51 protein-coding genes and 1 tRNA gene (1 of these 52 running past the window's edge) are annotated in these 57671 nt (G+C 56.7%); 24 read left to right on the top strand and 28 right to left on the bottom strand.

From position 1 onward, the window contains the following. Both FN806_RS16105 and FN806_RS20870 read left to right on the top strand, forming a co-directional pair. Window positions 1–136: the 3' end of a hypothetical protein gene (locus FN806_RS16105; protein ID WP_142638991.1), read on the top strand. 635 nt of this gene lie to the left of the window's left edge; 136 of the gene's 771 nt are visible here — the last part of the coding sequence; its start codon lies off the left edge, out of view; it ends in the stop codon at window positions 134–136. Between the two features lie 107 nt (window positions 137–243). Further along, window positions 244–435, top strand: a complete 192-nt coding sequence (locus FN806_RS20870) for a DUF1194 domain-containing protein (protein WP_142638989.1) — start codon at window positions 244–246, stop codon at window positions 433–435. 698 nt (window positions 436–1133) lie between these two features. Here the strand turns inward: FN806_RS20870 and FN806_RS16095 are convergent. From FN806_RS16095 to FN806_RS16065, 7 genes are all read right to left on the bottom strand, one after another. Beyond that, window positions 1134–2042: a DMT family transporter gene (locus FN806_RS16095; protein ID WP_246097280.1), complete on the bottom strand. Its 909-nt coding sequence runs from the start codon at window positions 2040–2042 to the stop codon at window positions 1134–1136. 155 nt (window positions 2043–2197) lie between these two features. Next, a complete protein-coding gene (locus tag FN806_RS16090) occupies window positions 2198–2956 on the bottom strand; it encodes an alpha/beta fold hydrolase (RefSeq protein ID WP_142638987.1) in 759 nt (252 codons plus the stop codon). A gap of 278 nt (window positions 2957–3234) precedes the next feature. Next, window positions 3235–3993, bottom strand: coding sequence for an SDR family NAD(P)-dependent oxidoreductase (locus FN806_RS16085; RefSeq protein WP_142638985.1), 759 nt, complete (start codon window positions 3991–3993; stop codon window positions 3235–3237). Window positions 3994–4011: 18 nt separating this feature from the next. After that, window positions 4012–4833, bottom strand: a complete 822-nt coding sequence (locus FN806_RS16080) for an ABC transporter permease (protein ID WP_142638984.1) — start codon at window positions 4831–4833, stop codon at window positions 4012–4014. 7 nt (window positions 4834–4840) lie between these two features. Further along, the gene (locus tag FN806_RS16075) at window positions 4841–5692 is read right to left on the bottom strand and encodes an ABC transporter permease (RefSeq protein WP_142638982.1); all 852 of its coding nucleotides are present in this window, start codon (window positions 5690–5692) and stop codon (window positions 4841–4843) included. A gap of 38 nt (window positions 5693–5730) precedes the next feature. Next, entirely contained in the window at window positions 5731–6894 is a 1164-nt protein-coding gene (locus FN806_RS16070) for an ABC transporter substrate-binding protein (protein WP_142638980.1), read from the bottom strand. A gap of 34 nt (window positions 6895–6928) precedes the next feature. Next, complete coding sequence (locus FN806_RS16065; protein ID WP_246097278.1) at window positions 6929–8029, bottom strand: ABC transporter ATP-binding protein; 1101 nt, start codon at window positions 8027–8029, stop codon at window positions 6929–6931. A gap of 165 nt (window positions 8030–8194) precedes the next feature. On the opposite strand from FN806_RS16065, the gene FN806_RS16060 reads away from it, so the two are divergent. After that, entirely contained in the window at window positions 8195–8950 is a 756-nt protein-coding gene (locus tag FN806_RS16060; RefSeq protein WP_246097276.1) for a helix-turn-helix transcriptional regulator, read from the top strand. Window positions 8951–9197: 247 nt separating this feature from the next. Continuing rightward, on the top strand, window positions 9198–9749 hold the full coding sequence (locus tag FN806_RS16055; protein WP_142638976.1) for a primase-helicase family protein: 552 nt from the start codon (window positions 9198–9200) through the stop codon (window positions 9747–9749). Between the two features lie 254 nt (window positions 9750–10003). Here FN806_RS16055 and FN806_RS16050 read toward each other — a convergent pair. Beyond that, a tRNA-Gln gene (locus FN806_RS16050) sits at window positions 10004–10078 on the bottom strand. Between the two features lie 438 nt (window positions 10079–10516). Next, a complete protein-coding gene (locus tag FN806_RS16045) occupies window positions 10517–11038 on the bottom strand; it encodes an SH3 domain-containing protein (protein WP_142638974.1) in 522 nt (173 codons plus the stop codon). Window positions 11039–11175: 137 nt separating this feature from the next. Between FN806_RS16045 and FN806_RS16040 the strand changes: the two genes are divergently transcribed. From FN806_RS16040 to FN806_RS16020, 5 genes are all read left to right on the top strand, one after another. Further along, complete coding sequence (locus FN806_RS16040; protein ID WP_142638972.1) at window positions 11176–12162, top strand: 2-hydroxyacid dehydrogenase; 987 nt, start codon at window positions 11176–11178, stop codon at window positions 12160–12162. A 51-nt stretch (window positions 12163–12213) separates the two neighbouring features. Then, the gene (gene ggt / locus FN806_RS16035; protein WP_142638970.1) at window positions 12214–14007 is read left to right on the top strand and encodes a gamma-glutamyltransferase; all 1794 of its coding nucleotides are present in this window, start codon (window positions 12214–12216) and stop codon (window positions 14005–14007) included. Between the two features lie 27 nt (window positions 14008–14034). Then, a complete protein-coding gene (locus tag FN806_RS16030; RefSeq protein WP_142638968.1) occupies window positions 14035–15447 on the top strand; it encodes an FAD-binding oxidoreductase in 1413 nt (470 codons plus the stop codon). A 98-nt stretch (window positions 15448–15545) separates the two neighbouring features. Further along, window positions 15546–16892 (top strand): hypothetical protein, encoded by a 1347-nt coding sequence (locus FN806_RS16025; RefSeq protein ID WP_142638966.1) that lies wholly within the window; start codon window positions 15546–15548, stop codon window positions 16890–16892. A gap of 141 nt (window positions 16893–17033) precedes the next feature. Next, window positions 17034–19541, top strand: a complete 2508-nt coding sequence (locus FN806_RS16020) for a GcvT family protein (protein WP_142638964.1) — start codon at window positions 17034–17036, stop codon at window positions 19539–19541. Window positions 19542–19606: 65 nt separating this feature from the next. Here the strand turns inward: FN806_RS16020 and FN806_RS16015 are convergent, their stop codons facing one another. From FN806_RS16015 to FN806_RS16005, 3 genes are all read right to left on the bottom strand, one after another. Then, window positions 19607–19942, bottom strand: a complete 336-nt coding sequence (locus FN806_RS16015) for a carboxymuconolactone decarboxylase family protein (RefSeq protein ID WP_142638962.1) — start codon at window positions 19940–19942, stop codon at window positions 19607–19609. 68 nt (window positions 19943–20010) lie between these two features. Continuing rightward, complete coding sequence (locus FN806_RS16010; RefSeq protein WP_142638960.1) at window positions 20011–20664, bottom strand: DUF938 domain-containing protein; 654 nt, start codon at window positions 20662–20664, stop codon at window positions 20011–20013. After that, window positions 20661–21728, bottom strand: coding sequence for an NAD(P)/FAD-dependent oxidoreductase (locus tag FN806_RS16005; protein WP_142638958.1), 1068 nt, complete (start codon window positions 21726–21728; stop codon window positions 20661–20663). Before FN806_RS16005 ends, FN806_RS16010 begins: the two co-directional genes overlap by 4 nt. Before the next feature lie 145 nt (window positions 21729–21873). Between FN806_RS16005 and FN806_RS16000 the strand changes: the two genes are divergently transcribed. Further along, entirely contained in the window at window positions 21874–22278 is a 405-nt protein-coding gene (locus FN806_RS16000) for a hypothetical protein (RefSeq protein WP_142638956.1), read from the top strand. 3 nt (window positions 22279–22281) lie between these two features. Beyond that, window positions 22282–23514 (top strand): HlyD family secretion protein, encoded by a 1233-nt coding sequence (locus FN806_RS15995; RefSeq protein WP_142638954.1) that lies wholly within the window; start codon window positions 22282–22284, stop codon window positions 23512–23514. 15 nt (window positions 23515–23529) lie between these two features. Here FN806_RS15995 and FN806_RS15990 read toward each other — a convergent pair whose 3' ends face one another. From FN806_RS15990 to xdhA, 8 genes are all read right to left on the bottom strand, one after another. Continuing rightward, a complete protein-coding gene (locus FN806_RS15990; RefSeq protein WP_142638952.1) occupies window positions 23530–24288 on the bottom strand; it encodes a nuclear transport factor 2 family protein in 759 nt (252 codons plus the stop codon). A 145-nt stretch (window positions 24289–24433) separates the two neighbouring features. Further along, window positions 24434–25507 (bottom strand): BMP family ABC transporter substrate-binding protein, encoded by a 1074-nt coding sequence (locus FN806_RS15985; RefSeq protein WP_142638951.1) that lies wholly within the window; start codon window positions 25505–25507, stop codon window positions 24434–24436. 34 nt (window positions 25508–25541) lie between these two features. Further along, window positions 25542–26462: an ABC transporter permease gene (locus FN806_RS15980; RefSeq protein ID WP_142638949.1), complete on the bottom strand. Its 921-nt coding sequence runs from the start codon at window positions 26460–26462 to the stop codon at window positions 25542–25544. Between the two features lie 2 nt (window positions 26463–26464). Beyond that, the gene (locus FN806_RS15975) at window positions 26465–27547 is read right to left on the bottom strand and encodes an ABC transporter permease (RefSeq protein ID WP_142638948.1); all 1083 of its coding nucleotides are present in this window, start codon (window positions 27545–27547) and stop codon (window positions 26465–26467) included. A 35-nt stretch (window positions 27548–27582) separates the two neighbouring features. Beyond that, complete coding sequence (locus tag FN806_RS15970) at window positions 27583–29100, bottom strand: ABC transporter ATP-binding protein (protein ID WP_142638946.1); 1518 nt, start codon at window positions 29098–29100, stop codon at window positions 27583–27585. Then, window positions 29097–30032, bottom strand: coding sequence for a xanthine dehydrogenase accessory protein XdhC (xdhC, locus tag FN806_RS15965; RefSeq protein WP_142638944.1), 936 nt, complete (start codon window positions 30030–30032; stop codon window positions 29097–29099). Before xdhC ends, FN806_RS15970 begins: the two co-directional genes overlap by 4 nt. After that, window positions 30032–32356: a xanthine dehydrogenase molybdopterin binding subunit gene (xdhB, locus tag FN806_RS15960; RefSeq protein ID WP_142638942.1), complete on the bottom strand. Its 2325-nt coding sequence runs from the start codon at window positions 32354–32356 to the stop codon at window positions 30032–30034. Before xdhB ends, xdhC begins: the two co-directional genes overlap by 1 nt. Further along, window positions 32353–33714 carry a xanthine dehydrogenase small subunit gene (xdhA, locus tag FN806_RS15955; protein WP_142638940.1) on the bottom strand — a complete coding sequence of 454 codons (1362 nt, stop codon included), beginning with the start codon at window positions 33712–33714 and terminating at the stop codon, window positions 32353–32355. The genes xdhB and xdhA overlap by 4 nt, the downstream gene beginning before the upstream one ends. 343 nt (window positions 33715–34057) lie before the next feature. Here xdhA and dnaE point away from each other — a divergent pair, with 343 nt between their 5' ends. The 3 genes from dnaE (at window position 34058) to FN806_RS15940 (ending at window position 38234) form a co-directional block, all read left to right on the top strand. Beyond that, the gene (dnaE, locus tag FN806_RS15950) at window positions 34058–37558 is read left to right on the top strand and encodes a DNA polymerase III subunit alpha (RefSeq protein ID WP_142638938.1); all 3501 of its coding nucleotides are present in this window, start codon (window positions 34058–34060) and stop codon (window positions 37556–37558) included. A gap of 89 nt (window positions 37559–37647) precedes the next feature. Beyond that, window positions 37648–37860, top strand: a complete 213-nt coding sequence (locus FN806_RS15945) for a glycine zipper 2TM domain-containing protein (RefSeq protein WP_142638901.1) — start codon at window positions 37648–37650, stop codon at window positions 37858–37860. Between the two features lie 20 nt (window positions 37861–37880). After that, window positions 37881–38234, top strand: coding sequence for a hypothetical protein (locus FN806_RS15940; protein WP_246097274.1), 354 nt, complete (start codon window positions 37881–37883; stop codon window positions 38232–38234). A 4-nt stretch (window positions 38235–38238) separates the two neighbouring features. On the opposite strand, the gene FN806_RS15935 is transcribed toward FN806_RS15940, so the two are convergent. Then, entirely contained in the window at window positions 38239–38433 is a 195-nt protein-coding gene (locus tag FN806_RS15935) for a SlyX family protein (protein ID WP_142638896.1), read from the bottom strand. Window positions 38434–38561: 128 nt separating this feature from the next. Between FN806_RS15935 and hisS the strand changes: the two genes are divergently transcribed. The 3 genes from hisS to hisG are packed head-to-tail and all read left to right on the top strand — an operon-like array spanning window position 38562 to window position 41836. Further along, complete coding sequence (hisS, locus tag FN806_RS15930) at window positions 38562–40058, top strand: histidine--tRNA ligase (RefSeq protein WP_142638894.1); 1497 nt, start codon at window positions 38562–38564, stop codon at window positions 40056–40058. A 3-nt stretch (window positions 40059–40061) separates the two neighbouring features. Beyond that, on the top strand, window positions 40062–41150 hold the full coding sequence (locus FN806_RS15925) for an ATP phosphoribosyltransferase regulatory subunit (protein ID WP_142638892.1): 1089 nt from the start codon (window positions 40062–40064) through the stop codon (window positions 41148–41150). Continuing rightward, window positions 41147–41836: an ATP phosphoribosyltransferase gene (hisG, locus tag FN806_RS15920; RefSeq protein WP_142638890.1), complete on the top strand. Its 690-nt coding sequence runs from the start codon at window positions 41147–41149 to the stop codon at window positions 41834–41836. Before FN806_RS15925 ends, hisG begins: the two co-directional genes overlap by 4 nt. On the opposite strand, the gene FN806_RS15915 is transcribed toward hisG, so the two are convergent. Further along, window positions 41837–42268, bottom strand: coding sequence for a DUF1489 family protein (locus FN806_RS15915; RefSeq protein ID WP_142638888.1), 432 nt, complete (start codon window positions 42266–42268; stop codon window positions 41837–41839). 128 nt (window positions 42269–42396) lie between these two features. Here FN806_RS15915 and FN806_RS15910 point away from each other — a divergent pair, with 128 nt between their 5' ends. Then, entirely contained in the window at window positions 42397–44679 is a 2283-nt protein-coding gene (locus FN806_RS15910; RefSeq protein WP_142638886.1) for an adenosylcobalamin-dependent ribonucleoside-diphosphate reductase, read from the top strand. Window positions 44680–45337: 658 nt separating this feature from the next. Here the strand turns inward: FN806_RS15910 and FN806_RS20530 are convergent. From FN806_RS20530 to FN806_RS15890, 4 genes are all read right to left on the bottom strand, one after another. Beyond that, complete coding sequence (locus FN806_RS20530; protein WP_185956726.1) at window positions 45338–45625, bottom strand: hypothetical protein; 288 nt, start codon at window positions 45623–45625, stop codon at window positions 45338–45340. A gap of 271 nt (window positions 45626–45896) precedes the next feature. After that, the gene (locus FN806_RS15900) at window positions 45897–47840 is read right to left on the bottom strand and encodes a multiheme c-type cytochrome (protein ID WP_142638884.1); all 1944 of its coding nucleotides are present in this window, start codon (window positions 47838–47840) and stop codon (window positions 45897–45899) included. Window positions 47841–47896: 56 nt separating this feature from the next. Further along, entirely contained in the window at window positions 47897–48874 is a 978-nt protein-coding gene (locus FN806_RS15895) for an HAD family hydrolase (protein ID WP_142638883.1), read from the bottom strand. Window positions 48875–48971: 97 nt separating this feature from the next. After that, window positions 48972–50603 (bottom strand): arylsulfatase, encoded by a 1632-nt coding sequence (locus FN806_RS15890; protein WP_142638882.1) that lies wholly within the window; start codon window positions 50601–50603, stop codon window positions 48972–48974. Between the two features lie 121 nt (window positions 50604–50724). On the opposite strand from FN806_RS15890, the gene FN806_RS15885 reads away from it, so the two are divergent. Then, the gene (locus FN806_RS15885) at window positions 50725–51162 is read left to right on the top strand and encodes a UvrD-helicase domain-containing protein (RefSeq protein WP_142638881.1); all 438 of its coding nucleotides are present in this window, start codon (window positions 50725–50727) and stop codon (window positions 51160–51162) included. Between the two features lie 259 nt (window positions 51163–51421). Here FN806_RS15885 and FN806_RS15880 read toward each other — a convergent pair whose 3' ends face one another. Together FN806_RS15880 and FN806_RS15875 are read right to left on the bottom strand one after the other, a co-directional pair. Then, complete coding sequence (locus tag FN806_RS15880) at window positions 51422–52453, bottom strand: NADP-dependent oxidoreductase (RefSeq protein ID WP_142638880.1); 1032 nt, start codon at window positions 52451–52453, stop codon at window positions 51422–51424. Between the two features lie 658 nt (window positions 52454–53111). Further along, entirely contained in the window at window positions 53112–53729 is a 618-nt protein-coding gene (locus FN806_RS15875) for a helix-turn-helix domain-containing protein (protein WP_142638879.1), read from the bottom strand. A 101-nt stretch (window positions 53730–53830) separates the two neighbouring features. On the opposite strand from FN806_RS15875, the gene FN806_RS15870 reads away from it, so the two are divergent. The 5 genes from FN806_RS15870 to FN806_RS15850 are packed head-to-tail and all read left to right on the top strand — an operon-like array spanning window position 53831 to window position 57437. Beyond that, a complete protein-coding gene (locus FN806_RS15870; RefSeq protein WP_142638878.1) occupies window positions 53831–55021 on the top strand; it encodes an LLM class flavin-dependent oxidoreductase in 1191 nt (396 codons plus the stop codon). Next, window positions 55014–55691, top strand: a complete 678-nt coding sequence (locus tag FN806_RS15865) for a glutathione S-transferase family protein (RefSeq protein WP_142638877.1) — start codon at window positions 55014–55016, stop codon at window positions 55689–55691. The genes FN806_RS15870 and FN806_RS15865 overlap by 8 nt, the downstream gene beginning before the upstream one ends. Next, window positions 55691–56173 (top strand): flavin reductase family protein, encoded by a 483-nt coding sequence (locus FN806_RS15860; RefSeq protein WP_142638876.1) that lies wholly within the window; start codon window positions 55691–55693, stop codon window positions 56171–56173. Before FN806_RS15865 ends, FN806_RS15860 begins: the two co-directional genes overlap by 1 nt. After that, window positions 56170–57066 (top strand): alpha/beta hydrolase, encoded by an 897-nt coding sequence (locus FN806_RS15855; RefSeq protein ID WP_142638875.1) that lies wholly within the window; start codon window positions 56170–56172, stop codon window positions 57064–57066. The genes FN806_RS15860 and FN806_RS15855 overlap by 4 nt, the downstream gene beginning before the upstream one ends. Further along, window positions 57063–57437, top strand: a complete 375-nt coding sequence (locus tag FN806_RS15850) for a nuclear transport factor 2 family protein (protein WP_142638874.1) — start codon at window positions 57063–57065, stop codon at window positions 57435–57437. Before FN806_RS15855 ends, FN806_RS15850 begins: the two co-directional genes overlap by 4 nt. Window positions 57438–57671: the final 234 nt, after the last annotated feature.

Below are 57671 nucleotides of genomic sequence, written 5' to 3'. Positions count from 1 at the left end.
CTTCGGAAACTCCGAGCCACCGGCCGGATTTGTCGTCGCCCTGCTTGGGGAAGACAGGTCCGAATTTCTGATTTTTAGCGAAGGCTCGGCAAACTGGCTGGAGTACGGGGACTACAGGTATGATCAGTGCAATTGATGCCACCCTCCAACCAGCTTCCCAAATAGTGCGCCAGTCGAAAGGTTTGGTTTCCGCGATTGTACTTGCTTCGGGCCTTGTTTGGACCTCACCAGCTGTCGCGGCTGATGTTTCGCAACTTCCGCCCGGTTTTGCGGGCCCGTGAGGCAGTATTGTCGAAGTCGATTATTATAAATGGGTTACCGCTGATGACCCAAGAAGGTATGGGGAGTCAGTGGCACTTCGACGATCTTGAAGTCTACTACCAGAACTGTGTGACAGGCGGACCTGGTTTATTCGTAGTCCCGGTGCTTGACTAGCAGGGCTTTGCGGAGGCCGTACGACGAAAATTGGTACTGGAAATTGGGTCAGCGCCTGCAACAGGAGAGGTTATGAAGGCGCAATACACCTCACCCTCAGACTATGACTGCCTGATTGGCGAGAAGATCTGGGAACGGAACCAACAAATCTGGAGCGAACCCTAGAAGCGGCCTTTGCATCAACCACCCGAGGCTCGATACAAAAAGCCAGCAGCAATTATCTGAGGAAAACTAGTGTTCTGCGCTTTCAATAGAAATGCACAGATGGTGGTAGCATCTTCGATGCAGTGTGAGTAGACAAACTTATTTACGTCGATTTGCACGAACCGAGTGAAATTTGCACGCTTATGGTTAATTCGCAATCATAGAACGACAACAGGCTCTTGGGGCTATACCCTCCGAGAAACTGGGGCGGTTTCGGGGGCATTTTGCGAAGCGCGGAACGAGGACAAAGGACGAGTGAGCACGGGGCATTTCTGACCGCTAGAGAGGCCGCTGCGAGACCACTAGAGACCCGCCCACTGGTGCTGAGACGACCGCTGGCGAGTCTCGTTCCGGGGGCTGACGGGGGTCGCTGGTGCTGGCGGGTTGGGGGTGTCCGCTACTCAAAAATAGACCCGACGCTTGGCCGGGTCAGTTGGTGACGGCGAGGATCGTCACTCCGTAATGTGGTGGTCAATAGTATTCTAGAAAGCGCCTCATTCTGCTTGTTGGGGCTTGCGCCTGACAAAGCGGGAGAAAAGCCGGCCGTCGGTTACAGCAAAGCCAATGGCAATGATGGCGAACCCGACCCAAGCCTCTGGCTCCATCTTTTCACCCAGGAATGAAACGCCAAGGCCGATAGCGAACGGTGGAATCAGTAAGGTTACCAAAAGAAGGTTGGCAGCACCTGCGCGCGCAAGGATTGCGAAATAGAGAACATAGGCCAGTGCTGTTGATAGTGCGGCCATCCCAAGAAGCGCAGCCCATACGCCAGAAGACAGAGCCAAGTTTGGGGGGCCATCCATCACGAGAACAATCGGGATCATAAGCACTGTGCTGCCGATCAGCATACCAAGCGCATTCACCAGCGGTGGTTGGCCCGAAAGAGCAGTCCTGCCCCATACACCGGCAAATGCATAAGAGAGCGTCGCCCCAAGAATAGCCAGCTGTGCCAGATTGCTCGGATTGAACTCGGTCAATGCGCTTGGCCCCATAATGAAGGCCACCCCCAAAATACCCAGTGCAGCACCTGCTATCTTCTTCGGAGTCAAGGGCTCGTCCTTAAGAAGCAAACCCGCCACGACCGCTGCAAACATTGCTGTCGTTGCATTTAGGATTGAAGCCAGCCCGCTGTCGATTTGCGTTTGCCCCCAGAAGATCAGCGAGAACGGAATGGCATTATTGAGCGCCCCCATTACGAGGTAAGCGCCCCATGCCCGAGGGGTGCGTGGAACACTCAGTCCTTTGAATATGACGATTAGCGCAAGAATAGGAACCGCCCAAAAAACCCTGTGCAATGTAATTGTAAGTGGTGGCACCTCTGACAGGGCTACTTCACCAAAAAAGAACGACCCGCCCCAAACCGCGGCGAGCAAAAGCAGCATGACGCCGGCTGTTAAATCCATTGCTGGCATGGGTTGGTTTGTCATGTCTTCTGAATCCGTCACTAACTATTACCTAACGGATTAGCTTACGTGACCGCGACACCGCGACCCGTTTCTTGCGGAAATCCAATACAAAGCCAACTTTCATCTATCCAATTGTGAACGGCTGCGTTCGCCTATCGGTGGAGTGCCTCAGCAATCATTTCCGCAAGCCTTTTGGGCTGATCTACGCTCGCCCAGTGAGTGGCGTTTTCGAGAATAATCCGATCCATCTTGTTTTCTTCCAGCCACCGGACGGTGCTGTCCGGACAGTTGTCAGGATTGTAGAGATAAATCACATTTGCCGCGCTTTGCAAAAGCTCGCCGGGCACGCAGCCTGCTGAAAAATGCCGTGCGTCGGTGCCGAGTTGCCACAGCGCCAGAGTATCGGCCTTCGATACTTCATTACGATACCGTCGGATGATTGGTGCCGTTTTCGCCATTTCATCAAGCCGCTCAAGAAAAGCTGCACGAAACGCAACCGGATCACTGTAGTCCGCGGCAGTTCCAGAAAAATAGGCATCCTCGGCGGTGATATTACCCTCTAGAGAAATAATGGTTGTCAAAGGACAGTCGGCCCTTTTGGCGGCCAGGGAGGCTATGATTGAAGCAACCGAATGAGCGACAATGATCTCAGCTCCGTGCTTGATCGCTTTGTCGGCGACGGTTTGTGCAAGTGCTTCAAGAGTTGTTGCCTTTGCCAGAGGCTGAGCGCCAAATCCCGGAAGATTGATGGGTAGCAAACGATAGCTGTTGGCGAGGTGGGTGTCAGCCAATCCTTCAAACATGCTCGCATTGTCACCAAAGCCTGCAACACAGAGAATGGCGGGTCTTTCATCGTTCACTTGACTGGGGTGTTTGGTCATTTTGGCTTCCAGAGCATCGTATGCAGACATTAACACGGCTCCGCAGTATTCGACAATTTGGGCTCACTCCCTGGTTTCGCCGCCTGAAGCGCGAACTATGGCTCCTGATTTCCCAACGTCCGTGCATTGAACGACATGACACAAGATCAAAGACTTGACCCGATCCTCCTATGGCCGGTCTCGATCAGCCGATCACAACGGTATTGCCGCGCGAGCATCGGGCCGAGCTGAGCCCAAAGCGGGCTGAAATGTGCTCGCAAAAAATGAAGTGCGGCGATAGACATTCTCTTGAGTGGTCCAACCCATCACTAAATGCATTCACCGCCATCGATAACCAAGGCTTGCCCAGTCATAAAAGCGGATTCATCTGAAGCTAGATAGACGATCCCATGGCCAATCTCTTCAACTGTCGCCCACCGGCTCATAGGGATCGCCTGCTCGATGTAGCTTTCCAGTTTGGCACGGCCACCCATCTGCTTCTCGAAGCCTGCATTGAAGGGGGTGTCCACAAATCCTGGACAAAGGGCATTGAAACGGATTGCATGGACAGCGTAATCGGCTGCCATCTGCCGGACCATCGCAACAGCTGCGTGCTTTGTGGTCGCATAGGCGATCATACCCCGGTCGTATTGAACGCCAGAATTGGAAGCAGTGACGATCACGCTGCCTCCACCTTGTGATTTCATATGGGGGACGGCTGCACGCGCGGCAATGAAGTGGGCGCGGACGTTCAATGCCCAAGAAGCATCCATTCCAACCGGTTCCACTTCTTCCAGCGTTCCTTCGATCTGTAACCCAGCATGAGAGTGCAACACGTCAAGCCGACCGAAGTTTTTAACTGCTTCGTCTATGGTTTTGGTAAGGGCATCGTCATCGGTTACATCAAGCTGTAAGGCAGATGCTTGATTTCCCTGTGCAATGATCTCGGCCACAGTGGCGTCAGCAAGTGTTGCATCGCGATCCGTTACCATGACATGCGCACCCTCTTGCGCCATTGCCATTGAACCCGCCCGACCAATTCCTGATCCCGCGCCCGTCACGAGCGCGACTTTACCTGCAAGCCGCATGTCACTTGGCTCCTTTATTTAACTATTCGATTTTGAGGCGCCTCGGCGCAAAAGAAGTTGCGCTGTAACGAGAAGCAAGAGCGACGCGCCCATAACCATAGTGCCTATGGCATTGATCTCGGGCGTTACGCCGCGCCGGATGGATGAGAATATGTAGATTGGCAGGGTTGTTTCTGAGCCAGCTACGAAGAACGCGATGATGAAATCATCAAATGAGAAAGTGAAGCTGAGCAGGAAGCCCGCCAAAATTGCCGGGGCTATCAACGGCAGTGTCACCTGCCGAAAGGTGCCCCAGGGCGTCGCAAAGAGGTCCGCCGAAGCTTCCATGAGCGCGCGGTCCATACCCGATAGCCTTGCACGTACGATGATTATGACCAGCGCCATTGTGAACATGGTGTGCGCAGCGACAAGCGTGGGCATCCCCATGGAAAGTTGCGGGGGATTTGCTCCATCGGGCCATAGGCTGGCAAGAACTGGGTTAAGCCAGCCGAATACGGTAACCAAGGCAATGAGCGTCGCGATACCAATGACGATACCGGGTATCATTATCGCAACATAAATCATCGCGTCGAACAAAGTTCGGAGCCATCCCTTAACCCCTTGTAAAGCGATGGCAGCCATAGTTCCGAGAGTGGATGCGAGGCAAGCAGTTATGAATGCTGCAAGCAGACTGGTCTCGAGCGCGTCCATAACAAATGGGTTGTTGAGCGCTTTGCCATACCATTGGGTCGAGAAACCCATGAACTGGCTTGCGTGTCGTCCGGCATTGAAGCTGAAAAGCGCGATGATGCCGATGGGAATATAGAGAAAAAGGTAGACGCAAATCGCGTATAAGCGCATCGGATCCTCACATCAGCGAGACATCTTCGCGCTGGCCACCCAGACGCGAGATGAATTTCATGTAAATTGAGACAGTGACAAGCATTACGACAACCAGAGTCATTGCGACCGCCGATCCGTACGCCCAGTTTCGAGACTGCAGGAACAGGTCCACCAGCGCATTTCCGACGAAAAAGACCTTTCCGCCACCTAAGATCGCTGGGATCAGAAACTCGCCCATCAGCAAGATGAAGACCAGCATGCAGCCAGTTGCGATACCAGGTACCGACAAAGGAAGTGTCACCTGACGGAACGTACGCCATGGGGTAGAGCCGAGATCAGCCGAGGCTTCCAGAAGGCGTTTATCCAGTTTGTCCAAGCTTACAAAAATTGGGAAAACCATCAAAGGTAGATACCCATAGACAATCCCCACAAGCACGGCGAACGGCGTATTTATCAGGCGGACATCATCGATGCCGATCGACTCCAGTAAAGCGGGCAAGCCACGCCCCCCAAGGATGAAAATCCATGCGTATGACCGGATCAGGATCGATGTCCAGAACGGCACGATCACCAGGATCAACAGCGAAGTTCTCCACTTTGGTGAACAACGCACCGCAAGAAAGTAGGCGAGCGGGTAGGCAATTACCAACGCAGCGATAGTCCCCAGAGGTGCAAGGATCAAAGTGTTCTTAAACGCCGTCCATCGCGCAGGAAGGTTGGCATATTGTTCCAACGTGAACGCTGGAACATAGCCTCCGGCGGCACCCCGTTCGCCAAATGAAAAGACGAAGACGACCAGCAGAGGAAGGGCAAGCATTACCAAAAGCCATATTCCTGCCGGTGCCAGCAACAGTGCTTTTCTGCCTCGTTCGGTCATATTGTCCTCGTCTTTTCCGATATTGGCGGCCTTGCCGCTTAGGCCGACTTGAAGCGGGCGAGCAACTCGGCACGGTTTGGATCGGTTAGCGTAGCCGCCGCGCCGAACTCGAGCGCACTCAGAAGGTCAGCTGCCGGATAAAGGATCGGATCTTCCAGCAATTCCTTCGGCAGCAACGCATTGGTGCGAGCATCAGCCGATGGATAGCCATGAGCGAGGACTTCTTTCGCATTAACTTCCGGGTTCAGCAGGAAGTCGATCAAGGCATAAGCGGCATCCATATGGGGTGCGCCCTTAGGAATAGCGTAGTAGTCGGACCAGAGTTCACCGCCCTCAGCTCCCAGAACGTAGGCGATTTCAGGCATGTCGACATTCATCTGCTTGCCGTCACCTGTCCAGCACATCGTCATCCAGGCGTCACCGTTACGCATCGGTGGCTGATAGTCCGACGAGATTGCAAACAGATGCGGTTTAGCATCCAGCAACAATTTCTCGGCATCGGCCAGTTCCTTCTCATCGACCGAGTTGAAGGAGTAGCCGAAGTATTTCAGGGCATTACCGATGGTGGTGAGTTGGTAATCATGCACCATTGTCCGACCTGAGTAACCTTCCATAGTAAGGTCCCAGAACTCTTTCCATGTGGTTGGAGTCGGAGCGCCGTCAAGCTTGCTAGTATTCACTGCAAAGCCGGTCGTGCCCCAGTTTTTCGGCACCGCGTAAAGTTGGCCATCGACAGAGCCGGCATCCGAAAAGCGTTGTTCGAATGAACCTGCGTCGTAGTTTGGCAGTTTGGACGTATCGAGCGGGATGATCAGATCTTCGCCCACATACGTAGTGATCGTGTAGTTCGTCGGTACGAAAACGTCCCAACCAGACCCACCTGCCTGCAGTTTTGCCAACATCTCTTCGTTCGAGCCAAAAACATTGACCTGAACATGAGCGCCAGTGGCTTCCGTGAAGGCTTCGAAGTTCATCTCGTCATGGTAGTTCGGCCACGTGGCGAGGATCACTCGGTCGCCAATGTCTCCGGCAGCAAATGCCGGGCGTGGACGCAACCCAGGCATAGCCGTGCCCAGAACGGCCGTTGCCATCCCAAGACCTGTCACGCCCAAAAAATGTCGCCGTGTGACGGAACCCTTTTGGTACCGGCGAAGCTCTTCCATGAACTTTTGCTTGGAAATAGTCCCATTATCCTTGGTCATTGTGAACCTCTCTGTTGTTGGATTGCGGGATTTGTTAATTTTCCAGGATCAGCAGTGCGCCTTCGCCCCATGAAACAAAGGCCTGCTCTCCCGCATTGAACGTCCCCTCGTTCAATTCCGCTTGCCTTGGCACAAGTACGTGGAAATCACCCAGTGCTTCGTTGCGCGCAAGGTATTCTGTGTGCTCCCCAAGGAAGATCCGATTTTGAATGGTAACTGGCAGAGCGATTTCAGCTGCGGGTAGCGCGCGGGTCAGCGTGATCTGTTCAGGACGGATACTGACGCACACTACCTGCCCTACATCGATTGGGATCTCCGGAGTTCCGTGCACCTTTTGGCCACTCGCTAAACGCACAGTGATTTGCTCGGCTGCTGCGTCAGTTACGGTTGCATCAAAGAAATTCGAGGTGCCTACAAATCCTGCCACATAGCGGCTGCGGGGCATGTCATAGAGTTCACGTGGGCTGCCTACCTGCACAATACTGCCGCCTTCCATCACACAAATTCGGTCGGACATTGAAAGCGCTTCTTCTTGGTCGTGCGTGACGAGGACAAAAGTTATTCCTAGTTGTCGTTGCAGGTTCTGCAGTTCAAACTGCATTTCTTTTCGAAGCTTTCGATCCAGAGCAGCCATTGGTTCATCGAGCAGCAAAAGCTTGGGCTCGTTTACGATCGCACGCGCCAAAGCGACGCGTTGCTGCTGACCACCAGACATCTCCCAGATGCGACGTGGGCCAAATCCACCAAGACGGACAGTTTCCAGCGCTTGCTCAACCTTTGTAGCGATTGTTTGTTTGTCTACGCGTGGTCGTTGTTGGCGCAGGCCGTACGCGATGTTGTCGAACACACTCAGGTGAGGAAAAAGAGCGTAGTGCTGAAACACCATGTTGACTGGGCGATGGTGCGCATCCAAGTCGTTGACGACTTCTCCATCGAGCAACACCTGACCTTCGGTTGGCTTCTCGAAACCTGCCAGCATTCTAAGTGCAGTGGTTTTGCCGCAACCAGATGGGCCTAAGAATGACAGGAACTCTCCTTTCCCAATGGAAAGATTCAGGTCTTTGGCAGCGACCACATTCCCGAAGGTCTTGGTCACTCCTCGGAGTTCCGCAATCGTCTGCATGGTGACGCTCATGTCAAAGCTCATATACTGCCGTTTTCCTTTTGCTTGATTTTTTGGCATTTACTGGCATACCACTCAAACAAGGAAAAAGTAACAATAACTCGGAATAACTGTATATACCACAATTGGGGTATAGGGGTGCTTTTCGAAAATCTGGAGCTGCGTGTGTACGATTGGATGGAGGAGGCCGGCAGGGTCGTGGAGAAGATCGGAACCCCAGAGTTTCCCTGTGTTTTAGCAGATGGCTTACGGCAGGTCGCGCCATTCGATTTTACTGTAGTGTTTGGCCATGTCGGAACCGAAGCACCAATAGACCTTCACGACGATTTCCCCAAAAGCAAACGGCGTATTTTTGTTGAGGACTACCAAGCCGGGCCCTACGTACTTGATCCATTTTTTTTGGCCGCGACAAAACCGATAACACCGGGTCTGTACCGCATGCGCGATATCGCACCGGACAGGTTCTATCAGGGCGAATACTATCGCAGCTATTACAAAAGGACTGGGTTAGCAGAGGAGATTGGCTACTTTATAGATATCCCAGGCGCTGGGATGGTTGTGGTCTCGCTCATGCGAGCAGAGAAGCCTTTTTCCGCCAAGGAAATTCGCCATTTGCACGCTCTATGGCCGCTCGTTCGGGCAGCCTGTTGCAAACATTGGAGTGACTTTCCATCGATGGCCCGCGGCGCCGCAGCGAATGGCGTTAGTCGTCGCGTCGATCTAGCATTCCAGGCATTTGGCGATGGCGTTCTGACACCACGAGAACGAGAAGTTGTTGAGTTCACATTGAAGGGCCATTCGGCAGAAGCTGTCGGCACAATTCTCGGCATCTCTCCAGGCACAGTCCGCATCCACAGACGCAACATTTACGCGAAACTTAGGATCAATTCGCAGGGTGAGCTTTTTTCAAAGTTCATTGAAAAGGCACTTTAAAAGGTTCCTTGAACACCCACTTTGTCCGTATTGTCGACCTTGCTACCGTGTGATCCGGAACGCCCCAACTCTACCTGAGGCGGCAACTGATATCGAAAAGGACGTGACATTACTTGCTCGGCAGATCAGCAAGTGGGTTGTCCGCTATAAAAATCAGTTCTATCTACCTGAACGTCCCTCACATCCTCTGTCGCAGGCGGAGGCCAAACGTATCTGCTTGGGTAGGATGCGGAGCAACTACCCCACGATGGAGTTTACTCCAGGCCATGTGCGAGCGGTGTTTCAGCGGGCTTTCGAAGAAATCCACGATGATCCTAGCCAGAATGTTCGGATATGGAACGGAACTACGAAATGCCGCCCCGACATCAAAGAGCCGATCATACCTGAGGGCGATACAGTTGCTCTCAACGCTTGGAATGAACCGGCCTATCGCGACCTTGCAGTGGCCGACGCTGATACGACTATGTTCGATCGGTTTCTTGAGCGTATCTTCGGCCACGAGGCTGACCGCCGCGTCGTCAAGGATTGGGTTTCGTGGGGTCTTCAGAATGAGGCTGAGAAACTAGCTTGGGCTTTGTTCTTTTACTCCCGATATAAAGGGACAGGTAAATGCACCCTCTGCACCCTGATCACCAAGCTGTTCGGGGAAGAAAACTCGATCACGCAAAACAGCGTTGCCAAGCTGACCGGGAAGTTCAACAAGCCGATTCTGGACAGTAAGCTTGTGGTATCAGAGGAACTTCAACTGAAGCCGGATTCAGGTCGCTGGTGGACGGGTGAGAGGTTCGGTTGGTTATGACCGCCGTGATAACCTTGAGGATGAGCGTGACCGGCAGGCGAACGGGGTCGATTGGGATATGCTATAGACCTGTGGCTATGCAGAAACCTCGACTTCGGAACAGCTAACCCGTTCCTCCCGCAACGTGGGAGGGGCACCCCCGCAGAACCCGCTATGATTGTTAACGGGTGGTTCGGGTGGCTGGGGCATAAACGGGGGCATTTCTCGGAGGGTTTAGCCCCAAGAGCCTGTTGTCGTTCTATGATCTGATGAACTGGCTGGGGTGGTAGGATTCGAACCTACGATACACAGTACCAAAAACTGCTGCCTTACCACTTGGCTACACCCCAACGGTGAGGCGCTATCTACGATTGTTGTTGGTAGGGTTCAAGAGCTTTCAGGCAAAAAAATTAGGCCAGTTATAAAAAAAATTCAGAGCATCTTTCACGGGTCATGTTAGCAGCACCTCTTCCTGCCCGAAGGTGTTGAACATGGTTTGACGGCAACGGCTGTGAATTGGCTCTTCCGCCAAAGAAGCATGACTCTGCGGACAGATGTTGAACGGCTGGGCCGGGCGAGGATTCGTCTGGCAGGCGGACAGGAAGCAGGTTTTCGATTGGTTTAACGAGGGCGAGTGGCAGTCGCGAATGTGGTCTTTCTGGCGCTGCACCCCTTTGTTGCGCCTCCTGCTTACGTAGGGCCGCCCAATGCCGAAGCAGATAACAAGAATAAGCAAGTTCGAGAGTGGCGGATCGGGAACTTCATTGCCGGTTGCTCTGAGATCAGCGCTACTCGCGAATCTCTGAGGGATCGACGCCCCAAAGGTTGGATTTCAGGGCCCAGCCACGATATCCACCTGCAGAGATGCGACACCACTCGATCGTGCAGGTTCCAAGCCGCGCGACAACGCCGGTTTCAAACCGCGCACTGACCTGCGAGTTTGGGTCCGGGTTGGAATAGACCGGCAGCAAGTCGGATTCGATCAGTACTGTGCGCACGCCAGACAACAAGGCGTAATGGACCCAACCCCCTGCGCCATCGCGGTCCTGAACCTTTCTCCAGTTGCCATATTCCGCCGTCACCTGCAAAGGCATCCCGCGCCGTTTGAACACCCAGTCGATTCGATGCGACAGGGATGGTCCTCTGCGCACGTTTCCCTCGGCCGCTTTCATGGAAACATACCGTGGCAAAGGCAGATTCGTGACCTGGCCGCGCTTATCCTGTGCGCTGGCCACAAAGGGACCAAGCACAAGCAAAATTACTGAAAAAAGCGCCAGAATCCGGCGATTTACTGGTAGGAGAACACTCACTGACAGTCTGCTCTTATGCCTGTTAATTTTGCTTCGAAAAAAGGTTGGATCAATGCCCAGGGGTTCTTGTGCCCCGCCTTATCCTGCGCCACGATGCCATGACGCGCGAAAGTTTGCAAAGCAGTGGGAGTACACAGGTGCCTAGAGAACGTCTGAGTGTTGTCGTTACGCGACGGTTGCCCGAGGCTGTTGAAACCCGATTGAGCGAGCTTTTCGATGTCCGGTTGCGTGCGGACGACGCACCCATGACCCGAGAAGAGCTTGTAGCGGCCGTACAAGAAGCGGATGTACTTGTACCAACGGTTACAGACTCGATTGATGGCGGGTTGCTGGGGCAGGCGGGTGAAAGGCTGCGACTGATCGCCAACTATGGGGCAGGGGTTGACAATATCGATGTCGCAACCGCCCGTCAGCGCGGCATCCTTGTGTCGAATACGCCCGGTGTGCTGACCGACGATACTGCGGATATGACCATGGCGCTGATATTGGCCGTGACCCGCCGCATCCCCGAGGGGCTGTCCGTCATGCAAAAGGGGGACTGGCAAGGATGGTCACCCAACGCGTTGCTGGGTGGGCGGATCGGTGGGCGGCGTCTTGGCATTTTGGGGATGGGCCGGATTGGTCAGGCGGTTGCCCGTCGTGCCAGTGCCTTCGGAATGCAGATACATTACCACAACCGTCGTAGGTTGAGGCCGGAGACAGAGCAAGAGCTTGAGGCGACCTTTTGGGAAAGCCTTGATCAGATGGTCGCGCGGATGGATGTGATCTCGGTCAACTGCCCGTCTACGCCTTCGACTTTCCACCTGATGAATGCCCGGCGGCTAAAGCTGATGAAGCCCAGTGCAGTGCTCGTCAATACGTCACGTGGCGAAGTGGTCGATGAAAACGCGCTAACCCGCCAAATCCGGTCAGGCGATATCGCAGGTGCAGGTCTTGACGTTTATGAACACGGAACGAAGGTGAACCCTCGCCTACGGCAGTTGCCGAACGTGGTTCTGTTGCCGCATATGGGATCTGCCACGCTTGAGGGGCGGATCGAAATGGGCGAAAAAGTTATCATAAATATCAAGACATTCGAAGACGGCCACCGACCACCGGACCAGGTTGTTCCGTCCATGTTATAGTACGCGGCTTGGTGGCCGGACGATACAAAGTCAATTTTTCAGGAGGATACTATGAAACGAAGTCTGATTTCGGGATTGCTTTTGGCAACCATGACCTTTGCCGGGCCGTTGGCCTCTCAGGAAGCTGCGGATGCAGTTGCACCCGAGGGTGGTACTGACGGGCAGGTTCAAGGCCTGACCGCAGAAGTCATAGCCTCACTCGAAGCGAAATTGGCCGGTGAACCCGTGACGTCGCAGAACTGGATGGTGGCCGCGGCCAACCCTCTGGCGGTTGAGGCCGGGGCCAAGGTGCTGCGGGCAGGCGGTTCGGCGGCTGATGCGATGGTTGCCGTGCAGGTTGTACTTGGTTTGGTCGAGCCGCAATCCTCAGGCCTTGGTGGTGGTGCATTTCTGGTCTGGTATGATGCGGCCTCTGGCAAGTTGACAACACTGGACGGACGTGAATCCGCCCCGCTTGAGGCCACCCATCGTCTGTTTCAGGACGAGAATGGCGAACCGCTGAAATTCTTTGATGCGGTTGTCGGAGGACTTTCCGTCGGCACACCCGGCACCCCGGCTTTGTTGGAAGAGGCGCATCGCCGCTGGGGCCGCAGCCCGTGGCCCGGCCTGTTTTCTGACGGCATTAATTTGGCTGATGAGGGTTTTTTGGTTTCCCCTCGATTGGCCAGCCTTGTTGAGAATGACGCGGAACGCCTGTCGCGATTTCCCGAGACAGCCGCGTATTTCCTGCCGGATGGACAGCCGCTTGCACAGGGGCAGCGGTTGACGAACCAGGCCTATGCGGAAACGCTGCGCATCATGGCTGCGGAAGGATCAGCTGGATTCTACGGAGGAGAGATTGCCGCCGGGATCGTCAGCGCGGTTCGCAACGCGCCTGGGAATCCGGGCGTGCTGTCTGGTACAGATCTGGCGCTTTATCAGGTCATCGAACGTGACCCCGTCTGCGCCACCTACCGCGTTTATGAAGTCTGCGGAATGGGCCCGCCATCCTCAGGGGCGCTGACGGTCGGGCAGATTCTGGGCATGTTGAACGGCTATGATCTGGCAGCGTCAGGCCCCGAAGATATCAGATCCTGGCGGCTGATCGGGGATGCTTCGCGTTTGGCTTTTGCCGACCGTGGGCGCTATATGGCTGACCATGATTTTGTCCCGATGCCGACACAGGGGCTGGTCGATCCTGCCTATTTGTCCGAACGGGGCGCGTTGCTGAGCGGTGAGGCCGCATTGATCGACGCCGGTCCGGGGAATCCCGAATTTGACCATGCCTCGAACTGGGCGGATGATATCTCGCTGGAACTTCCGTCGACCTCGCATATTTCGATCGTGGACCAGTATGGCAATGTGCTGTCCATGACCACGACGATCGAAAACGGCTTTGGATCGCGGCTGATGACCAACGGGTTCCTGTTGAACAATGAGCTGACGGATTTCTCGTTCAAAACCCACAGCGATGGCGTTCCGATTGCCAACCGTCTGGAACCGGGCAAACGCCCGCGCTCATCCATGAGCCCGACCATTGTGATGCAGGACGGTGCACCGGTTCTGGCCATCGGATCGCCGGGTGGAAGCCGGATTATCGGCTATGTTGCCAAGTCGATCATCGCCTGGGCAGATTGGGATATGGATGTGCAACAGGCCTTGGCACTGCCGCATCTGGTCAATCGTTTCGGAACGTTCGACGTGGAACAGGGCACCGGGGCCGAAGGGCTTTCGGATGCGCTGACCGAACTTGGCTATGAGGTCAACGCACGTGATCTGACATCAGGTCTTCATGCCATCGAGATCGGGGACATGCTGACAGGCGGTGCCGATCCGCGACGTGAGGGCATTGCGCTGGGCGAATAGTCTAGCGGCCAGTCAGAAAGGGAAAGCATGGTGCAAGCAAAGTCGCTTCGGCGAAACGAGGCGGGGATTGAAACGGTCGTCGGCATTCTGAAACAGCAATTCGGCGACCGTTTGCAAACGGGTCAGGCGATCCGCGAGCAGCACGGGCATACGACCACATGGATCGAAAACCAGCCCCCTGATGCAGTGGTGTTTCCGCATTCGACCCAGGAAGTCTCGGAAATCGTCAAGGCCTGCGCCACGCATAAGGCCCCTGTGATTGCCTTTGGCACCGGAACCTCGCTGGAAGGGCATGTGAACGCGCCAGCCGGTGGCATTTCGGTTGATCTGTCTCAGATGAACAAGGTACTGGCCGTTCATTCCGGTGATTTGGATTGTGTCGTGCAACCAGGTGTAACGCGAGAGGAGCTGAACACTCATCTGCGTGATCAGGGTCTGTTCTTTCCGATTGATCCCGGTGCGAACGCCTCGCTGGGCGGTATGGCGGCGACCCGTGCCTCGGGAACCAATGCGGTGCGCTATGGCACGATGAAGGACAATATCCTTAGCCTTGAGGCCGTGATGCCGGACGGGCAAATCATCCGGACCGGGCAGCGGGCCAGAAAGTCGTCGGCCGGGTATGACTTGACCCGCCTGATGGTAGGCGCAGAGGGCACGCTGGGCATCATCACAGAACTCACTCTGCGTCTGCAAGGCATCCCCGAAGCGATCACCTCGGCGCGTTGTGTTTTTCCTTCTGTCGACGCGGCATGTCAGGCTGTAATGATGACGATCCAGTACGGCGTTCCCGTGGCCCGGATCGAGTTGTTGGACGAGGTGTCGGTGAAGGCCGCAAACGCCTATTCGGGACTGGCCTTACCGGAAACCCCGCTTTTGCTATTGGAGTTTCATGGATCGACTGGTGGTGCGGTCGAGCAGGCTGAGACATTTGGTCAGATCGCCGAAGAGTTCGGCGGCACAGATTTCGCGGCCACTTCGACAACCGAAGAACGCAACAAACTCTGGCAGGCACGCCATGATATGTATTGGGCCAGCTTGCAGTTGCGCCCCGGTGCGCGGGGCATATCAACCGATGTTTGCGTACCGATCTCGCGACTGGCAGAATGCGTGACTGCGACCCGGAACAAGGCCAAGGAACTTGAGCTTTTGGCGCCGATTGTCGGGCATGTAGGGGACGGTAATTTTCACACCTTGCTGTTGATCGATATGGAAAACGCCGACGAAGTGGCCAAGGCGGACGGGTTTGTTGGGTGGTTGAATGACCTTGCGATCGAGATGGAGGGAACCTGTACCGGGGAACATGGGATCGGGCAAGGAAAGCGGTCATACCTGGCCAAGGAGCTAGGGGCAGCGCTGACCTTTATGGAGGCGGTGAAAAAGGCGCTTGATCCCGACAATATCATGAACCCGGGAAAAATATTTCCGGCTCGGGACGGGTAAAAAACCGCGCGGATTATTCCGTATCTAGGCCACAAGGATGCCTCAATTTTCAAAGATTCTGCGCGAAATAAGCAGTGAATGAATATTGAGGTAATTTGATGGACGCGTTGCGGCTGATCGGGTTTGCGCTGATTGTTGGATTGGTTGTCGCCGGGCTGGATTACTACCAGCAGGATAAGAAACACGAAGGTACGCTGTCGGCAAACGGCTATGTGGAAACGCTCAAAACGCGGTTCGCCCTTTATCATGAAGAACTGGATGCCGAAGCGGCAGAACGCGACCGCCAGAAGCGTTGGCGCGCAGGGGGCAAGCCCTATATGCCGGTCCCGGATTCAGAGCTTTCGCGTCGGGCAATAATGGACAGTGACTTCACGCTCGATGCGCGTGAAGGGGGGGGCTTGAAATCAGTCAGTGAGGCCGCGCGCCCGCTTGCCAGTAAGGTGGCGGTTCAAAAAGCTGAAATACAGGCTAAAAAACTGGATAAGCTAAGCTGGGTTTATGAAAAAGCTGGTCACACTTACTGGATTGAGATCAAACTGCGGCAGGAGGCTTCCGCGGATTCACTTGCGGGCAATATCGCAAGATCGATCGACTCGATGGATTTCGGTGCCAGCAACTATGCTCCGTTCGGTGTGATCGGGGGCGTTGCCTATTTTCAGTTCGTCGAAGCAGAGTACAGCCCGATCCATCTCGATGTCCGTAAAGTCTGGTCGATGATCACTGCCAAAGTGACGGATCTGACACAGCCGGTTGGGTTCCAGATCTATACGGGCACCCTGGGTCTGGGTGAGGAAATCCGTGTTGAGATGTACACGGATGCCCCGGAGCAGGATGTGCGCATATTCCTCAGCCAGCTTGACTATGATGGGATGAACGCGTTGCTTAGCCGGCCGGTGCCTGGTGTAGGAAACGAGGCGGTTACCGACCCCGATGGCGGCATTGAGCGCGCCTTGCAAATGGCCGAAGTCCGGGCCGAGTTCACCCGGCTGCGCAGCGAGATTGCTCAGTTGCGGATCGAAAACATCAACGGGTTGGCCTTGCTTGCCAATACAATGGCGGCACAACACGGGTTGCCATCTGATGCTTTCGATCTGACGGCAAACAATATCCAATCCCCGGATGATTTGATCCAGATCGGGTATCGCAAAGGGTTGGCTGGCCTGGAAATTGAAAACGCAGATGCGGATGGATCTGGCGGCAGTGTTTTTGGGCGACTTTTCGGGAAGCTAACGGGTGGGTCGGAAGAAAAAGAGGTCGAACCGAAAAGCTCGAGCGGTTTGTTCGGCGGCCTGAAGTCGTTTTTTAAAGGTTCAGAAACTGCCGATGCTTCTGGGAAACGTGTGAACGAAGCATCTGAGATTCGTGTGAACAAGGGTGGAGCAGGGTCTTCGGGCAAATGCGCCTTCAAAGATGCGCGCAAGACCTGCTCGCTGTCTGGCGGCTGAGAAAGTTCAAAACTTTTAGGAAAAACGACCCCCAGATGTCTGAGGGTCGTTTTTTTTATATCACTGGTCGGATGAATGTCGCGCGGTGGGCGCTGATTGCGCCATATGGTGGCAACAGATTCCAAGGGGAGACACCCGGCTATGAAAACCCAAGTCAAAGCACTGGTCGTTGGCGGCGGCGCCGTCGGCACTTCGATTGCCTATCATCTGGCCAAGGCAGGCTGGGACGATGTCATGCTAATTGAGCGGGACGAACTGACATCAGGTTCGACCTGGCATGCGGCGGGTTTGCTGCCGCTGTTCAACATGTCCTATGCGACCACGCATATCCACAAATACTCGGTCGATTTCTACAAGCAGCTTGAAGATGAGACCGGCCTGAACGCGGGTTTCGCCGTGGTTGGCAACCTGCGCATGGCGCAGACCCAGGAGCGCATGGACGAATACATGCTGTACGCGTCCACCGCCGAAACCTGTGACGTTGCCTATGAATGGCTGACTCCGGACCAGATTAAGGAACGCTGGCCGCTGATCGAGACCTCGGACCTGAAGGGCGCGATCTATCACACCGAGGACGGCTATATTAACCCAGCAGACGTGACACAGGCGATGGCCAAGGGTGCGCGTCAACGCGGTGTTGAGATCGTTCGCAAGCTGCAGGCCGATGCCTTCCATTGGAATGGCACTCATTGGGAAGTCACCTGCACCAAAATGGTCGAGAAGGGCGGTAACCTCATTCCGTCGGATGAGCAGGTGGTTATCACCGCCGAGCATGTCGTGACCGCATCGGGCAACCACGCACAGCGGACCGCGAAAATGCTGGGCATCAAGATGCCCGCGATCCCGGTCGAACACACCTTCATCGTCATGGACAAAGACCCTGAGCTGGTCAAATGGCGTGAAGCGGGCAACCCCGAACACCCTGTTGTCCGCGATGCCGACAACGAATCCTACGCACGCGAGGAACGCGGCGGCTGGATTTTGGGGATCTATGAACATGGTGCGCCGGCGCAGTTCGAACACGGCGTGCCGGACAGCTTCCGTGCTGATCTGTTCCCGCTCGATCTCGACCGGATTGCAGATCAGTATATGGCAATGGCCGAGCGCGTGCCGTCCTGTGCCGAATCCGGCCTGAAAGACGATTTCAACGGCCCGATCTGCTACACACCCGACGGTAACCCGCTGGTTGGACCCGCGCCGGGTCTGCGCAATATGTGGCTGGCCGAGGGCTTCAGCTTTGGTATCACCGCTGCGGGTGGCACCGGTTATTATCTGGCCCAGATGATGGTCGATGGAGAAGCCGAGATCGACATGGCCTCGCTGGACCCCAAACGCTATAGCAGCAACTGGATGACCACCGAGTTCGCGGCGCGCAAGAACGAAGAGTGCTATGAGCACGTCTATATCCTGCACCACCCCGATGAAGAACGTGCTGCCTGCCGCCCGCTGCGGACTGTTCCGGCCTATGACCGTCAGAAAGCGCGTGGCGCACAGTTTGGCTGGGTTAACGGCTGGGAGCGCCCGAACTATTTCGGTCCGCTGGATGCACCCGAAAACTTCGACCATGATGCCCGCTCGTTCCGCCGCGGTGGCTGGTGGCAGCATGCCGTTGACGAAGCAAAGGCGATCCGCGAAGGCGTTGGCCTGATCGACGCATCGGCCTTCACAAAGCATGTCGTCAAAGGCCCCGGTGCGACCCAGTTCCTGGATTGGTTCACCTGCAACAAGCTGCCCAAGGTCGGTCGTATCAACCTGACCTACGCGCTGACCTCGCACGGTACCACCCGCACCGAATACACCATCGTCCGTAACGGCGAGAACAACTACTACATCGTCTCTGCTGGTGCCTGGACTGAGTACGACGCCGATTACCTGCGCAAGGCGGCCGAGGACAAGATGGAGGAGTTCGGTTACATCGAGATCCAAGATGTGACCACTCAGTGGGGCGTTTTTGCCATCGCCGGACCCAAATCGCGGGACGTTCTGAAAGAGGTCATCAAAGACGCCGATCCGGAAACCGCACTGTCCAACAAGCGCTTCCCATGGCTGTCGGCCCGTCAGATCGAACTGGGCATGTGCCCGGTCAACGCGATCCGCGTGGCCTATACCGGTGAGCTGGGTTGGGAACTTCACCACCCGATTGAGATGCAGAACTACCTGTTCGACCTGCTGGAAAAAGCCGGTGAGAAGCATGGCATGAAGCTGGTTGGTGCCCGCGCCCAAAACTGGCTGCGTCAGGAGAAATCCTATCGCGCGTTTGGTACCGAACTGGGCCGCGACGCGACCCCGCTGGAAGCCGACCTGCCGCGCTTTGTCGATCTGTCCAAAGACTTCTATGGCAAGGCCAAGCTGGAAGAGACTGGCGTACGCGTGAAATGCTGCACCCTGCTGATCGACGGACCGGAGGATGCCGATCCGTGGGGCCGTGAAGTGCTGTATACGCCGGAAGGTGAACGCGTCGGTCGTCTGACCTCGGGCGGTTATTCGGTGGCCTTCGAGAAATCCATCGGCATGGGCTATGTGAAGCCCGATCTGGCGGTCGAAGGCACCAAGCTGAAGGTCAAGCTTCAGGACAAATTGTGGGATGCAGTCGTAACATGCGACAGCCCCTATGATCCGAAAAACGAGGTCATCCGCAAGGACGGCTGATCTGGATAAGAACGGCGGCACCTTTTTGGTGCCGCCTTCAAATGCCCGCAGCACGCGGGCTTTTTTCATGCACTCAGCTCGTCGAAGCAGTCCAGCGCCTTAGAGGCGTACATCATCGACGGCCCGCCCCCCATCTGAACCGCCATGGACAGAACGTCCGAAACCTCGTCACGTGACGCGCCGGCTTTGATCAAAGCTTCGGTGTGCAGCATGATACAGGGTTCGCATCGGTCCGCTATGGATATGCCAAGAGCGATGAATTCTTTGGTCTTGTAGTCCAGCGTTCCGCCTTGCTTGACCGCCGCGCCAAGCGCACCGAAGGCGCGGGCGGTATCAGGGATTGCGCCGTTCAAATTGCGAAGACCTTTTCGCGTGTCGTTGATCTTTTCCTGCCAGGGCATGCTACATTCCATTTAACATCGTGTGTTTGGAATATGTTTAGTTGGCCTCGGTCGGGCTTTGATCTGGATCAGGTGTCAGATTTTTCCACGATGAAGGCCAGGTTATTTGCAGGCATCTCCGCGACTTCCAGGATTTTCAGGTCGTGATTGGCCAAAAGCTCAGAAACGTCTCCGTCGTTTTTATATCCGATTTCAGCATCCTGCTGGACCAGAGCTGTATGAAATCGTTGATCCCCCGCGCTGGTCAGGCGATTGTTGCGCATGAAAGGACCATAAAGGATCAACCGGCCATTCGCGTTCAGTGCTTGCGCTGCCTCACCGACAAGCGTTTCCACTTCGGCCCAGCTGATCAGGTGCAAGAGATTGATCAGAACGATCAGATCCCTGCCGCCAAACGGCTGATGCCAACCCTCGATGGTTGCATCCAGAACTTCTGCTTTAGACACATTCGGCAGGCCCGCGGTGTAGGCATTGATGCTGGCCCGCCGTTCGGATTCAACCTCACTGGGTTGCCAATGCATGCCGGGGCGGCACTCGGCAAAGGCTGCGATGTGCTGACCGGTGCCACTTGCCAGTTCCAGCGCTTGTCCGGTCAAAGGGGCGAACTGGTCCAGAAGATCACACAAAGCCCCGACGTTACGGCTGGCTGCCGGAGCGACCAACTGACCGTTCTCTCCTACAGTCGCGACGCTGGCGTTGGAGGGTAACGGGCGCTTGTTCATCTGTGCAACCTGTCTGGTCTCAGAGAGGCGATGGTCGCCGTGTCCAGACTTGATTGGTTGCCGACTGTCAGATCCGCTACCAGTTGGGATGCAGCAGGGGCCGTCTGAAACCCGTAACCACCCTGACCGGCAGACCAGATAAACGTAGGATCGGTCGGATCGGGCCCCAAAACCAGGCTGCCATCCGGTGCGAAACTGCGCAAGCCCGCCCAGTTGGTTTCGACCCGTGTCACAGGCTCGGTGACCATTGCCTCGTACCGGGCCAAGCCCTCGGCCAGAACCATGTCATCGGCAAACGCATCATGGGCGGCGGTCGGATCGGCATCGGCAGGTGAGACCAGCAATTTGCCCGCGTCGGGTTTAGCATACCAGCTTTCGCCCGCACCCAACATCATGGGCCAGGCGCGCAAGTCATGCCCGCCGGGGGCCGGGATACGGGCCATTGAGCGGCGGCGCGGCTGGATACCAATCGGCGCGATACCGGCCATCGCCGCGATTTCGTCAACCCAGGCGCCGGCTGCATTGACGATGTGTCGTGCCTCAAAGCTCTCGGTGGCCTCGACGATCCAGTGCCTATGTTTGCGAATTGCCGTGACGCTTTGCCGGGTCAGAACGGATCCACCATTCCCACGGATCGTCCGGGCGAAATCCTGCATCATGCGGTCGGTATCTATATCTTGTTCACTGTCGCTGTGCGCCGCGAACCCGACGGTTTCGGGGTTCAGGATCGGGATAAGGGATTGTGCCGCGTCAAAGGAAATCTGTCGGCCGCCAAGTTGATCGGCATCCCGGTGAAACACATCGTGTTGGTCTTTCCCGCCGATCAGAACCCAGCCGCGTGGCGACAGATAGTCATTCGTCTCAAAATGTGCTGCGCTGGCAAAGTTGAGGGCAATAACAGCAGGCGGACCATAGGCGGGTGCAAACATAGCCGCGGACCGGCCTGATGCGTGATAGCCCAGCGCCTCTTCGCCTTCGAGCACGGTGACCTGGCCGCGCTCTGACAACCGCGCGCCCACGCTAAGCCCGGCAATACCGCCGCCGATAATCAGGAAATCTATCATGTCGCCCCTTTGCTGGCCGCAGTCGTGATTTTCTGACGTCGAATGCGTCGTGCACGACCGTAGAATTCTAATTGAGACTTTAAGCAGGGTTGAATTTGCGCATCAACCCATCCAAAGAAGTGGAAAGCAATTAGAGGAGGGCAGGGTGAGCACAGCAGATTTACACCCATTGGCCACGGGGCACATTCCGTCTTACGTGACCCAGGCGGATGGCAGCGATTTTCTTTTGACGGTCATGTTCATTTTCACGGTTGTGGTGATCATCCTGATCGGCGTTGGCTATTTCACCCTGCATTCGATCCCCGAAAAGCTCGCGCATGAATCCAACCACCCGCAGTTTCAGCTTGTGGGAATTCTTGCGCTGCTGGCTTTGTTCACTCATAACGGATTGTTCTGGATTGCAGCCATTCTGGTCGCCGGATTCCAGTTTCCCGACATAGGTGCGCCCTTGCGTGCCATTGCCGATGCGATCCGATCTTTAGCGCCGCAACCGCCTGCTGATCCCGATCCCGTTCCATCCCCCGAACCCGTCGCGCAGCAGGAGCAATAGGACATGCTTGAAACACTGATGTGCGCGCTGGTTACAGTGCTGCCTGATTATCTGTTCCGCCGCTTTGTGCAGGGAAAACGTATCGGGCACGAGATCACATTATTCACCATGTGGTACGAGCTGCGCTGGGGTCTGACAACCTGTGCCATTATGGCGCTGACCGTGATCACCACTCTGTTCTATTTTCACCCGGCCAGCAAAACTGCGGCCTCGTATTTCCGCACAGTAACGATCTTACCGCAACTGGGTGGGCGAGTGTCCGAGGTCTATGTCTCCAACAATCAACAGGTTGTTGCTGGGCAGCCAATCTTCCGGATCGAGGACTTTACTCAGACTGCAATGGTTGAGGCAGCGCATGCGCAGATCGCGCAAGTTCAGGCATCACTGAAAGTTGCGGAGACCGATCTGGCCGAGGCCGCCGCCGGGATCGCGGGCGCAAAAGCGGCGCTGGATCAGGCGCTAGAGGACTTGCAACGCAATACGACCCTGCGGGACGAAGGGTCAAGCGCCGTCCGCCTGGCCGAGATTGACCGGCTGGAAAACCTTGTCGCTGAACGAGAGGCCAAGCTGGTTGCGGCTGAATCGCAACGCGCTGCCGTCGTACAGCAAATCGAAGAGCTGATCCCGGCCCAACTGGCCAGCGCCAATGCGAACCTGGATGCTGCTTTGACCGAGCTGGACAAGACTGTGATCAACGCGGGTGTGACGGGGAGGATCGAACAGTTCGGCCTTCAGGTTGGCGATTACGTCAGTCCTCTGCTGCGTCCAGCAGGTATTCTTGTGCCGTCAAACTCCGGGCATGACCGCTTTCAGGCTGCGTTCAATCAGATGTCGGCGCAGGTTATCAAGCCCGGCATGGTCGGAGAGCTGGGCTGCATGACCAAGCCGTTCACGGTTATTCCGGTTGTGGTGGTCGAAGTTCAGGATGTGATCCCATCGGGACAAATTCGCCCGTCAGACGAGCTGAGAGACGTGCAGTCCAACAAGGTGCCGGGCTCGATCCTGGTTTATTTTGAACCGCTTTATAAGGGCATGGCGGATGATATCCCGCCCGGCAGCAACTGTCTGGCGAATGTCTACACCGATAACCACGAGCGGCTGGAGCATGAAGATTTGGGCTTTTGGCACTCTGCTTTCCTGCATGTGGTCGACACGATCGGCGTGGTTCATGCGGCGGGTCTGCGCCTGCGTTTGATCCTGATGCCGGTGAACACGCTGGTTCTGACTGGGCATTAACGGCCCTTACTTAGATCAAAATTTGCCGTTGTCATTCTTCCACTCGCTACGGGGCGCTATGGTTTCCATAGTGCCCCACTGCTCGACGATCACTCCGTCTGCGACCCGAAACAGATCATAAAAGCTGGTATGTTTTCCGTGACTGGCACCTTCGCTCATGCACAGGACGAAATTCCCTTCTGCCAGCACACGATGGACGCGGTGATACTGAACGATCAACTCCGCGTCTGATCTAGCTTCAAGCACCATGCGATAGGCGTCGATGCCGTCAACACCATCGGGATCGTGTTGTATCAGGTTCGCATCAACAAACGCCTTCATCCGCTCGGTTTTCCGGTCTATCAGGACCGTTTGCGAGAAGTTGTCGACCAATTCCCGGTTCTGTTCGGTTCTGTCAATATCCGTGATTTCAGTTGGCCCATCAAGCATGCCGCGTCCCGAAGCGTTTGGGCCGCGCAGGGGCTGAATGTTATCCCAGTGCTCAACAGCTTTGCTGTCTTCAAACCGAAAGACCTCGAACGCGGCCTTAACTTTGGCAAAATCATATTCGTTATGGGCAAAAGCGAATTCGCCATCTTCAAAAACGCGAACAAATTTAACCTTGGGATTTGTTTTCGACAGGCGGGCAAACAACGTGGCCAGCCCCTCGCTGCCTTCATGGGTCTGGGGATTGTGCTGGATGTATTTTTCTTCGTTGACGACGGCTGCGGCCTCGGCATCCCCGGTTTCGATACCTTTCAACAGTTTCTGCAGCAATTCGCGTTTTGAATTCATCTGGTCCTCGTTGATCGGTAGAGCCGCGGATCAATGTGCTTGGCGCTGGTTTCGGGCTATCGAAGATCAAGAGTGGCATAAAACAGGTGGCAAAATCAAAAAAGGCCCGCACATGGCGGGCCTTTCTGCGTTATCCTGTGCCGCCTTACTGCGGAATCTCACCTTGCAAGCCTTCGACATAGAAGTTCATGCCGGCCAGTGTACCGTCGTCTGCAGTCTCGCCTTCGGCCAGCCAGTCACTACCGTCCTGCTTTTTCAGCGGTCCGGTGAAGGGGTGGTATTCACCCGCGGCCATGGCCGCTTTCAGCGCCAGTGCCTCTGCTTTGACGTCAGCGGGAACCGCGTCCGAGATATCGCCGATTGCAACCATGCCTTCGCGGATGCCATCCCATGTATTGGCGCTTTCCCATGTGCCATCCATGACGGCCTGGGTCCGTGCAATATAGTAAGGCGCCCAGTCATCGATGATCGACGAGACGCGCGGGTACGGAGCGTATTCGCTCATGTCCGAGGCCTGGCCGAAAGTGATGACGTTGCCCGCCTCTTGCGCAGCTGCTTGCGGTGCGGTCGAGTCGGTGTGCTGCAGGATAACGTCCGCGCCCTGTTCGATCAGAACAGTGGCGGCATCTGCTTCTTTCGCCGGATCGAACCAAGTGTAGGCCCAGATGATCTTGAACTCGACATCCGGGTTGACCTTCTTGGCGTGGATATAGGCCGAGTTGATTCCGCGGACCACTTCGGGGATCGGATAGGACCCGATATAGCCAACAATGTTCGACTTGGTCATCTTGCCCGCGATATGACCCTGTACCGCACGACCTTCATAGAAACGTGCCGAATAAACCGAAACGTTGTCGGCTGTTTTATAGCCGGTCGCGTGTTCGAACTTCACGTTCGGGAATTTCTTGGCCACGTTGATGGTCGGATCCATGTATCCGAACGAGGTGGTAAAGATCAGGTCTGCACCTTCCAGCGCCATCTGGGTCATCACCCGCTCTGCATCCGGGCCTTCGGGCACGGATTCAACAAACACGGTTTCGACCTTGTCGCCGAACTCTTCTTCAACCGCCAGACGGCCCTTGTTATGTTCATAGGTCCAGCCGCCGTCGCCCACCGGGCCGACAAATACAAAGCCGACCTTGGTTTTGTCTTCAGCTATGGCAGTAGTTGCCAAACCCAGCGCCATGGCGGCGCTTGCCAGAAATGTAGTAATTTTCATGTGTTACTCCCCAAGTTGGTTCAGTTGTCCCCGTCTAATGCGAGGCATGGAATATCCGGCCGAGTGAGGCAGGTGCGCTGCTTTTGTCGGCGGAAAGGATCACAAGCACAAGGATCGTGATGATGTAGGGCGACATTGCCAGATACTCGACCGGGATGGCAACGCCCGCTGCCTGCAAATTCAGCTGCAACACGGTGATACCGCCGAACAAATAGGCACCCAGCAGGGCGCGCCATGGCTTCCAACTGGCGAAGACGACCAAGGCCAGGGCGATCCAGCCGACACCGGCTGTCATGCCCTCGGTCCACTGTGGCACCCGGATCAAGCTGATATAAGCCCCACCCAGCCCGGCACAGGCACCGCCGAACAGGATCGCCATGATGCGTATCTTGATCACCTTATAGCCAAGCGCATGCGCCGCATCGTGGTTTTCACCTACCGCGCGCAGGATCAGTCCGACGCGAGTGTATTTAAGCGTAGCCCAGACGGCCGCTGTCAAAGCGATGCCGACATAAAGGATCGGGTCATGCTGAAACAGGATCGGGCCAATCACCGGAATATCGCTGATCACCGGGATATGGATATCGCCCATGCTGGGGGGTTTGACCCCCACATAGCTTTGACCGAGCAGGGCGCTGAACCCTAAACCAAACAGAGTCAGCGCCAGGCCGCTGGCAACCTGATTGGCCAGCGCCACCTGCGTCAGCAGCACAAACAGCAGGGACAGTACTGCACCGCCTATGGCCGCGGCGACAAAGCCCAGCCAGGGCGACCCAGTCTCGACCGAGATCGCAAAACCGCTGATCGCGCCAACGATCATCATGCCCTCTACGCCAAGGTTCAGAACTCCTGCTTTTTCGACGACCAATTCACCGATCGCGGCCAGAAGCAGGGGAGTTGCAGCCACCATCAGTGACGCGACCAGAAGTACGGGATTAATCTCACCTAGGTCCATGATTACGCCACCTCGCTACGGGCCGCACGGATGCGGTAGTTGGTCAAAAGGTCGAAGGCCAGCAGGAAGAACAGCAGCATCCCCTGGAATACTTGAATAGCCGCGGCAGGAAGACCCATTTGGGACTGCGCAATTTCACCACCGATATAGGTCAACGCCATTAGGCCACCGGCTAGCAGGATGCCCACCGGATGCAGTCGACCCAGAAAGGCCACGATGATCGCGGTAAAGCCATAGCCGACGTTAAAGTCGATGCTGACAACACCCGAGGGGCCCGAGACTTCGAACATCCCCGCCAGCCCGGCCAGTGCGCCTGACAGGCCAAGACAGAACAGGATCAGTCGTGCTGGGTTTACCCCGGCGAATTTGGCTGCGCGCGGTGCCTCACCCGTCAGGCGGATGTGAAAGCCCAGCATGTGCCGGTTCAGCAGGATATAGGAAAAGATCACGGCTATCAGTGCGGTCACAACGCCCCAATGCATCCCCGATCCTGCGATCAGCTCGGCATTATGCGCACTCTCATAGGATTGCAGATTGCGTGAACCCGGAAAACCGAACCCTTCGGGGTTTTTCAGTAGTCCCAGCGAGACCGAGGCCATCATCTGTTCAGCCACATAGACCAGCATCAGCGAGACCAGAATTTCATTGGTGCCAAAGCGCACCTTCAGAAAGGCCGGAATAGAGGCCCAGAGCCAACCGCCAAGCGCACCTGCCATCACCATGATCGGAAAGACATACCAGGCATCCAGCGGGTAAAAGGCCAGCCCGGCCCCCGCACCAAAGATGGCGCCCATGATATACTGACCCTCGGCGCCGATGTTCCAGATACCGGCTCGGAAGCCTAACGACAGGCCAATCGCAATCAGCACCAACGGCGCGCCCTTCACCAGCAGCTGCGGGCGGTAATAAAAGGCGAATTCACCGAACAGAGGCTCCCAGAAAATGGTGCCGATGGCCTGAACCGGGTTTTTACCCAGGACGGCAAACAATATGCCGCCAAACAGCATCGTCGCCAATACCGCCACAAGCGGGGTCGCATAAGACCACGCCTTGGACGGCTGTGGCCGTTTCTCCAATACAATCATCTGCTCACACCCCCGTCGTCATATTTTGTTTTGCATCAGACATGGGCTACCTCCATGCCATGTGCACCGCCCATCATCAGGCCGATCTCATCCACGGTCAGACCCGTGGTTGTGCGTGGCGCGCTGAGCCTGCCTTCGTTCAGGGCGGCAAAGCTGTCCGAGATTTCCATCAATTCGTCCAGATCCTGGCTGATGCAGACCACCGCCGTGCCCTTGGCGGCAAGGTCCAGAATGGCCTGTCGGATCGACGCAGCGGCAGCGGCGTCCACCCCCCATGTGGGTTGGTTCACGACCAGTACATCGGGGTTCTGCAACACTTCGCGTCCGATCACGAATTTCTGTAGGTTGCCGCCTGACAATGACCGGGCCGCATTCTCGGGCCCTGGCGTGCGCACATCAAAGGCGCTGATGATCTTTTCAGCAAAGCTTTTGGTATCTGCCCATTTCAAGAACCCGTTGCTTTCCAACCCTTCGCGGACCGATCCGGTCAGCAGGGCGTTTTCGGTCAGGCTCATGTCTGGGGCGGCTGCATGTCCCAACCGCTCTTCGGGGGCGGTCAGTACGCCCAGCTTGCGCCGTGCGGTTGGGCCCAGTTTGCCAATCGGCTGGCCATCGAACTTGATCGCATCGGCAGCTGTCTGGATTTCGCCAGACAGGACACCCAGCAGTTCGTCCTGTCCGTTGCCGGCAACACCGCCAATTCCCAGCACTTCGCCTTTGCGAACTGTCATGTGGACATTCTTCAGCGCGGTGCCGAATTCAGACGGTGAGGGCACGGAAAGCCCGCTGACATCCAGCGCGACCTCGCCGAACTCGCGGCCTCCGCGCTCAGGTGTTTGCAGGGTTGAACCGACCATCAACTCGGCCATCTCCCGGGCCGAGGTTTCAGATGGAACGCATTCGCCCACATTCTTGCCCAAACGCAAGATCGTAGCGTGGTCGCATAGGGTGCGGATTTCTTCAAGCTTGTGCGAGATATACAGGATCGATGTGCCTTCAGACCGCAATTTATTCAGCGTTTCGAAAAGGATATCGACTTCTTGCGGAGTCAGAACACTGGTTGGTTCGTCCATGATCAAAAGCTTTGGATCCTGCAGAAGGCAGCGAATGATCTCAACCCGTTGGCGTTCCCCCGCGGACAGGTCACCGACTGTACGAAAGGGGTCCAGCGGTAGACCGTAGGTTTCCGAAACTTCCCGAATTCGCGAGGCCAGGTCGCCCATTGGTGGCGGGTTCTCCATCCCCAATGCGATGTTCTCGGCCACGTTTAGCGCGTCGAACAGCGAAAAATGCTGAAATACCATCGCGATTCCGTCAGCACGCGCGGCGCGCGGCTCGGGCGGAGCAAAGGGTTGGCCACGCAACAGCATGGTGCCGCTGTCGGGCTTCACCAAGCCATAGATCATTTTGACCAGCGTGGATTTTCCCGCGCCGTTTTCGCCCAACAGGGCATGAACTTCGCCCTCACCGATGTCAAAGGACACCTGATCATTGGCCACGACGCCGGGATAGGCTTTGGTCAGTCCTTGCAAACTTAGCAGTGGAGTGGTCACGCGCTCAGATCCTTCTTCAAATTGTTTTGCCCGATCGGGCGCAGCAGTTGTGATGCGACGCCCACGGCAATCATCTGCGGGTGCTTGCCCAGGCCCGGGTCGCCAATCGGGCAGGTGATCCGGCTGATCCGCTCGGGCGAGTGCCCCAGCGCCGCCAGCCGAGACCGGAACCGCGCCCATTTCGTAGCCGAGCCGATCAGCCCCGCAAAGCGGAAATCGTGCGAAAGCAGACGGTTGCACAATTCCAAGTCCAGATTGTGTGAATAAGTCAGCACCAGATGTTCAGCATCACGCGGCGCATGCCGAACCAGTTCCGCTGGTTTCGCGGCAGGGACGGCGGTGACTCCGTTCGGTACGGTTTCTGGAAACCGCTTGGATCCTGTATCGACCCAAGTGATTGCGAGATCGGGCAGCGGTGACAGGACATCCACCAGGGCGCGACCGACGTGACCCGCGCCCCAGACCCACAGTGCACGCGCTGGTTTGTGGACCGACTCGACCATCCAGCCTTCGATCAGCTGTGCCTCTGGTGCAATCCCTTGTCCGCGGGCTTCGGTCAACAGGCGTTTGACCGACAGTGGCATGTTCTGGCCCGATGTTGGGCGCGCAATGATGCTGTCGCCCAGATCGTTGATGTTGTTGCGGTCATAGACCTCGCTTAGCAAGGAAACAGCGCCACCGCAGCACTGGCCCATGTCGGGGCCAAGCGCGTGATGGGTCAGGCGCGATTGGGCGGTTTGTATCCGCGCCGCTTCGGCTGCCTGAAACTCAAGTGTGCCGCCGCCGATCGTGCCGGATTGCCCGTCCTGCCAGACCAGCATTGCGGCACCAACCTCGCGTGGGGACGAGCCCTTGATCCCGGCGATGACTACCCGGATCACGCGCCCATGGGTTTTGACCGCCTCCCTCAAAGTCTCAAGGTCAAATCCCATCAGTCGTCCCCCTTCATCCTTTGGACACCATGCCAGACTTCTTCTGCCGTGGCGGGGGCATCCAATGCGGGGTAGCTGTTTCCGCAGGCCGCCACCGCATTCGACAGTGCCAGCCAGGCGGATATCCCAAGCATGAATGGAGGTTCGCCTACCGCTTTCGAGCGATAGATCGTGTCCTCACGGTTTTCAGCCTCCCAAAGCGCAACGTTGAAGATGTCGGGGCGGTCGGAACAAGCCGGGATCTTGTAGGTCGATGGCGCATGGGTGCGCAGATTGCCTGTGCCATCCCAGACGAGTTCTTCGGTCGTCAACCAACCCGCGCCCTGCACATAGCCACCTTCGACCTGACCGATATCCAGCGCAGGGTTCAGCGACGCGCCCGCGTCATGCAAGATATCCGTGCGCAAGATGCGGTTCTCACCGGTTAGTGTGTCCACGGCAACTTCGGTGATCGAGGCGCCATAGGCGAAGTAGAAAAACGGACGACCTTGGCCTTTGATCCGGTCCCATTCGATCTTGGGTGTCTTATAGAAGCCGGTGGCCGAAAGGCTGATGCGGCCCTGATAGGTCAGCGCAGCCGCTTCGGCAAAGGTATAGCGTTCCTCACCAACCGATACATGACCATCCCCGAAGCTGACAGCCGACGGGTCGGCCTGATGTCGCTCAGCCAGATACTCTGCCATCCGGTCGCGGATCGTGTCACAGGCGGCTTTCACCGCCATGCCGTTGAGATCGCTTCCCGAGGATGCCGCCGTTGCCGAGGTGTTCGGCACTTTGGCCGTGTCTGTGGCGGTGATCTTCACCATCTCTAGCGGAATACCAAAGCGTGAGGCGGCAACCTGGGCCACTTTTTGAAACAGGCCTTGACCCATCTCGGTACCGCCATGGTTCAGGTGCACGGACCCGTCCTGGTACACATGCACCAGCGCGCCGGCCTGATTCAGATGGGTCAGGGTGAAGGAAATGCCGAACTTGACCGGAGAGAAGGCGATGCCCTTTTTGATCACGCTGTTCTCGGCATTCCATTTCTGAATTGCTGCCTTGCGCGCGGCATAGTCGCTGGAATTCAACAAGGCTTCGGTCATGCCGTGAAGTTCGAAATCTTCGACTTCCATGCCATAAGGGGTGGTGTTTGGCGTATCGCCGCCACTGCGATCAGGGGCATGGTCATCGGTACCCGCCGGGGCAGCGTAATAGTTCCTGCGGCGCAGCTCGACCGGGTCCAGACCCAGCTCATGCGCGGCGTGGTCCATGACGCGTTCGATTCCAACCATACCCTGAGGGCCTCCAAACCCCCGATAGGCGGTGGCAGATTGGGTGTTGGTTTTCAGCCGGTGACTTTCGATCCGCGCATTGGGCAGCAGATAAGCATTGTCGGAATGCAGCATCGCCCGATCCGCGACGGGCAGCGACAGGTCTTGTGCCCATCCGCATATGGCGTGGTGCAGAAAGGATACCCCCTGAATATGCCCGTCCTGATCGAACCCGGCCCTATAGCCAATGCGAAAGGCATGCCGCTTACCGGTGATGATCATGTCGTCATCGCGGTCATAGCGCATCTTGCAGGCCTTGCCGGTTGCCCGCGCAGCCACTGCGCAGGAAACAGCCAGAGCGTTGCCCTGGCTTTCCTTGCCCCCGAACCCGCCGCCCATGCGCCGGGTTTCAACGCGCACAGCATGCATGGGAACGCCCAGAGCCTCTGCCACTTTGTGCTGAATCTCAGTCGGGTGCTGGGTCGAGCTGTGGACCAGCATATCAGCACCCTCATTCGGCACCGCCAGTGCAGCCTGACCTTCCAGATAGAAATGCTCTTGTCCGCCAAGCTCAAAACTGCCTTCGATCACATGCGCCGCGCCTGCGATGGCGGCGTCTGCATCACCTTTGGTGTAGATGCGCGGGCCGTCCTCGAACCGACTGTCGGCGGCCAGCGCCTGCTCAATCGTCAGGATCGCGGTTTCTTCGGCATAGTCGATCTTGCCCAGTCGCGCGGCTTTGCGCGCTGCCAGATGGCTGGTGGCGACAACCAGAAACACGGGCTGGCCGATATAGTGGACGGTGCCGTCTGACAGCAAGGGCTCGTCATGAATGGACGGTGAGACATCATTGGCAAAAGGCAGGTCTTCGGCGGTCATCACCATGACCACGCCGTCGGCCGCCTTGACCGCTGACAGGTCCATCGCGGCAATCCGACCCTTGGCGATGGGGCTGAGGCCAAAGGCCAGATGCAACGTGCCTTTTGGTGTTGGGATATCGTCCACATAGCGGGCCGAACCGGAGACATGCAGCGGCGCGGCGTCATGAGGCAGTGGTTTTGTCACGCTCATGCCGACACCTCCAGCACATTGGTTGCCTGGCCCTGATCTTCAAGGAAATAACGCTCCAGCATCGCTTTCGCCGTCTCAAGGCGGTAATGAGCCGAGGCGCGCATATCTGACATTGGCGCGTAATCCTCGGCAAACATCGTCAGAGCGGATTGAACGGTAGCAGCTGTCCATGGCTTGCCGGTCAACGAAGCTTCGACTTGAGTGGCGCGTTTCGGAACGCCCGCCATGCCGCCAAATGCGATGCGCGCCTGAGTGACGGTACCTTCTGCAACGGTAATGTTGAAACACCCACAAACGGCCGAAATATCCTGATCAAACCGTTTGCTGAGCTTGTAGCATTTCAACCGATCCGCCTGGCGCGGGAAGCTTACGGCTTCGACGAATTCTCCGGGTACGCGATCCTGTTTTCCATAGTCGATGAAGAACTTTTCCAAGGGCAGCGTTCGCCTTGTGTCGCCTTTGCGCAGGTGCAGGCTGGCGCCCAGGGCAATCAGTGCAGGCGGGTTGTCACCGATTGGTGACCCATTGGCGATATTACCGCCTACGGTTGCGGCGTGCCGCACCTGTACGCTGGCATAGCGGCGGATCATTTCAGCATAAGAGGGGTGCAGATCCCCCAGCGCTTCGCCCATGCGGTTCATATCGACCATGGCACCAAGGCGAATTTCATTGTCAGTAACCGTGATCTGTTTCAGATCATCGCAACCGTTCATGAAGATTACTGTTTTCAGGTCGCGCAACTGTTTGGTGACCCAAAGGCCTACATCGGTCGCGCCAGCGACCAGGGTGGCCTCTGGGTGTTCGGCATAAATGGCGGCAAGCTCGTCCGAGGACCGCGGCAGCATAGGAGACGCGGCGGGTGCTGCGTCAGGCTTGTCCTTGACCCAGACGGGAACAGGGTGCTTTTCGACGGCTTTGGCGGCACGGATAATCGGCGCATAGCCCGTGCATCGGCACAGGTTCCCGGCCAGCTGTGTGTCGTGATCGGTTGCACCATTCGCATGCCCGGCCACCATCGACATTACAAAGCCGGGGGTGCAAAAGCCACATTGCGACCCGTGCAGATCAACCATTGCCTGCTGTACCGGGTGGGCCTTCCCGTCCGGGCTGCTGGCGCCTTCGACGGTGCGCACCGCTTTGCCGTGGAGCTGAGGCAGGAACAGAATGCAGGAGTTCAGAGCTTTGGCTCCTCCCTGATCCGTCACCATGACAGTGCAGGCACCGCAATCACCTTCGTTGCAGCCTTCTTTGGTGCCGGTCAGAGAGCGATCCTCGCGCAGCCAATCCAACAAGGTGACTGCCGGATTGACATTCGCCAACTCCACTGTCTCTCCGTTCAGAAGAAACGTGATATCCATTCGTGAAACCCGTCGCGTTACCGAATTGCGCCTCTGAATGCTCTCCTTCGATGCGACGTAGAAAGAGTGCGGGCGGATAGCTTGCCACTAGATGTTAGAAACAGCGCAGCCAATCTGGCAAGAAAAACCGCGCTTCTGATGTATCATTTCATTGGTCCGATCCTTGTGTTTCATGTGGTTTCGATGTTCATCACATTGAAAATAAAAGGTTTTGTAGCATGTTTCACCCTCAGAGTCCGAAGCACCTTATGGATTTCCCGAACAATCAGCGCCTGTTTTTTTGGCAATCCGAACCTAAGGTTCAGGCTTTTGTACCACCACTGGCTGCGATAGCGTGGGCGGCATGAGCAGCACTCCACGATTCATCCACCTCCGCGTTCACACCGAATATTCCCTGCTGGAAGGCGCCGTGCGGCTGAAAAAGCTGCCTGGTCTGTGTGAAAAGCTTGAGATGCCCGCCGTCGCCGTCACGGACACCAACAGCATGTTCTCTGCGTTGGAGTTTTCGGTCACCGCCAGCGGAGCGGGCGTTCAGCCGATCATGGGGTGCCAGATCGATCTGACCTATCTGCGGGCGCAACCGGGCGAGAAAGCGAAAGCCCCCGCGCCGCTGGTGCTGCTGGCGCAGTCAGAGGTCGGGTATGAAAACCTAATGAAGCTCAGCTCTTGCCTGTATGTGGACAAGGGCGGGCAGTTGCCGCAGGTGACATTGGATGAACTGGCAGAGCGCTCGGATGGTCTGATCTGCCTGTCTGGCGGCCCCGACGGACCGGTGGGTCGCTTGTTGCAGCAAGGGCAGCGCCCAGCGGCCGAGGTCTTGGTGGATCGCCTTGCAACCATGTTCCCGGATCGTCTGTATGTCGAATTACAGCGCCATCCAGGCGAGGGTGGTCAGCCCGAGGCCGAACGTCTGACCGAGCGCGGCCATGTTGAAATGGCCTATGCCAAGAACCTTCCGCTGGTGGCTACCAACGATGTCTACTTCCCGACCACGGACATGTACGAAGCGCATGATGCGTTGATCTGTATTGCCGAGGGCGCTTATGTCGATCAGCAGGATGGCCGCCGCCGTCTGACCGCACAGCATTATTTCAAGTCGCAGCAGGAAATGGCGACCCTGTTCGCCGATCTGCCCGAAGCAATCGAAAACACGGTCGAGATCGCCAGGCGCTGTGCGTTCATGGCCTATCGCCGTGATCCGATCCTGCCGAAATTCGCCGATGACGAGGTGGCCGAGCTGCGCCGCATCGCCAATGAAGGTCTGCAGAAACGTCTGGCCGTGATCCCGCATGCGGTAACCCCTGAAGAGTATCAGAAGCGGCTGGATTTCGAACTGGACATCATCGAGGGCATGGGGTTTCCCGGTTATTTCCTGATTGTTGCCGATTTTATTCAGTGGTCCAAGGATCACGATATCCCGGTTGGGCCGGGGCGGGGCTCGGGCGCGGGGTCGCTGGTGGCCTATGCGCTGACGATCACCGACCTTGATCCGTTGCGTTATTCGCTGCTGTTCGAACGCTTCCTGAACCCCGAACGGGTATCGATGCCTGACTTCGATATCGACTTCTGCATGGACCGCCGCGAAGAGGTGATCCGCTACGTGCAGCAGAAATATGGGCGCGACAAGGTTGGGCAGATCATAACTTTTGGCGCGCTGCTGTCGAAGGCCGCCGTGCGTGACATCGGGCGGGTTTTGCAGATGCCATATGGGCAGGTGGACCGTCTGTCCAAGATGATCCCGGTCGAAGGGGTGAAACCCGTCTCGATTGAAAAGGCGCTTAAAGACGAACCGCGTCTGCGTGAAGAGGCGCGTAACGAGGAGGTTGTGGACCGTCTGCTGACTTATGGCCAGCAGGTCGAGGGGCTGTTGCGAAACGCGTCGACCCACGCGGCTGGTGTGGTGATTGGCGACCGTCCGCTGGATGCGCTGGTGCCGCTGTATCAGGATCCGCGTTCCGACATGCCTGCGACCCAATTCAACATGAAATGGGTAGAACAGGCCGGTCTGGTTAAATTCGACTTTCTGGGTCTGAAAACCCTGACCGTGATCCAGAATGCGATGGATCTGATCTTCAAATCCGGGCGCGACCTGCACATCGCTGCTGACGGAACCGAGCTGTACGAAGCCGCCGAGGGGGCCGCGAACCAGATCAACGCCATCCCGCTGGATGATGAAGCGACTTACAAACTCTACTCAGCGGCCAAGACCGTAGCGGTGTTCCAGGTGGAATCCTCGGGCATGATGGATGCGCTCAAGCGGATGAAACCGGATTGTATCGAGGATATCATCGCCCTCGTCGCGCTATACCGTCCGGGCCCGATGGAGAACATCCCCAAGTTCTGCGAGGTCAAGAACAAGCTGAGCGAACGGGACACGCTGCATCCTTCCATCGACCATATCCTGGACGAAACCCAAGGCATTATCGTCTACCAGGAACAGGTTATGCAGATCGCTCAGGAAATGGCGGGCTATAGCCTTGGCGGAGCGGATTTGCTGCGCCGCGCGATGGGTAAGAAAATTCAGGAGGCGATGGATGCCGAGCGGCCTAAGTTCCTCAAAGGCGCTGCTGAGAATGACGTGGACGAGGCTAAGGCGACCGAGGTCTGGAACCTGTTGGATAAATTCGCCAACTATGGCTTCAACAAATCCCACGCTGCCGCCTATGCCGTGGTCAGCTATCAGACCGGCTGGTTGAAGGCGAACCACCCGGTCGAGTTCATGGCCGGGGTCATGAACTGCGATATCCATCTGACTGACAAGCTGGCCGTTTACTTCGAGGAAGTCCGCAAAGGGCTGGAACTGCCTTACATACCGCCCTGCGTGAACCGCTCGCAATCCACGTTTGACGTGGTGGATCAGCATCTGGTTTACGCGCTGGGCGCGTTGAAAAACGTCGGCGTTGAGGCGATGAATTTGGTAGTAGAAGGACGTGCAGGCAAACCGTTCGTCAACCTCTTCGACTTTGCCCGCCGCGTTGATCTGAAGAAGGTCGGCAAGCGGCCCTTGGAAATGCTGGCGCGTGCTGGCGCGTTTGATGAACTCGACAAGAACCGCCGCCGCGTCTTCGAAAGCCTTGATCCGCTGGTGCAATATTCAACTGCGATCCACGATCAGAAGAACTCGAACCAGGTATCGCTGTTCGGCGAGGCGGGCGACGACCTGCCCGAGCCACGCCTTTCGCCGACGCCGGACTGGTTGCCTGCCGAGCGTTTGAGCGAAGAGTTCAAGGCCATCGGATTTTACCTGTCCGGCCACCCGCTGGATGATTATATGCCCGCCCTAAAACGCAAGCAGGTACTGACACTGGATGAGGTGATGGAAAAGGCACGCTCGGGTCCGCTGATCGCCAAGATGGCCGGTGTAGTGGCTGGGCGGCAGGAACGGAAATCTGCGCGCGGAAACCGGTTTGCCTTTGCCCAACTTTCTGACCCTACAGGTGCCTATGAGGTCACACTGTTTTCCGAAACGCTGGAGAAATCCCGTGAGTTTCTGGAAACCGGTGCACAGGTGGTGCTGACCGCCGAAGCAACGATGGAGGCCGATCAACTCAAACTTCTAGGCCGGTCCGTCGGGCCGGTAGATGCGGTCGTGGCCGAGGCAGGGGCGACCGGGCTGCGCATTTTTGTTGATCAGCCGCAGGTTCTGCCCACAGTTGCCAAAGTTCTGGAAGATGCCGCTGGCGCAGCCAAGGGGGCTGCGAAAGGGCCTATCCATCTGTGCCTGCTTGATCCTGGCCTGCCGGGAGATGTCGAGATGGACCTTGGCCAGGAATTCCCGATCAACCCGCAGATCAAAGGGGCGATCAAATCGCTGGACGGCGTGATGTCGGTCGAGGAAATCTGACCGCCCCGGAAAAGTTGCCTGACATTCGCCCGCCGGGTAGGCTGAGGACTGAAAGAGATTTTCTGGTGATGCCACAGGAGGGCAACCATATGACGATCCCACATTTCGGTTTTCGAACATTGATATTGGCCGCGTCGATGGCCTTGGTCACCGCCGGGTCGGCGGTGGCGGACGACAAGAAGAAAAAGAACACCATCGAAGGCGCGTTGATCGGGGCGGGCGTCGGTGCTTTGATTGGTGATGGCAAGGGCGCGGCAATCGGCGGCGTGGCCGGGGCCTTTATTGGACATAACTGGAAATGACTGCGTTGCGTTTGACCCAAATGAAAACCGCTCTCGCAAGCCTGTGCATGATCGTTCCGGGCATGGCCATCGCCGACGAAGCTGCTGAACAAATGGTTCAGGACGCATTGCCCGTCATGTATCATACCTGTGCAACGGTGGTAGAAGAGTCGGACGGTGATGAGGCCTATATCTTTGCGGTTGTAGAGAAGATGACAGCACTGTCGATCTATAACCGCCAGATTGATATCAATGATCACGCAAGCACGGACGAGGACAAAGCGAAACTGCGCGAGACCTTCATAGCCGCATTGAGAGAGGGCTGCGCCGAGGACCAGCATGCCCTGTTGGGCGGGGTTATCGACAATGCGGTGAAGACGACGCTGGGCTTGTGATCGCTCAATAATGCGGCGGGCGTTCGTCTCCGAGGATGATGCCGCCTGATCCTTCTTGTGCCCGTTCACCTTCGCGGCGCATCAGCACCTCAACCCGGCGGGTCAAGTTGTCGATCTCATCCTGCTGGCGCGTGACGATTGTGTTCAGATCTTCGACCGTGCGGGTCAGATGGGCGATCTGCTCTTCCAGATGTTGCATTGGAAACTCCTGTCTCGCGCAGGTCATAGCGGCCCCGGCCGTGCAAGGCCAGCGAAAGCGCGCCTTGCCCCGAAACGGGCCATGGGATAGACCGCGCGCGGAACACTTAACGCCCAAGGACGCCCCAAATGGCCAAGCCCAAGAAACAGCCCCGCCCCAAGGCCGTAACGCCGAAAGGGTTTCGCGACTATTTTGGCGAGGAAGTCACGCAGCGCACCGAGATGCTGCGGACTATCGCGGGTGTCTATCATCGCTATGGCTTTGATGCTTTGGAGAGCAGCGCGGTCGAAACGGTCGAAGCGCTGGGCAAGTTCCTGCCTGACGTAGATCGTCCGAACGAAGGCGTCTTTGCCTGGCAGGAATTTGATGAGAACGACAAGGGCGATTGGATGGCCCTGCGCTATGATCTGACCGCGCCATTGGCCCGCGTCTATGCGCAACACCGCAACGATCTGCCGACACCTTATCGCCGCTATGCGATGGGTCCGGTCTGGCGCAACGAAAAGCCAGGCCCGGGGCGGTATCGCCAGTTTTATCAATGTGATGCGGATACGGTGGGTACCGCATCAATGGCGGCGGATGCCGAGATTTGCGCCATGTTGTCGGATACGCTGGAAACCGTGGGCATCCCGCGCGGTGACTATCTGGTGCGGGTGAATAATCGGAAGGTTCTGAACGGGCTTGTTAAGGATATGTTCAGTTCAGAAAGTGATGCCTCGGAAGAACTAGTTGCAGGCATTCTCCGAACCGCAGACAAGTTTGACAAAGTTGGCGTTGAAGGCGTCAAGCAACTTCTTACAAAAGGTAGAGAAGATGCTTCAGGCGCGTTCATTGAAGGGCTCTATTTGACCTCACTTCAGGCTGACCGGGTAATTGAGTTTCTACTAGCAAAAGCAGATACTGATGAAGAAACACTGCGAAACCTGAGGGCCGTAGTGGGTGGTTCGCCTGAAGGCAGCGAAGGTGTCGCGGAGTTGGAATCGATTTCAGAACTCCTAAAAGCTCAAGGTTACGGTGGCGACCAAATTTCAATCGACCCATCGGTCGTGCGTGGGTTGGGCTATTACACCGGTCCAGTCTATGAGGCCGAGTTGACCTTTGATATCTTTGACGAGAAAGGCCGCAAGCGGCAGTTCGGCTCTGTCGCAGGCGGCGGGCGCTATGACGATCTGGTCAAGCGTTTCACTGGACAGGAAGTGCCCGCGACCGGCGTCTCGATCGGGGTTGACCGTCTTTTGGCCGCCCTGCGCGAAAAGGGGCGGATCAGCGCACAGGCCAAGGGGCCGGTGGTTGTCACCGTCATGGATCGCGACCGCATGGCGGATTATCAGGCCATGGTGGCCGAGCTGCGCAATGCAGGTATCCGGGCCGAGGTCTATCTGGGGAACCCCAAGAACTTTGGCAATCAGCTGAAATATGCGGACAAGCGGAACTCACCCATTGCGGTCATCGAAGGTGGTGATGAAAAGGCGAACGGGATCGTGCAGATCAAGGACCTGATCCTTGGCGCCAAGATTGCAGAAAGCGCCACGCTTGAGGAATGGAAAGAACGCCCAAGTCAGTTTGAGGTTCCGCGCGGTGATCTGGTCGCCAAGGTGCGCGAAATTCTGGACAATCAGGACTGAGCCATGGCCAACCGTACTCAGATACAGACGCGCGCCGCGATGATGCGGGTGCGTTTCGAGACCGCAGGTGCCCGGGTTGTTGATCCGCCTCTGTTGCAACCGGCTGAAACGTTGCTGGACCTCTATGGGGAAGACATTCGCGCCCGTGCTTACGTGACCTCGGATGCGCTGCATGGTGAACAAATGCTGCGCCCGGATTTCACGCTGCCGGTGGTGCAGATGCACATGTCCGACGGTGCCGAACCGGCGCGCTATACCTATTCGGGTGAGGTGTTTCGGCGGCAGGAACACGATCCGGATCGCGCGAATGAATATATCCAGGTCGGGTATGAGGTGTTTGATCGCACCGATCCGGCCAGTGCCGATGCCGAAGTGTTTTCGCTGTTCGCGTTGCAACTGCGTGGGTTGCCCCTGCGGGCGGCAACCGGCGATATCGGTATTCTGACCGCTGCTGTCCAGGGACTGAGGACTTCCGACCGGCGCAAGGCGGCGCTGATGCGCCATCTGTGGCGGCCCCGCCGTTTTCGCGTCTTGCTGGACCGTTTCGCTGGGCGCAAGCCGGGGCCTGAAGGACGCAAGACCTTACTCGAGGCTGCTGACCCTTTGGCAACCGACGCGCCTATGATCGGCAAGCGCCGCGCCTCTGAAATTCAGGCGCGGATCGAAGCCCTGCGTGAGGATCGTGATACCCCACCGATTTCCGACAACGAACTGGCCGGGTTGGAAACCCTGCTGAACGTCCGCGAAACCATGCCCTTTGCGCTTGAACAGCTGCGCGACGTGGCGGTGGACTTGCCGCAGATCACCCCGGCACTGGACCGGCTTGAGGCGCGGATCGCGGCCTTGCAAGCGCGCGGCGTGGATGTGGACAGGTTGGATTTCGAAGCGTCTTATGGCCGGACCTCGATGGAGTATTATGATGGGTTTGTCTTTGGTTTCTACGCCGAGGGCCGGCCGGATTTGCCGCCTATTGCCACTGGGGGGCGCTATGATGCACTGACCCGCCACTTGGGCAAAGGGGCAGAAATCCCCGCAGTTGGCGGCGTGCTGCGCCCGGACCTGATGCTGGAGATAGAGGAGGACGCCCAATGAGCCTGAAACTGGGCGTGCCTTCAAAGGGCCGGTTGATGGAAAAGACCTTTTCGTGGTTCGAAAAGCGCGGCATCAGCCTGTCTCGCAGTGGGTCGGACCGCGAATATGCCGGTAAGGTGGAAGGGATCGAGGGTGTCTCGCTGATCCTGTTATCGGCGGGGGAAATTCCGCGTGAATTGGCTGCTGGTCGCATTCATCTTGGCGTCACTGGAATTGATCTGGTGCATGAAAAACTGCCACGCTGGGAACAGCAGGTCGAAGAAGTATCTCCGCTTGGGTTTGGTAAGGCCGATCTGATCATCGCTACGCCAGCCTGCTGGGTCGACGTGGACACGCTTGATGACCTTGACGCGGCGGCAGCGGCTTTTCGCAAGACCCACGGCCACCGCCTGCGGATTGCCACCAAATACCACCGGTTGGTGCGTGAATTTCTGACAGATGCGGGCGTGGCCGATTATACGCTGGTCGACAGCCAGGGGGCGACCGAAGGCACGGTAATGAATGAAACCGCCGAAGCGATTGCCGATATCACGTCAACGGGGGAAACCCTGCGCGCCAACCACCTGAAAATCCTGACAGACGGGCTGATCCTGCAATCGCAAGCAACCCTATGGCGCAGCCGGGTGGCCAAGTATACGGACGAAGACAAGGATGTTCTGACTGAGGTGCTCGACCGTCTGGCCTGACTACAGCACGCCGATATCCGCCAGCGCGCGGTTTAGATCATCGGGCAGGGCATCGTCCTGCGCGCGGGTTTTTGGCAGATCGGCGGGGGTGTCGTCGGGCTTGAGATAACGCCACCCCTGAAAGGGGCGCTTCAGGGCGTTCTGGGTGCGATGAACCTCAGGATCCAGAATCATGGCGCAGCGGCGAATGCCGTCATCCCCGATCACTTCGTCCATACGTAGGATGCGCTGACGGCATTGCACAACGCCTTTGATCACCCAATAGATTGATCCGCCATTCAGAATCTCTGCCTCGCGTTTGGGCCACATGCGTGTCACGTGGCGCGGCAATCCGTCCTCGTACAGAGGCATGCGACTCTCCTGCCATGCGATCAGCGTGTCGACGCTTTCTGATCCGACGGACAGTTTTATGAGGTTTACGTACTTATCCACAGCTTTCCCACAGAGTCGTCCCAAGGCTACCTTTATATTGTAGCCTTCTGCACCGCTTCATCAAGGTGTTGTGGTGAAGGTGCGAATTGGGCTAATCTGGATACCTCTTTCAAGACAGGGAATCACCAATGAGCCGCTTTGCCGCCCCCATCGCCGAGCAGATCTGGGACATGAAATACCGCTTTAAACAGGCGGATGGAACACCCATCGACCAAACGGTTGAAGACAGCTGGCGCCGTATCGCTCGCGATCTGGCCCGCGTGGAACAGGACCCTGCTCATTGGGAAGACAAGTTCTTTGAGGCGTTGGAGGATTTCAAATATCTGCCCGCCGGACGCATCACCGCCGGTGCGGGCACTGCACGCCGGGTGACCCTGTTCAACTGTTTTGTCATGGGAACCATACCAGACAGCATGGGCGGTATTTTCGATATGTTGAAAGAGGCCGCCCTGACCATGCAGCAGGGTGGGGGGATCGGCTATGATTTCTCAACCATTCGTCCGCGTGGGGCGGATGTACACGGGGTGGCGGCGGACGCCTCGGGGCCGCTGAGCTTTATGGATGTGTGGGACGCGATGTGCCGCACGATCATGTCTGCGGGGTCGCGCCGCGGGGCGATGATGGCGACCATGCGCTGCGATCATCCCGATATCGAACAGTTCATCACCGCCAAATCCGACCCGGCCCGTCTGCGCATGTTCAACATGTCGGTTCTGGTGACAGATCCGTTCATGGAGGCAGTCAAGGCCGATGGCCCGTGGGAACTGGTGTTTGATGGCAAGGTCTATCACACCATCCAGGCCCGCGATCTATGGAACAAGATCATGCAGGCCACTTACGACTATGCCGAGCCAGGTGTGATCTTCATCGATCGGATCAATGCGGCCAACAACCTCAGCTATGTCGAGACCATCGCGGCGACGAACCCCTGCGGTGAACAGCCCCTGCCGCCGTATGGCGCCTGTCTGTTGGGCTCGATCAACCTGGCGCGTCTGGTGGCCGGACCGTTCGAGGATGCCGCACATCTCGATGAGGCCGCGCTGCAAGAGCTGGTCGCCACCGCCGTTCGCATGATGGACAATGTGGTCGACGCCTCGAAATTCCCGCTGGCCGAACAAGAGGCCGAGGCGCAAGATAAACGCCGCATTGGTTTGGGTGTCACCGGGCTGGCCGATGCACTGTTGATGCTGGGTCTACGCTATGGCTCTGACGAGGCGGCGCGTCAGACCGAGCGCTGGTTGCACGCAATCGCCCGCGCCGCGTATCTGGCGTCGGTCGATTTGGCAAAGGAAAAGGGGGCGTTTCCCTTGTTCGAAGCCGAGAAGTACCTGGCCAGCGGCACAATGCTGCAGATGGATGACGACGTACGCGATGCGATCCGCGAACACGGCATCCGCAACGCGCTGCTGACGTCGATTGCCCCGACGGGGACGATTTCCCTGTACGCGGGCAACGTCTCTTCGGGGATCGAACCGGTCTTTGCCTATGCGTATACGCGCAAGGTCCTGCAAAAAGATGGCTCACGCACCGAAGAAGAAGTCGTGGATTACGCCGTTCAGATGTGGCGCGACAAGTTTGGTGATAAGGACCTGCCCGACTATTTCGTCAACGCGCAGACGCTGCCTCCGTCTGATCATGTCAAGATGCAGGCGGCGGCACAGAAATGGATCGACAGCTCGATTTCCAAGACGATCAACTGCCCCGAGGATATCAGCTTTGACGCTTTCAAAGATGTCTACATGCAGGCCTGGGATCAGGGCTGCAAAGGGTGCACGACCTATCGCCCCAACGATGTGACGGGGTCGGTTCTGACCGTATCAGAGAGTGCCGACAAAGCTCCTGGAGAAAGTGCGGATGCGCCGCACGAGGTTGATGGCGGTGATGTCATCTATATGTCCGAACCGCTGGACCGCCCACAATCGCTAGAGGGGTCAACATATAAGTTGAAATGGCCCGACAGCGAGCATGCGATTTACCTGACCATAAATGACATTGTCATTGGCGGCCGCCGTCGTCCGTTCGAGGTATTCATCAACTCCAAGAACATGGAGCATTATGCATGGACGCTTGCGCTGACCCGCATGATCTCGGCCGTGTTCCGTCGGGGCGGCGATGTGTCCTTTGTGGTCGAGGAACTCAAGGCGGTGTTCGACCCGCGTGGTGGGGCCTGGGTGAAAGGCAAATACATCCCCTCGATCCTGGCCGCGATTGGCGGAGTGATCGAGCAGCACCTGATCAATATAGGCTTCCTTGAGGGCGAAGGGATGGGGCTGAAATCCGACCCTCAGGCGCAAGTGGTCAACCTCGACGGCCCCCGCGGCAAAGCCTGCCCGTCCTGCGGTCAGTTCGACATGGTGATGATCGAAGGATGCATGACCTGCCGTAGCTGCGGTCACTCTAAATGCGGGTGAGCTGAAGTAGTGGATTCTGTTGTTGGTACACCAAGCAATTGAGACCCAAATCAGCGATTTTTTCGCCCAAAGACAAGGTCTTTGTCGGCCTAGTATCAAAATCCCCTTGTTATCATAGGAGTGGGAAAGCGTTTTATTTTCTTAACAGATGCTTTCTCAGCCAGTATCAATAGTACGAAGGTATTGACGTGCGTCCGGCAATAGGGCTGTTTCATTCTATGACGACATCACAGCATATCTTTCTCATACGATTTCTCTGATCTGCCCCTGTTAGTGCCGACCGTTGGCTGCTTCTCAATTCTACTCTTCTTCGCACGTTGTCGGTCGGTTTTTCTCACTGGATAGATGAGGGAACTGCTATGAAGACCATCAAACTCCTACTCGCCACTGATCCCAATTTTAAAAAAGATGCTCTTACGCATCGGTTCACTGAATATTTGAAGAAATAGCGCAAAACGCGGCTGGCCAGAGAATTCATCGGAGACGATGAACATTCGGTCGATCTCGGCGGAGATGATTTCGATAAAGTTGCTCGCGAACTATCGGATGGTGTCGCGCTAACTTGAGATGACAAGCGGCGCATCAAAAATCTAGTTCAGCGCATCCCAAAACACAGGGCTGAAGCCTCAGGTCTTGAGCATCTTTCGGAGAAAGAAATCTAACGACTGCGCCCACTAATGAATGAGGTTCGCTTGGTGGAGCCGAGAGACGAGCACTGGGTGGACGAGACAGTATCTTCTTTACATGAAGAAATGCCGTGGATGTCTGCCGACACCAATGAGGGCTGGCACGCGTTGCGGCGCATCTCTAGTATCAAAGATACAATCTCGTTGCCGAAGGACAGGTCCGTGTACATATAGTCGGTGAGAAAGCTCCATTTCCCGTTACTGGCGGCAAAGGCTCCCATAAAGGCAAAGTCCAGATTCTCAAGAGCGTCGCCAAACATGAGTGCGCCCTTGATCTGCCCTGAGGGTGTATCGATTGCGGTTTTGGTCTCGGGCGCGAACAGGTAGATCGTTGCCTCGTAGTTCCAGTCAGTATTCTGAGCAGACGCGGGCCCGGATGCCGGCAACTGCCGGCACGATTGCGGTCAAGATCGTTTTCATAGGCAGTGCCTTTTGAGCTAACGTTTCATTGTGTGCAGGGTGGCTTCAGGGATAGCAGAAGCTGAGCAGCTCAGCGGTCCGCTCTGAGGTTCCGGATTCTGGCAAGAGCAGTCACTCGCTATCTCCTTGCGGCGCAGGTTTTCCTTCCAGCTCTGCCTGTGCGGCCAGAAGTGCGGGATGTTCCGGATTGGCTGACAGAGCTTCTGCCACAACCGCGGCGGCAGCAACGCGTCCTTGGGTTGCCGCTGTGATCCTGGCCAGTATCATCCATGCATCCAGCCGTTGCGGATCCAGCCGCACCACCTCGCGGAACGCGGATGTGGCCATGCCCATGTTGCGCATGGTCAGTGCCACACCGCCCAGTTGGAGGTGGGTTTCAGGAAAATCGAGCCGGTTTGCCATGGCATCCTGCCATTCAGCCATGGCGGCTTGCAGCTCTCTGGCGGTTCCGTTCTGGAGGCGGTTCTCCGTATCACCCAGCATCGCGCGGGCAGCGGCCATGCGCACATTGCGAGCAGGGTCGGCAAAGACAGCGGCCAGGCGCTTGCCCCTTTCCTGAAGCGGTGCAAGGCGCTGCAGAGAGGCCGCGGCAGCGCGGACAAGCGGATCCGGGTCCCGCAGCAGGTCCGTCAGCCTAGCGGCGAACAGCGGGTCGTTGGACTGCTCCAGAAGCCAGAGCGCAGTGGCCCGCACGATGCCCGGCTGGCTGGTATCCTGCGCGAGCGCGGTCAAGTCGCTGGCCGCCGCTGCCGCATCGGCACGTCCCCGCGCCAGCACCTCCCCGTAATGTCGGCCACGATTTCTGTCGTCCGGATACCAAGCGGAAATCTGTGCAGCTGCCCAGGCTGCGTCCTGGCCGCCGTGGCAGGCGGTGCAGGCATCCGGTGCTCCCGTCACCGGCGAAAGATCCGGCCGGGGAATGCGGAAGGAGTGATCGGCGCGCCAGTCGTTGCCCATGTAGACGCGTTCTGGCATGTGGCAGGACTGGCACTTCGCTCCGGCGCTGTTTTCCGGGTGGAAGTGATGTGCAGGGCTGTCGTAGTCCGCTGCTGTGAGTGTTGGGAAATCCGGATTGCCCGCCGCGCTGTGGCATTGGGTGCAAAGGCCGTTGCCTTCTGCCTTCAGCTCCAGATTGTGCGCGCCGTGGCAATTCAGGCAAGTCACGCCCCGAGCATGCATCTTAGATTGCAGAAAGGAGCCGTAGACATAGACCTCGTCCTGGATCTGCCCGTCCGCGTGGTAAAGTCCTGGGCGCAAAAGTGCGAGCGTGTAGGCATCATGAAAACGCGTGCCTGGCACCGGGTTGCCGTCCAAGTTGGCCTCGCGTCTGGAATGGCACGTCGCACATTGTTCAACTGCCTGCCGAGGATCGGCGAAATCCACAGGAAATCCATGGTTTGCGGGCGGCGGTGTCCTTGTCGTTTCCCATGTATCAGCCCAATCAACGTGGTCCTTTCCCGGTCCGTGGCAGGCCTCGCAGCCAACGCCTATTTCTACCTGGGTTGATGCATAGCTTAAACGGCTTGCGTCGTAGTTTTTGAGGAACCCGGTGGCGTGGCACTCTGCACAGCGCGCATTCCAGGTCTTGTAGGGACCTGTCCAATGCAGACCATCCAACGGAGGCAGGGTCTGGTCCGGATAAAGGTGGAACCACTTCTCCTCTTCGGTGTCCCAGGCCACGTCAAAACTCTGCAGTTGCCCCGGTTCGGTCTCGAGAAGATATTGCTGCAGCGGTTCGATCCCCGCAACCGAATGCACTTTGTATTCCGCCTGCGATCCATCCTTTTCGATCACCTCGACGTAGTATTCGCCCTCCGCTCCTGTCTGAAACCGGGCAGTCATACCGTCATGGTGAAAGGCCGTTCCGCCGAAGTCACCTGCGACCGTCTCCTGCGACGGCGTTGTCCAGGCCTGAGCGTGATGCGATCCTGCCCAGCCTGCGGCACTGTCCTTATGGCAACCGGTGCAACGATCCGACCCCAAGTAGCCGTCAAGGCTCTGGGCCATCGCTGGCAGATCCAGCAGCAAGAGAAGGATCAAGACTACAATCTGCATTTTCAGAGGGCCATCCGATTTTCTGGGTCGTTCATGGACAGGGATGGTGCAGGGCTTCATTCGCGGCTCGGCCAGATCCGCTCCCAATCACGGGCCATGTCGATTACCAGCCAACCGCGGCTGGCTGCTTCATCAAGTCCGCGTGCAAGCTGCCCGATATGGCTTTCACGGCCGTAAGCGTATTCGCGTTCGCTGTCAGTATGGTGCAGCAGGATGCCCAGCCGCGCACCATCGCCCGCAGTAGTCCACTCAAGCATCTGGAAGTCTCCATCGGAATTTCCCACTGCGATCACCGGCCGGCGCCCGATGCGGGCCTCGATAGCAACGGGCTTACCTGCCTTGTCGTCGATGAAGAATAAACCGGGGTCCTTCATCACCCGCGGCGGTCCGTCCCCGGCGGAATAACTGCCATTTCCGATGGATCCGATGACCTGCTCGGGAGGAATGTTATAGGCGCTTTCAGAGAACACCCGGATGAAATGCAGGCCGCCGCCTGAGGCGATGTAGGTACGGAAGCCTTCATCGCGTAGATAGGTCAAGAGCTCCAGCATGGGTTGATAGACCATTTGGTCATAGGCCAGGCCTGTGCCGGAATGCCTGGCCGTGTCCAGCCAGCTGCGCACGACCGCCTGGAACTCGTCCACCGTCAGGCCGGAGTGGGTGGTGGAGACGATTTCCAACAGTCCCTCAGTGCCCGAGGCGGCCACTGTCTCCATGTCGCCTTCGACTGCGGCCCGCAGCACGTCAGACGTGAGCACCCCGGGATCAGCGGCAGCCATTTCTTTCAATCGGTCGATGGCAAATAGCAGTTGAAAGTAGACCGGCTGTTCTGCCCAGAGCGTGCCGTCATTGTCGAAGGTCGCAATACGCGCGGCCGGGGTGACATAATCAGGTGAATCCGGGTCCGTTATGCCTTCGACAAACGCAATGATCCGATCCTTGGTGGCCGTATCCGTCCAAGACGGCAAAGGGTCAGCGAGCGGAGCTGATGCAAACAGAATTGTCAAAGGAATTGAAATTAGCAGAGCACGCATAGGGACAACCTCCGCAAATGCAGGGAAAGGGATGCCGAGGCAACCGGAAAATTAGGCGCCCCGACGGAATACTCCGTCGGGACGAAGCGGGATGAGTCTACTGCGAGCCGCCCGGCTGCGACAGCTTCTCCATTACCTTGTCGAGGCTGAACGAAGCCGCCTCCTGCCGCGGTGGGTATTCTTCGAAGGTTGCCAGGAACTGCCCAACATAAGCCTGGGCCGGCACCAGCATGAAGGCGTGGTCCATCAGCCAGTCGTAATAGGTGTTCGACGTCCGGTAACCGCGTTCATAAGGGTCGCGGCGCAGGTTGAAGATCAGCGGCACGCGCAGCGGCGTCAGCGGCTCCATCCAGGCCCGGAGAGTTCCCCAGGCCTTCTGCTCGAGGAAGGTGATCTTCCAGTTGTTGAGCCGGATCGCCGCGAGGTCGCCGTCGTCAGTGAAGTAGAAGATCTCATTACGCGGGCTCTTGTCCGTGTCACCCTTGAGCATTGGCAATAGGTTGTAGCCGTCGAGATGGACGCGATACTCGCGGCCTGCCATTTCCGGAACGGTGATGCCTTCGAGCAAATCTTCCTTGATGGTTTCATTGCCTGCAGCGGCCAGGAATGTTGGCAGCCAATCCATGTGATGCACGATCTCGTTCGAGATAGTTCCGGGCGCGATATTACTGGGCCAGCGGACCATAGCAGGCACCCGCCAGGCGCCTTCCCACTGGGTGTTCTTCTCGCCCCAGAACGGGGTCATTCCGGCATCCGGCCATGTGTTCATATGGACGCCGTTATCAGTGGAATAGAACACGATGGTGTTATCGGCGATGCCGAGCTCGTCAAGCTTTTCGAGGAACTTGCCGATATCCATGTCGTGTTCGATCATGCCGGCAGTGTATTCATCAGCTTTTTCCCCATTGTATAACTCATCCGCGAGCGCGCGGTTCTCTTCGCTGACGTGGGTACGGAAATGCATCCGTGTGCCGCTCCACCACAGGAACCAAGGGGTGCCGGCGTTGGTCTGTTCCTCCATCCAGGCAATTGCAGCATCTGATGTCTCGTCGTCCACAATCTCCATCCGCTTCCGGGTCAGAGCCCCGGTATCCTCGATATTCTGCGTGATTTCATTTTCGCCGTAGGTCGCTGTCACGTTCAAAACACCACGCGGACCGAACCGTTCAAGGAACGTCGTGCCGTCTGCGAACACCATATCCTTCGGGTAGTCCTCGTTTTCCGGCTCTTCTTCGGCGTTCAGATGGTAGAGATTTCCGAAAAACACATCGAAACCGTGGTTCGTCGGAAGGTGTTCATCCCGGTCTCCCAGATGGTTCTTGCCGAATTGACCGGTGGCATAGCCTTCGGCTTTGAGGAGGCCGGCAATGGTGGGATCTTCGATCTGCATACCTTCCTTGGCACCGGGCAGGCCGACCTTGGAAAGGCCGGTGCGGAAGACCGACTGGCCCATGATAAAGGATGACCGGCCAGCCGTGCAGGATTGTTCACCGTAGTAGTCGGTGAAGATCATACCTTCTCTGGCAACCCGGTCGATATTCGGCGTTTGATAACCCATCAACCCCATTGTGTATGCGGAGATATTGGACTGGCCGATGTCGTCGCCCCAAATGACGAGAACGTTCGGCTTGCCGCCCGCGCTGCCTTCCTGGGCAAGCGCCGGCGCAATCCCAATGCTTAAAATCAGGAACCCGGCCGCGACGGCCCTGTTCAAATACGAAACTGGCATAATCGGTCACTCCCTCACATTCGCTAACAGTGAAACTTGAGTTGGTCGCAGACAAGCACCAAGCGAGAGGCTTTGTCCGCCCGTAGAACATTTCGAGTGGGATCAACTATCCATAAGTTGAATGTATGGCGCAACACTTTCTTTTTTTTGGGCAATCTTTCGGTTGTCGGCCATTGTGTCTAGGCCGTTGCGGACCGGCACGTCATCAGGAACTGCCATGGCCTGCAAGCGGAGTCCTTGGCGCACGAGCCGGAGGCCCACGCGCACTGCAGGCTTTCCGGTCATCTTTGTCGATGAAGGTCAGGACACAGACCCGGCCTTTGTGGATGCGCTCCGCGAAGTGGCACAGGCGGTTTCACTAGGCTTCTGTCTCGGCTTCTTCGGCGATCCGGAGCAGAAAATTTACATGCAAGGTGCCGGACAAATTCCGCCTGAAGAGGGATGGGAGATGTCTGACGTCAGCGCCAACCTGACGTTGACGTATTACAATATCATCGAATGCTGCGTTTGCTTCGATGGCCGCTATGAGCCGATTGTGTTGAAAAACTCGAGTATCTGACGGCTGCATTTGCGTCGCCGCTGGCGACATACACGCCTCCCAAAGCAATGTGCCCCCACGCAAAATCCCTGTCGAGCGTCATCCGAATGCCGTGACGGGCGACTAAACTTCTGAAAGTGGCGCATCCTTCCAGTAGCCCGAATGGCAGATTTCGGGATCAGCCGAGAAGATCGAACCTTTGGCTCAACTGCAGCTTTGGGCCGTTACTTTGACGATGGAACCATCCAAAGAACGATGCAATGTCTGGCTGCGTGTCCGGCTAACCAACTTTTACGACCATCTTTCCAAAGTTTCCGCCGGCCAGCAGTTGATTGAATGCTTCCGGAGCATTTTCCAGCCCCTCAACCATATGTTCCTTGTAGCTTATTGAACCGTTTTTGAGCCAAGCCGTCATATCGCGGACAAACTCCTGATACACGTCGGCACCAAAGTTGTCGAAGATTATGAAACCCTGCATTCTGACTTTCATCCGCAGGATCGTGCCCATGATCGCAGGGCCCATATCCGGGCCGTCCGGTAGGCCGGGCAGGTTGTACCAGGATACAATCCCGCAGACGGGCACCCGTGCAAACGGGTTCAAGAGCGGCAATACGGCATAGAGAACTTTGCCGCCAACGTTTTCGAAATACACGTCAATTCCACTTGGACAAGCCTCGCGCAGTTGCGCCGCCAGATCATCAGATCGATGGTCCAAACACGCGTCAAATCCAAGGTTTTTGACTACATGAGCACATTTTTCAGAACCGCCTGCGATGCCCACTACGCGACATCCTTTTAGCTTTGCGATCTGACCGACTGTTGCGCCTACCGGGCCGGCTGCGGCAGCCACAACAACTGTTTCACCGGCTTTTGGCTCCCCGATTTTCAGAAGCCCGGCATAAGCCGTGTAGCCTGGCATTCCGAGAATTCCGAGCGACCAAGACGGGTTGTCCGGGGATTTCCCCAACTTAACGACCTGCGTTCCGTCTGAGACAGCAAAATCCTGCCACCCGCTTGTATTGAGCACATACTCTCCGACTTCGTATCCTTCGATGTTGGATTTGACCACCTGCCCGACGACCTGCGCCGTCATAACACCGCCAATCGGAACGGGTTCGGCATAGGATTTTGCGTCATTCATTCGGCCACGCATATAAGGATCCAACGACAGGTACACCGTACGTACCAGCATTTCGTCTGGTCCAGGTTCAGGAACGCTCGTGGTTTCCAGGCGCAATGTATTCTCGTCCGGTTGTCCGGTTGGGCGATTGGCGAGAACAATACGACGATTGGTGGCGGATGCTTGGGGCATTGTGACCTCTCATAAGACGGCTTTCTTGCAACAGAGACCAAATTCCGCTGCAGAGCAACACGACAGCACCAACGAGTTCGAAAAACCTATAGACTTGGCCCAATCACGCACGATCTGCGCATTGAAATGCCCAAACGCTCATGGAAACGCCCTGCTAAAAAGTAATCAAACCCGACCCTAGGTTCGTCTTCCATTCACCTCTCGACTGAGGTTCTGGTTCCTTCAAGAATCTCGAAATGGAGGGGTCTCCGAGTCTTGCTTTGCAGGTCTGAAGCCTGCTCATGGGGCTGACCAGAAGCCAGGACATAAAAGACTTCAATCGTGACCAAGTCACAGCCGCACAATTTACTGTCGATGGTCATATCGAAGAGAGCGAGATCGCGTTGGTGAGCTGCAAGCGCACGCAGCGTCTCAAATGCAGCGCGAGTGGAGGATCTGGTGCCGCTGTTCAGCGGAAAGGATAACCATTCATGCAGACCGTAGCGACGATTAGTGGTCGAATTTCCAGGTCGCAGGACAAAGCCAACTGTTGTCTCTATTGACCAAATGACTGGTTTTGGCCCAAGCAGTTAGGTCAGATCTGTGGGCTTTTCCGAATGCCATTATCCGTTGCTTTGTGTCAAAAGCAATTCTCGCAATAGTGATAGCTGGCCAACAATCACCAAGTAATTCGTATTGGCGACATCGCCCAGACCATTGTGGCCTCTTTGTCAGTCCGGTTGCGGAACCGATGCGCGATCATTGAAGGGTAGGAAAAGCTGTCGCCTTTGCGAAGAACTATGATTTCTTCACCAAGGCGCAGCTCCACTTCGCCACTCAAGACGATCGCATGTTGCTCGCCCTCGAAAGAATAACCTTCCTGGGGTTCAGGCGGTGTACCGGCTCCTGGGCGGAACCGTGACAGGATCAGATAGCATTGTCCGGATAGTGTGCTGGATAGCAGTTCGTCTTCGAATCCCAACTCTTGGGTTGTTCGCGTGTACATGTTGGAAAGCGCCCTGCGATTTTCTTTGCGTACGACGTGTTTGCGCTCCAATGGTCCGGCACCCGATTGCTTGGGAAAGAACCAGTTGGGATCGACCGAGAGCGCTTCGCTGATCTCTCGCAGAAGCTCCGCCGATGCTTTTGCTGATCCCAGCTCGATCCGGCTCAGATACGCCGTCGAACAGGATACCGTTTCCGAAAGGTCTTGTAACGTCAGGCCACGCGCCTTGCGCACTTCGCGGATTTCGCTGCCAAGCCGTTGAGTGTCAGTATCAGTAACGTTGCTATTCATGCATTCGGGATAAGAGATTTTTGTTGATTTTTCGAGTAAAATTCAACTTAGTTGAAAATTGGGTAATAATTCAACTTACCACATCTGTCCGGGAGATCGCTATGCGCTTTGATTTGATTGCCAATTTCAGTCCTGGTGAGACGATTCCCTGGACCCGGACATTGGAGATGATCCTCGAACAATGTTCGCTGGCAGAGCAGGCTGGATTCACGACCGCCTGGTTCACAGAACATCACTTTGCCCATAACGGCTATATGAACGCGCCGCCCAACCCGATCCAGATGGGTACGCATGTGGCTGCTCATTGCACAAAACTGCGGGTTGGAACGGCGCCCATCATCTTGCCGGACTGGCACCCATTGCGCGTGGCCGAAGACGCGGCGATGCTGGATAACATGTCGCTGGGCCGGTTCGATTTTGGTGTCGCCAAGGGCATCAATGAGCGCTCGACCATCCAGTTCAACTCGGATGCGGATCGGCGCGACAACGCCAAGGTGATGCGCCTCTATCAAGAGAGCCTGGATATTATTCTGAAGGCGTGGACCAACGACGCCTTCACCCATCAAGGTGAGTTCTATGAGTTCCCAGTTCCAGGCTGGAAAGAAACCAACCGTTTTTTTGAACCGCTGGACCCGCGCTATCACGACGAGAATGGCGAGTACAAAGCGATATACGTGCATCCACGCCCGTATTCTGATCCGCACCCGCCGGTCTGGCTCATGTCGAATGCGCCTCCCACATTCAAGCTTGCTGGTGAAAAAGGGTGGGGTGTGATCTCGATGGCCGCTGGACCCAAGGCGACACTGGCCTGCTGGGAACCCTACCGCGAGGCGCTGTCCAAAAGTGAAGGGCGCAATGTGAAACCAGGGGAAGGCGTTGGCGTCTGCACGGCCTTCTATGTTGGTGCAAGCATGGAGGAGGCTGTGAACACCATTCGTGGCCCGATCAATGCCTATTACGAATTCCTCGGCGGGTCGCGCCCCAAGGGCGAGTGGACAAAACATGGCTATCTTGATGTCGGCGAAGAGATGACTTCTGAGGACGAAGAGATGGATTGGTTCGATTTCCTCAATAAACGCGGGATCATTGTGGTTGGTGACGCCGAATATGTAGCGGATCGTTTTGCCGAGCGGCAGGAAACCATCGGCCTCGACCACCTCATGTTGATGCAGCAATACACTGGCGTTCCCTATGAGAAAATCCTGTCCAGTTGGCATCGACTGTTTGAGCATGTCGTTCCAAAATTCGGGACACAATCCATCGCGCAGAAAAGGATGTTGGAACATGCTTGAAATTTGGGGGCGGCCCTATTCATCAAACGTTATTCCGGTGATTTGGACAGCCAATGAGTTGGGATTGGACTATACGCTGCAACTGGCCGGGGGCAGCTTTGGCAAGCTCGACACTGATATGTACGCGCAGATCAATCCCAACAAAATGATCCCGGCGATCCGCGATGGGGATTTCGCGCTTTGGGAAAGCCTCGCCATTGTGCGGTATCTCTGCGACCGGTACGGCGCGGGAACGTTTAGCCCCTCTGACCTACAGACCCGCGCCATCGCGGATCAATGGATGGAGTGGTCCGCCAGCCGTGCCTTCGGGCCGGTGATTTACCTGTTTTTTGCAACTGTGCGCACCCAATCCGACCAACGGGACCCGGAACAGATCGCCAAACTTCGCGATGAGGCGCATGAAGCGCTGACCATTCTGGATCAGCACCTTGCGGATAAGGCCTATGTCTGTGGCGACAGCTTTACCATGGCGGATATTCCGCTGGGTTGCGTGGCGTATCGCTATTTCAATGTCGAGGTCGACCGCCCACCGTTGCCCAATGTCGAAGCGTGGTACGAACGATTGGCGGAACGCCCCGCATACCGGGGTCACGTCATGCGCCATTTTGGCACTAACCCGGATGAGTGGGCCGACCTTGAAAAGGCCTGTGTCAGCGAAGGAGTTCTGTGATGGACCTGCGTGACTTTCGCCGTGCGCTTGGCGCTTTTCCGACAGGGGTCACAATCGTGGCCACTTATGACCCCGAGGGCATGCCATGGGGCCTGACCGCCAACTCCTTCACCTCGGTCTCACTCGAACCGCCTGTGATCTCTGTCTGTGTCGCAAAATCGGGTCGCGTGTTCCCGACGCTGTCCAGGTCAGATCATTTCGCGGTCAACATCCTGTCCGCGGATCAGAAAGCTTTGGCGTTGCATTTTGCCAGCAATGTGGAAAACCGGTTTGCCGATACGGAATGGACTCCTGGGGCCAAGACGCCTTTGGTCCCCGGTGCATCTGCGTATCTGGAATGTACCGTGCACAACCGGGTTGATGCGGGTGATCATGAAATCCTCTTGGGACGTGTCGTGAACTATGCCCATGCACCCGTTCCTCCTCTGGTCTTTTGTCGCGGCGCGTTCTTTTCCGCGCCCCAATCGGAGGCAGTATCATGAGTGATCACCTGACTTTCCACACTCGGTTCAGCCCTGACGAATTCGACGCGCAGTACAATTTGCGGGCTGGGCGGCCGGACTATGAAGTGACCGTCATTCCCGGGTGGAGCCGCGACAGCGCGCACGCGCGTGCAACATCCGATTGCAGCCTAGATATCCGCTATGGAGAAGGCGAAAAACAAAAGCTGGATGTCTTCCGCTGCGCGGACACTGCCGCACCGACATTGGTCTATTTCCACGGCGGCTATTGGCAGCGTGGCGACAAATCGATCTACAGCTTCATTGCGCCGCCGTTTGTTGAGGCGGGGTTCAATGTTGTTGTCATCGGATACGATCTTTGCCCGTCTGTGACCATCACGAGAATTTCGGAAGAAGCGCGTGAGGCCATGTCCTTTGTCTGGCGCAACGCGGGCGCATTGGGCATCAATCCAGACCGTTTCTGCGTCATGGGCCATTCCGCTGGCGGCCATATTACCCAGATGATGATGGCGACCGATTGGCCGGCATTTGACGATGACTTGCCATCAGACCTGATTAAATCTGGCATTCCGGTCTCACCGCTCAGCTATCTTGAGCCGGTCCGCCTGACCGAGGCTTTGAATGCGGGCATCCGAATGGATCCGGCAGAAGCCCAGGCCGAAAGCCCGATGACCAAGCACCCTCCGGGTACCAATGCCCCTCAGCTGGTCGTCGTCGGCGGCGCGGAAACCGATGAGTTCCACAGGCAGGCACGAATGTATGTCGAAAAATACGAAACAGCAGACCGCAAGATGGGTCTCTATTTCGTGCCCGATGTGGATCACTTTGACGAACTGAATGTGCTGGTTGACCCGGCGAGCCCCTTCTTCAAACACACTTGCGATATGCTTCAAGGAAAAGGACCGAAATCATGACCGCTTTGACCCGAGACCTAGTCGACTCTGTCGGTGACGCGTTTAACGCCAATGACATTGATTCTGTAATGAGACACTTCGCAACCGACGCTACATTTGATCACGCTGTTGGCCCCGAAGAACATGGCGTGCGTCTGGAAGGAGCCGAAACCATTCGTGGTGCTTTTGCAGCCCTGTTCGAAAAGGTCGCGAACGTGCATTGGGAAACGCTCGACTGCGCTATTTCCGGCAACAAGGCTTATTGCGAATATCGCCGTACAGCCGTGCACAAGGATGGTTCAAAAGAAGAGTTTCTAAGCGTTGACATCCTGACCTACCGAGACGGGCTGATTGTCCATAAAGACACGTATTACAAGCAACGTACAAGCTGACCCGACAGCCTTTGATGCAGCCAAGCACGCAGCAGTTTTGTAAGAGGGAACCTATCTCGCTTTGACAAACCGCTGCGTCGGCAATCAAGTTCCGTTTCGCGCAATCCGTTATTGCGTAATGAAAAGATGCGAAAACATCTAGGGTCAGGACCCATTGATTTCCGTTTTGCGGCGTGATTCACGGTTCAAAAACGAGCGGTGGACATGTCTGATCTCTTCTGGCTTACGGATGCG

Origin of the sequence: Ruegeria faecimaris, assembly GCF_900182615.1 — a bacterium.
Taxonomy (GTDB): Bacteria; Pseudomonadota; Alphaproteobacteria; order Rhodobacterales; family Rhodobacteraceae; genus Ruegeria; species Ruegeria faecimaris.
Note: the sequence above shows the minus strand (reverse complement) of the source record. Positions and strands in the feature narration are given on the sequence as shown.

Excerpts from the sequence above, each read along its gene's own strand:
- FN806_RS20870 (WP_142638989.1), top strand. The coding sequence starts at position 244 with ATGTTTCGCAACTTCCGCCCGGTTTTGCGGGCCCGTGAGGCAGTATTG.
- FN806_RS16095 (WP_246097280.1), bottom strand. The coding sequence starts at position 2,042 with ATGGATTTAACAGCCGGCGTCATGCTGCTTTTGCTCGCCGCGGTTTGG.
- FN806_RS16090 (WP_142638987.1), bottom strand. The coding sequence starts at position 2,956 with ATGTCTGCATACGATGCTCTGGAAGCCAAAATGACCAAACACCCCAGT.
- FN806_RS16085 (WP_142638985.1), bottom strand. The coding sequence starts at position 3,993 with ATGCGGCTTGCAGGTAAAGTCGCGCTCGTGACGGGCGCGGGATCAGGA.
- FN806_RS16080 (WP_142638984.1), bottom strand. The coding sequence starts at position 4,833 with ATGCGCTTATACGCGATTTGCGTCTACCTTTTTCTCTATATTCCCATC.
- FN806_RS16075 (WP_142638982.1), bottom strand. The coding sequence starts at position 5,692 with ATGACCGAACGAGGCAGAAAAGCACTGTTGCTGGCACCGGCAGGAATA.
- FN806_RS16070 (WP_142638980.1), bottom strand. The coding sequence starts at position 6,894 with ATGACCAAGGATAATGGGACTATTTCCAAGCAAAAGTTCATGGAAGAG.
- FN806_RS16065 (WP_246097278.1), bottom strand. The coding sequence starts at position 8,029 with ATGAGCGTCACCATGCAGACGATTGCGGAACTCCGAGGAGTGACCAAG.
- FN806_RS16060 (WP_246097276.1), top strand. The coding sequence starts at position 8,195 with ATGGAGGAGGCCGGCAGGGTCGTGGAGAAGATCGGAACCCCAGAGTTT.
- FN806_RS16055 (WP_142638976.1), top strand. The coding sequence starts at position 9,198 with ATGGAGTTTACTCCAGGCCATGTGCGAGCGGTGTTTCAGCGGGCTTTC.
- ggt (WP_142638970.1), top strand. The coding sequence starts at position 12,214 with ATGAAACGAAGTCTGATTTCGGGATTGCTTTTGGCAACCATGACCTTT.
- FN806_RS16030 (WP_142638968.1), top strand. The coding sequence starts at position 14,035 with ATGGTGCAAGCAAAGTCGCTTCGGCGAAACGAGGCGGGGATTGAAACG.
- FN806_RS16025 (WP_142638966.1), top strand. The coding sequence starts at position 15,546 with ATGGACGCGTTGCGGCTGATCGGGTTTGCGCTGATTGTTGGATTGGTT.
- FN806_RS16020 (WP_142638964.1), top strand. The coding sequence starts at position 17,034 with ATGAAAACCCAAGTCAAAGCACTGGTCGTTGGCGGCGGCGCCGTCGGC.
- FN806_RS16015 (WP_142638962.1), bottom strand. The coding sequence starts at position 19,942 with ATGCCCTGGCAGGAAAAGATCAACGACACGCGAAAAGGTCTTCGCAAT.
- FN806_RS16010 (WP_142638960.1), bottom strand. The coding sequence starts at position 20,664 with ATGAACAAGCGCCCGTTACCCTCCAACGCCAGCGTCGCGACTGTAGGA.
- FN806_RS16005 (WP_142638958.1), bottom strand. The coding sequence starts at position 21,728 with ATGATAGATTTCCTGATTATCGGCGGCGGTATTGCCGGGCTTAGCGTG.
- FN806_RS15995 (WP_142638954.1), top strand. The coding sequence starts at position 22,282 with ATGCTTGAAACACTGATGTGCGCGCTGGTTACAGTGCTGCCTGATTAT.
- FN806_RS15990 (WP_142638952.1), bottom strand. The coding sequence starts at position 24,288 with ATGAATTCAAAACGCGAATTGCTGCAGAAACTGTTGAAAGGTATCGAA.
- FN806_RS15985 (WP_142638951.1), bottom strand. The coding sequence starts at position 25,507 with ATGAAAATTACTACATTTCTGGCAAGCGCCGCCATGGCGCTGGGTTTG.
- FN806_RS15980 (WP_142638949.1), bottom strand. The coding sequence starts at position 26,462 with ATGGACCTAGGTGAGATTAATCCCGTACTTCTGGTCGCGTCACTGATG.
- FN806_RS15975 (WP_142638948.1), bottom strand. The coding sequence starts at position 27,547 with ATGATTGTATTGGAGAAACGGCCACAGCCGTCCAAGGCGTGGTCTTAT.
- xdhC (WP_142638944.1), bottom strand. The coding sequence starts at position 30,032 with ATGGGATTTGACCTTGAGACTTTGAGGGAGGCGGTCAAAACCCATGGG.
- xdhB (WP_142638942.1), bottom strand. The coding sequence starts at position 32,356 with ATGAGCGTGACAAAACCACTGCCTCATGACGCCGCGCCGCTGCATGTC.
- xdhA (WP_142638940.1), bottom strand. The coding sequence starts at position 33,714 with ATGGATATCACGTTTCTTCTGAACGGAGAGACAGTGGAGTTGGCGAAT.
- dnaE (WP_142638938.1), top strand. The coding sequence starts at position 34,058 with ATGAGCAGCACTCCACGATTCATCCACCTCCGCGTTCACACCGAATAT.
- FN806_RS15945 (WP_142638901.1), top strand. The coding sequence starts at position 37,648 with ATGACGATCCCACATTTCGGTTTTCGAACATTGATATTGGCCGCGTCG.
- FN806_RS15940 (WP_246097274.1), top strand. The coding sequence starts at position 37,881 with ATGAAAACCGCTCTCGCAAGCCTGTGCATGATCGTTCCGGGCATGGCC.
- FN806_RS15935 (WP_142638896.1), bottom strand. The coding sequence starts at position 38,433 with ATGCAACATCTGGAAGAGCAGATCGCCCATCTGACCCGCACGGTCGAA.
- hisS (WP_142638894.1), top strand. The coding sequence starts at position 38,562 with ATGGCCAAGCCCAAGAAACAGCCCCGCCCCAAGGCCGTAACGCCGAAA.
- FN806_RS15925 (WP_142638892.1), top strand. The coding sequence starts at position 40,062 with ATGGCCAACCGTACTCAGATACAGACGCGCGCCGCGATGATGCGGGTG.
- hisG (WP_142638890.1), top strand. The coding sequence starts at position 41,147 with ATGAGCCTGAAACTGGGCGTGCCTTCAAAGGGCCGGTTGATGGAAAAG.
- FN806_RS15910 (WP_142638886.1), top strand. The coding sequence starts at position 42,397 with ATGAGCCGCTTTGCCGCCCCCATCGCCGAGCAGATCTGGGACATGAAA.
- FN806_RS20530 (WP_185956726.1), bottom strand. The coding sequence starts at position 45,625 with ATGTTTGGCGACGCTCTTGAGAATCTGGACTTTGCCTTTATGGGAGCC.
- FN806_RS15900 (WP_142638884.1), bottom strand. The coding sequence starts at position 47,840 with ATGCAGATTGTAGTCTTGATCCTTCTCTTGCTGCTGGATCTGCCAGCG.
- FN806_RS15895 (WP_142638883.1), bottom strand. The coding sequence starts at position 48,874 with ATGCGTGCTCTGCTAATTTCAATTCCTTTGACAATTCTGTTTGCATCA.
- FN806_RS15890 (WP_142638882.1), bottom strand. The coding sequence starts at position 50,603 with ATGCCAGTTTCGTATTTGAACAGGGCCGTCGCGGCCGGGTTCCTGATT.
- FN806_RS15885 (WP_142638881.1), top strand. The coding sequence starts at position 50,725 with ATGTATGGCGCAACACTTTCTTTTTTTTGGGCAATCTTTCGGTTGTCG.
- FN806_RS15880 (WP_142638880.1), bottom strand. The coding sequence starts at position 52,453 with ATGCCCCAAGCATCCGCCACCAATCGTCGTATTGTTCTCGCCAATCGC.
- FN806_RS15875 (WP_142638879.1), bottom strand. The coding sequence starts at position 53,729 with ATGAATAGCAACGTTACTGATACTGACACTCAACGGCTTGGCAGCGAA.
- FN806_RS15870 (WP_142638878.1), top strand. The coding sequence starts at position 53,831 with ATGCGCTTTGATTTGATTGCCAATTTCAGTCCTGGTGAGACGATTCCC.
- FN806_RS15865 (WP_142638877.1), top strand. The coding sequence starts at position 55,014 with ATGCTTGAAATTTGGGGGCGGCCCTATTCATCAAACGTTATTCCGGTG.
- FN806_RS15860 (WP_142638876.1), top strand. The coding sequence starts at position 55,691 with ATGGACCTGCGTGACTTTCGCCGTGCGCTTGGCGCTTTTCCGACAGGG.
- FN806_RS15855 (WP_142638875.1), top strand. The coding sequence starts at position 56,170 with ATGAGTGATCACCTGACTTTCCACACTCGGTTCAGCCCTGACGAATTC.
- FN806_RS15850 (WP_142638874.1), top strand. The coding sequence starts at position 57,063 with ATGACCGCTTTGACCCGAGACCTAGTCGACTCTGTCGGTGACGCGTTT.